Below are 56,652 nucleotides of genomic sequence, written 5' to 3' on the forward strand. Positions count from 1 at the left end.
GCTGCCCGCCCTGCGCAGCATCGACCGCGGGTCCGAATGCGTGGCATACGTCGGAACCGCCTCGAAGATCCTCACCCCCGCGATCCGGGTGGCGTGGGTGATCGCTCCCTCGGCGCTCCGGCCGGCCATCGCCCGAGCCCTGGACACGAGTGGTGAGGCCTGCTGTTCGATCACCGCCCTTGCGCTCTCGCATTTCATCGACTCCGGCGCGTTGACACGCCATCTCGCGCGTGCCTCCCGCACCTACTCCGCGCGTCGGACTGCGCTCGTCACCGCAATGGAGCGTCAACTGTCTGCATTCGACACGGACGGCGTCGGCCTCGCGGGAATCGAGGCCGGTCTTCACGTGGTCCTGACGCTGCCCGATTCCGTGGACGACACTGCTTTCTCGGCCGAGCTGCGTGCTCACGGTGTGGCGGTCCCCAGTCTCGCCAACTACCGCACGACACCGAACGGGCCGCGTGGACTGGTCTGCGGATACGCCCGCCTACCCGAATCTCGGGCTCGGGGCGCTGCCGAAGTGATCGGAAAGGTAGCTCAACGGCATCTCGGCTGATACTGTTCGTTCGAACGAACAGTTGCATGGGAGGGCTAGATGAGCACGGAACAATTGGGCAGTGAACAGCGGAGTGAAGACCGGGAATGGGCACCGGGACTTGCCGACCAGGTGAAGGCGCTCGCATCCGGCGTCACCACCTCCGTCGAGGAAACCCGCGTAGCTCTGGACCGAATCGAGGCGAGCCAGTCGACGCTCAACGCCTTCAAGGTCGTGCGCCGGAGCAAGGCATTGGCCGAGGCTGAGGAGGCGGATCGGCGGCTCGCGGCCGGTGAACGTCTCCCGTTGCTCGGTGTTCCGATCGCCGTGAAGGACGACGTCGACGTGGCCGGCGAACCGACCGCGTTCGGATGCCCCGGAGACTTCCCGCCCGCAGCACGCGACGCCGAGGTCGTGCGGCGATTGCGCGCCGCGGGCGCCGTGATCGTGGGCAAGACCAACAGTCCCGAACTGGGGCAGTGGCCGTTCACCAGCGGACCCGGTTTCGGCTGGACCCGCAACCCGTGGAACGGCGACCACACACCCGGAGGATCCTCCGGTGGCGCCGCGGCGGCCGTTTCGGCAGGCATGGTGTCGGCTGCGATCGGGTCGGACGGCGCCGGTTCCGTCCGCATTCCCGCCGCGTGGACCAACCTGGTCGGGATCAAACCCCAGCGGGGACGAATTTCCACCTGGCCCGCAGCCGAAGCCTTCAACGGCCTCACCGTCAACGGACCACTGGCCCGGACGGTCGCCGATGCTGCTCTGCTTCTCGACATCGCGTCGGGGCCACACGAGGGCGACCTGCACACACCCGCTCCCCTCACCGTCAGCGATGCGGTAGGCCGCGACACCGGCTCGCTCCGCATCGCGCTGTCCCTGCGCGTTCCGTTCACCCCGACTCCCACGAACCTGCACCCGGAGGTCCGCCGGGGCGTCTACCGGATCGCCGACGCCCTGCGCAACCTCGGGCACCGCGTGGTGGTGGACGACCCGAACTACGGAATCGCTTTCGGGCTTGGCTTCTTGCCGAGGTCGCTAGCGGGCGTCGATGACTGGATGCAGAAGCTCCCGAACCCGTCTCTCGTCGACCCTCGTACGAAGTCCAACGCCCGTACCGGCCGGAAGCTGCAGGGCCTGCCCCTGCGGGCGGCACGAGCGGCCGAACGTCGGGCGCAGAAGCGCGTGGGAGCGATCTTCGACAAGTACGACGTGGTCCTCGCCCCGAGCACCGCGACTCCCCCACCGCGCGTCGACGCAATGGACGGCATCGGTGCGTGGGAGACGGACAAGGTCATCACCGCGGCCTGCCCCTACGGATGGGCGTGGAACGTCCTGGGCTGGCCGAGCGTGAATGTGCCTGCAGGCTTCACTTCCGACAACCTGCCGGTCGGGGCCCAGCTGATGGGCCACGACAGTGCCGAACCGCTGCTGGTGTCGCTCGCCGCGCAGCTCGAGTCGGTCCTCCGGTGGGATCGGGTACGCCCCGAGCCGTGGTGGTGACCTCGGTGTCCACGGACGTTCGTGATCGAGTCCTCGCGGCGGCCCTCCATATCATCGGTACGGAGGGCATTCCGGGTGTCACCAATCGGCGAATCGCTGCAAAGGCCGGGGTGTCACTCGGATCGATCACCTACCACTTCCCCACTCAGACGGACCTGCTGCGCGCAGCCTTGTCGGGGTTCGTGGCCCAAGAGACACAACGCCTCGCGGACCTGGCGAACGAGTACCGCGACAAGGGCCTGAGTCTCGTCGATGCCGCAGCGCTGACGGAGAAGGTGGCGAAGGATCTGACCTTCTCTGCCGAGGAGATCGCACCGTTCGAGCTGTACGTCCACGCCGGACGCGACCACGAGCTGCGGCAGGCCGCCGAAGAGTGTTTTGCCGCGTACGAGGAATTGACGGTGACGATACTTACCGCCCTCGGCGTCCCCAACGCCGCCACGATCGCGCCGACGATCGTCGCCACCATCACCGGACTACAACTGAGGAGGCTTGCCACCGGAAGCGGTGGCGATCACGACATCTCGGCATCCGTGCTGTTGCTGCTCAACTCCTCGGTCCAAGCGCCACCGGGCTAAAAGCCCAAGCGGCCAAGCTGTTTCGGATCTCGTTGCCAGTCCTTGGCGACCTTGACGTGCAGTTCGAGAAATATCTTGGTTCCGAGCAGTTTCTCGATCTGCAGGCGAGCCCTCGTCCCGACCTCACGCAGCCGGGCACCGCCCTTGCCGATCACGATGCCCTTCTGGGACGAGCGCTCGACGTACAGCAGCGCATGGACATCGAGTAGTTCGCCTTGCTTCTCGGTGCGGCCCTCGCGGGGGATGATCTCCTCGATCACCACCGCGAGGGAGTGCGGCAACTCGTCACCGAGACCTTCGAGCGCGGCCTCACGAATGAGTTCGGCCATCAGCGTTTCCTCGGGTTCGTCGGTAAGTTCGCCATCCGGGTAGAACGCCGGGCCCTCCTCCATCTTCGATGCGAGAACGTCGACCAAGACCTCCACCTGTTCACCGGACACGGCGGAAAGGGGGACGACGTCGGTCTCCGGACCGAGGAGTTGGGACACAGCCAGCAGTTGCTTCCCTACCTCGTCTTTGCCGACCTTGTCGATCTTCGTCACGACGCCGACAACCGTGGTCTTCGGCGCGATCTGACGCACCTGCTCGACGATCCACCGATCGCCGGGGCCGATCTTCTGATCCGCCGGAATGCACAGGCAGATCAAGTCGACCTCGGAGTAGGTGTCTTTCACGAGGTCGTTGAGTCGCTGTCCGAGAAGCGTTCGAGGACGGTGCAGTCCCGGAGTATCGACGAGAATCAGCTGCGCGTGGTCACGATGCACAATGCCACGGATTGTGTGGCGCGTGGTTTGAGGACGCGACGACGTGATCGCAACCTTGGCGCCAACCAGCGCGTTGGTCAACGTAGATTTACCCGTGTTGGGCCGCCCGACGAAACAGACGAATCCGGAACGGAATTCGGTGTTGCTCATCTCACTCCTCGATCACGGATCCATCTGCTCGCGCGGAGACGACGACCGCCTGCGCACTGACTTCGTGTAGCGCGACGATACCCGGATCTTCCGAGTTCGCGCCGATCACGACTGCAGCCTCGAAGCCCTCGGCGCCACTGGACACCGCCGCAGCGATGCTGGCCTGCAGTGCTGTCAACGACAGCGACTTCAGCGAGACCGCGCCTGCCGAGTAGGTGCGCCCGTCGAGATCTCGGACGGCAGCCCCTTGACCACTTCCGGTGCGGCCGAGCGCTCCTCGTGCAAGTACAACCAACTTGGCATCCTCGGCGCTCAGTTCAGCCATCGTCACTCTCCTGTGCGTTGTCGTCTTCGTCCTCTTCTGCGGACACGCGTTGCACGAAGACCGTGGTGACCCGAACTCGCCCGCGCACGTCGGGAGCACCCTCACCTCGCAGAACCAATCCTTGGGACTCGACCTCCGATCCCGGGAGCGGAACCCTGCCGAGTTGGTGTCCGATCAGCCCTCCAACGGTTTCCACCTCGTCGTTCTCGAGTTCGATTCCGAACAGTTCGCCGAGATCCTCGATCGGCAGTCGAGCAGACACGCGGAACATCCCTGCGCCGAGATCCTCGATCGGCGGCGTCTCGTCCTGGTCGTACTCGTCCGCTATTTCGCCGACGATTTCCTCGATGACGTCCTCGATCGTGACCAGTCCGGCGATTCCTCCGTACTCGTCCACCAAAACAGCCATGTGGTTGCGGTCGCGCTGCATCTCCGCGAGCAAGCTGTCGAGGGGCTTGGAGTCCGGCACGAAGACGGCGGGGCGCATCACGTCGTGGACGCTGACGCCGCGTCCGCCGTCACGTGAATGGTAGGTCTGCTGTACGAGGTCCTTGAGATAGACGACCCCGAGCACGTCGTCGACATTCTCGCCGATCACGGGAATCCGCGAGTGCCCGCTTCGGACGGCCAGCGACGTCGCCTGCCCTGCGCTCTTGTTGCTCTCGATCCACACCATCTCGGTACGGGGCACCATCACCTCACGGGCCGGAGTATCACCCAACTCGAATACCGACTGGATCATCCGGCGTTCCTCGGCTGCCACCACGCCGCTCTCCTGCGCCATGTCGACGAGTTCACGCAGTTCGATCTCGGATGCGAAGGGTCCCTCGCGAAATCCCTTGCCCGGTGTGATCGCATTTCCTACGAGGATCAGGAGGCGACTGATCGGTCCCAACAGAGTTCCGATGAACTGCAAGGGAACCGACGCGGCCAACGAGATCGAGTAGGCGTGCTGGCGGCCGAGCGTACGGGGGCCGACCCCGATCACCACGTAGTCGACCAGCACCATCACGATCGCGGTAATCGTCAGCGCCCATGCAGGTTCGAGGAGGTCGATGAGTCCACCGACAAGCACAACCGTCGCGGTGATCTCGCACAGGATGCGCAGCAGCACCATGAGATTCACATAACGCGGTCGATCCTTCAGGATGCCGAGCACCCGGGTCGCTCCCGGCCGGCCATCCTTCGCCATCTCCTCGATACGCGCGGACGAGATCGTGTTGAGAGCGGAATCGACCGCGGCGAAGATACCACCGAGTGGGACGAGGACGATCGCAAGGGCGATAAGCGCGATGGCGCTATTCACAGAAGACCCTCCACGTGGAGTTACTGATCCGGCGAATCGAAGAACCCGGCCGCCTTGCCGAGCAGCTTCTGATCCCGGGCGGCAAGTTCGGCGTCGATCTCGGCCTTTCGCAGATCCTCGTACCAGCCCTCGAGTAACTCGTTCTGCAGGCCGAACATCTCCTTCTCTTCCTCTGGCTCAGCGTGGTCGTAGCCGAGAAGATGGAGAACTCCATGCACGGTAAGGAGGGCGAGTTCACGCGAGAGCGAGTGACCGGCCTGGTCAGCCTGTTCGGCCGCGAAGGACGGGCACAGCACGATGTCGCCGAGCATCGACGGTCCGGGCTCGGGCGAGTCCGGACGACCGCCGGGCTCGAGTTCGTCCATGGGAAACGACATCACGTCGGTCGGACCGGGTAGATCCATCCACCGCATATGGAGATCGGCCATCGTGGCTGAGTCCACCAGGGACATCGACAACTCGGCGGCGGGGTGCACGTCCATCCTCGCGATCACGAATCGGGCAACGCTGATCAACTCCTCTTCGGAGACGTCCATACCCGATTCGTTCGAGACTTCGATGCTCATGTGTGTCGCTTCCTCCTGGTTTCGGCGGCACTCACCCTACCGTCGTGGAGAACGCGCGTGCGCAGCTCTACGCTGCGCGCGATTTCCGAACTCGACCTTCTCATTGACCCCGGCCTCGAAACGCTCGTACGCGTCGACGATGTCGGACACCAGGCGGTGCCGGATCACGTCACTGCTGTTGAGTTCGGCGAAGTAGATGTCGTCGACGTCCCCGAGTATCTCGGTGGCGGCACGAAGCCCCGACCGGGATCCTCCGGGCAGGTCCACCTGGGTGGAGTCGCCGGTGACGACGACCTTCGAACCGAACCCCAGGCGGGTGAGGAACATCTTCATCTGCTCGGCTGTTGTGTTCTGCGCCTCGTCGAGGATGATGAACGCATCGTTGAGCGTGCGACCACGCATGTACGCCAGCGGAGCCACCTCGATCACTCCCGACTGCATCAGCTTCGGAATGGCCTCGGCGTCCATCATGTCGTGGAGCGCGTCGTGCAGCGGCCGGAGGTACGGATCGATTTTCTCGTGCAGCGTGCCCGGCAGGAATCCGAGCCTCTCACCCGCCTCGACCGCCGGTCTGGTGAGGATGATCCGGGACACCTGCTTGGTCTGCAGCGCCTGTACCGCCTTGGCCATGGCCAGATAGGTCTTGCCCGTACCCGCGGGTCCGATGCCGAACACGATGGTGTGCGCGTCGATCGCGTCGACATACCTCTTCTGGTTGAGTGTCTTCGGCCGGATAGTCTTACCGCGCCTCGACAGGATGTCGAGGGTCAAGACCTCCGCGGGTGATTCGCTCAGGCCCTGCGTGAGCATGCCGACCGTGCGACGGACGGTGTCGGCGCCAAGTGGTTGACCGCGGTCGACGATCGCGCAGAGCTCGGCGATGACACGTTCGGCGAGCGCCACGTCACCCGGTTTCCCCACAAGTGTGACCGTGTTGCCCCGAACATGGATGTCAGCGTCCAGAACCAGTTCCAAGGCGCGAAGATTCTCGTCGGAGGAACCCAGCAGAGGCGGGACGGTGTCGGGGGGAAGTTCGATACTCGAACGCACCGTGCGTTCCGTCGGGCGTGTCGCGCCGAACGTCTCGCCGGTCTGGTGTTGTTCACTCACGTGTGGAATATGGCCTACTTTCCGGTTCCCGGGGATTCGCGACGGGTGTCGTGATGACCAAAGTCTAGCGCTGGGACACCCGGCGGCCCACCTAATTGGCTATCGCTGCCGAACACTGTCGAGCGATACCTGGACCACCGGTCAGAACTGGGTGCCGCCGGACAGTAGCGCCCTCCGCGAGATCGTCCAGCACTCCGTGTCGGGATCGAGGAACGCGAAATGGTCCTCACCCTCCACGACGTGCAAAGCGACCTGGTCCCCAGCTACGGCCGCGGCCTTGCTGTACCGAACGCTGACCTTCGCCGGGACTTGGAGGTCCTCGGCGCCGTGCACGCACACCACCGGAACTCCCACCGGAATCCGGTGGTGCGGGGACGCCGACCGGTACGCGTCGGGATCATCTTCGTAGGGCACACCGAGAAGATCCTCGATGTATCCGATCCGGCGACCCCGCTCCGCTGCCGTTGCAAGATCCAGCGCGCCGGCCTGCGACACCACCAATTCCGGGCGCACCTTCAGGTCCGGTTCACCTGCGAGCCACACCGCGAGCTGTCCACCGGCCGAGTGCCCCACAATCCGGATCCGGTTGAGGTCGAGCGGTACCGGAGACCGCTCGGCTACCGGTCCCGCGATCGCCTCCAGCGCGGCGACGACATCGGTCGACATTTCCCGCCATCCCCCGCCCGCACCGAGCCGTCGGTACTCGACGTTCCACACCGCGAGTCCATTGCGCGCCAAGTCGACTGCGAATCCCGTACCGAGGTTGAGGTGGTACTCGCCGCGCCAGAACCCGCCGTGCACGATCATCACCACAGGCAGCGGCGAAGAAACCGGCTGGTCCGGCATGTAGAAGTGCCCGAACTGCTGGGGTTCGGTTCCGTAATTGATCAGAATGCGGTCCACGGTTCACCAGGCTAATCGGAGTGGATCGGCTCAGCCCTGGCCGATCAGGACAGTGGCGCCGCGCCCCAGCGGTCGGTGAGCACACCGAGCGCACCCAACGCCACGGCTGCTGCGGTCGATGTCCGAAGAACGTGCGGTCCGAGCAACACCGGCACCGCGCCCACCTCCGTCAACGACGCGATCTCCTCGTCGGAGATGCCACCCTCGGGTCCGACGATCAACACGATTTCGCCCACCGAGCGCAACGAGAGTTCGGACAAGCCCAGCGCCGCAGACTCGTGCAGTGCGGCGACCACTCCACCGCGGGCGACGACCTCACGCACCAAGGACAGCACTCCCGCCGTCCGGACTGGTTCCGACACCTCGGGCACGATCGCCCGCCTCGATTGCTTCGCTGCGGCCAGAGCGGCGCTACGCCAGCGCGCCACCCCTTTTGCGACCTTCGGGCCGTCCCATCGCGCCACACAGCGCGACGACTGCCACGGCACGATCGCGTCAGCACCAGCCTCGGTTGCCAGTTCGACCGCCAGTTCGGATCGCTCCGCCTTCGGAAGTGCTTGCACCACAGTGACAGTCGGCGATGGCGGCTGAATTTGACTTCGCGCGTGAACAGTCAATTCCAACCGATTCTTTTCCGCAGCCGTCACTTCCGAGTCTGCGAGACCTCCGTGACCGTCTGCCAGCATGATCCGCTCCCCGATACCGATCCGGCGCACGGTCGCCGCGTGCCTGCCCTCGGAACCGTCCAGAACGGCGGTGCACCCGACTTCAGGCAGCGGATCGAGAAAGAAGACCGTGGCCGCCACGGTCAGCGACCGCTGAAGGCTTCACGCAGGCGTGAGAACAATCCACCGCTGTGCTGCGATTGCGTCGACACGACCTCGGCCACATCGCGGTCGCGGAGATCCTTGAGGTCGCGCAGAAGCTTCGTCTCCTTGTGATCGAGCTTCGAAGGAACCACTACCTCGAGATGAGCGTGGACATCACCACGTGTTCCGGTCCGCAACTTCGGCATGCCGTGCCCGCGTAGCACCGTAACCGCGCCCGGCTGCGTGCCCGGCTCGATGGTGATCTCCTTGGGGCCGTCGATGATGGTGTCGATCGTGACCGCTGTGCCGAGAGCAGCGTCGATCATCGGGACCCGGATCGTGCAGTGCAGGTCCTCGCCGTCACGAACGAATACCTCGTGCGGCTGCTCGATCACCTCGACGTACAGATCTCCGGCGGGACCTCCGCCGGGTCCCACCTCGCCCTGTGCGGCAAGCCGGATCCGCATCCCACCAGCGACACCGGCGGGCACCTTCACCGTGATGTCCCTACGGGAGCGCACCCGTCCGTCACCATCGCATTTGCGGCACGGGTCCGGGATGGTCTCGCCCGCACCACGGCAGGTGGGGCAAGGACGGGAAGTCATGACCTGGCCGAGGAACGACCGCTGCACCGACTGGACCTCGCCCGCACCGCCACATGTTTCGCAGCGCACCGGTTTCGAGTCACCGTTGGTACCCGACCCCGTGCAAGCGTCGCACAGAATCGCGGTCTCGACGGTGACGTGCTTGCTCACACCCGTAGCGCACTCGGCCAATGTCAATTTGGTTCGCAGGAGAGCGTCCGCCCCCGGTTGCACACGGCCGCGCGGACCCCGCCCGGCACCACCGCCGCCGCCGAAGAATGCCTCGAACACATCCCCGAGACCGCCACCGAAACCGGCCCCGAAGCCTCCGCCGCCACCACCCGAGGACAACGGGTCGCCGCCGAGGTCGACAATGCGGCGCTTCTCTGGATCCGACAACACCTCGTAGGCCGTCGAGATATCCCGGAACCGGGCCTGGGCAGCTTCATCCGGGTTCACATCGGGATGCAGTTCTCTCGCAAGTTTGCGATACGCCCGCTTGAGTTCTTGATCGGTCGCATTCTTGTCGACGCCGAGCGTTGCGTAGTAATCCCGTGCCACGTTGAGTCTCTCGTCCTTCTCTACTTCGTTGTGTCGGTAATCTCGGTTGTCGGGTCACCGGCCACCGTCGCTACTCCATTACAAGTCTCGCCCGTGACTCCAGCTTGCACCGAGGCCCGTCGTCAGCGCTCGGCGAGCACTTGGCCGATGTATCTCGCAACAGCAGCTACCGACGCGATTGTTCCCGGATAGTCCATGCGTGTGGGTCCGAGCACCCCCATTCCGCCGAGTACCGTGCCTGCCGCTCCGTAACCGGTGGAGATGACGGAAGTGCCGCGCATCTGCTCGACCTGCGTTTCCTCACCAATCCGCACCGTGACGGTGCCGGTCTCCTGAGTGGAGGCCAGCAGCTTGAGGACCACCACCTGCTCCTCGAGTGCCTCGAGAACCGCGCGCAACGACCCCGGGAACCCACTGTTACCACTGAAGTCTGCTGCATTGCGGGTCAGATTCGCAGTGCCGCCGAGGACCAGCCTCTCCTCGGGATGTTCGACGAGGGTCTCCACCAGCACCGTGGCTGACCGGATCACCGCATCACGCAAACCCTGCGGGGCCTCGCTGGCCAGTTCCGAAACCGCGATCGACGCCGCCGCCAACCGCTTGCCCTCCAGCGCACCACCGAGAAGGCTGCGCAGCCGCGACAGGTCCTCGTCGTCGAGCGCACCACCGAGCTCGACAATGCGCTGATCGACACGGCCGGAGTCGGTGATGAGTACCAGCAGCAGACGAGCCGGGGTCAGTGCCACCACCTCGAGGTGCCGCACGGAAGAGGCCGACAGTGTGGGATATTGCACAACCGCCACCTGGCGTGTGAGTTGCGCGAGGAGGCGAACACCACGCCTGAGAACATCGTCCAGATCGACGCCCGACTCCAAGAAATCGAGAATCGCACGGCGCTCAGCGTTCGACAGCGGCTTCACGTCGGCGATGCGGTCGACGAACTCCCGATAGCCCTTGTCGGTCGGAACGCGGCCGGAACTCGTGTGCGGCTGGGCGATGTATCCCTCGCTCTCGAGAGCCGCCATATCGTTACGCACAGTCGCACTCGAGACACCCAGGTTGTGCCGCTCTACCAGCGCCTTCGATCCCACCGGCTCCTGTGTGGAGACGTAGTCGGCGACGATCGCGCGGAGAACCTCGAACCGCCTGTCTTCCGTGTTCGACATCGCCATTCACCTCCAGTTCCCGATCAGTACGAGCGACCGCCACACCGAACTAGTATTCGAATCGGTCGTCATAATCCCCTGAGCAACGTGCATTCGCACGCGCATTCTAGTCTTTGTCCAGTCTAATCGGCGGACCGTCATTTCCCGCCCTACCCTTACTGTTGAGACCGGAAACGAGCAAGTGGGGCACCGACCCCTCGGGATGACAGACGATGATTTTCAAAGGCGTCATGGACGGTAAGCCGTACCCGGACCACAGGCTGTCGCAACGCGACTGGTCCAAGATCCCTCCTCGACAATTGCGTCTCGACGAGATTGTGACCACCACCAAGGTCTTGGAGCTCGACCGGTTGTTGTCCGAAGACTCCACGTTCTACGGCGACCTGTTCCCGCACGCGGTGCAGTGGCACGGGGTCATCTACCTCGAGGACGGGTTGCACCGTGCGGTGCGTTCGGCCCTACGCAACCGCGTCGTGCTGCATGCACGAGTCTTCGACTACGACGAGATGCCTGGCATCTTCACGGGCTGACGCCGCTACCGCAGTACGGTTCGGACAACCGCGTCGGCCAGCAGTCGTCCCCGATCGGTCAGCACGAAGCGGTTGCCTTCACGCACCAGCAGCCCGTCTGCCACGACCTCCTCGGCCGCACACTGCTCTTCGGCATCCAGTTCCGCCACCGGCAGTCCCGTGCGCAGCCGAGCCGTCAACATCACCCGCTCGACGTGGAGGTCCTCGGCTGTCAGCTGCTCACTTCCACCAACGGGCAGTCGACCCGCCGCCAACTCTTCCGCGTAGCGCGCCGGATGCTTGACATTCCACCAACGCACACCCCCGACGTGACTGTGGGCACCTGGCCCGGCGCCCCACCAGTTCCCGCCGTCCCAGTACCCCAGGTTGTGCCTACAACGAGACTCCCCCGTCGCTTCGCTCGCAAGTCGTAAATCCCCCGTCGCTTCGCTCGCGAGTCGTAAATCCCCCGTCGCTTCGCTCGCCCGCCGCAAATCCCCCGTCGCTTCGCTCGCCCGCCGCAAATCCCCCGTCGCTTCGCTCGCCCGCGCCCAGTTCGACACCTCGTACCAAGTCAGACCCGCCGCTGACAGCCGCGCGTCGATGCGCTCGTACCGCGATGCCAGGACGTCGTCGTCGGGTGCGGGCAATTCGCCCCGGCGCACCTTCCTCGCCAACGCCGTTCCGTCCTCCACGATCAGTGCGTACGCGGAAACATGGTCCACCCCGGCCGCCAGCACTGCATCCAGCGACGCGTCCAGATCCTCGTCCCGTTCGCCTGGTGTCCCATAGATGAGGTCGAGATTGACGTGCTCGAACCCCGCCGCCCTCGCCTCCAGCGCCGCCGCCTGCGCGCGCCCCGGCGTGTGAGTGCGGTCGAGCACTCTCAAAACGTGCTGCGCAGCCGACTGCATGCCCAGCGAGACCCTTGTGAATCCACCTGCCCACAGGCGATCGAAGAATTCCGGCGACGTGGACTCCGGGTTCGATTCCGTGGTCACCTCGGCGCCGCGCGCCACTCCGAAACTCGTGCGGATCGCATCGAGGACATCCACCAGTCCGTCGCCACCGAGCAGTGACGGTGTCCCACCTCCGACGAAGATGGTGTCGACCGCCGGGCCGACCATCATTTCCGCCGCGACGTCGAGTTCTCGGCGAAGAGCCTCCATCCACGACTGCGGCGACGACGACGTCCCCAACTCGCCGGCCGTATAGGTGTTGAAATCGCAATATCCACATCGCGTGGCACAGAAGGGCACGTGCACGTAGATCCCGAACGGCCGATTCCGAACCTCTGCCAGCGCCCGCGCAGACAACTCGAAACCCGCCGACTCCCGTCGGCCGTCGCCAGACGTGCTCACTTCACTCACCCTGTCAGTCTTCCAGGTCCGAGGAGCGCGACTTCTCCCGTCCGAGCCCACAGTCCTGATTGCGATATTGCCCACACAAAGGGCAAACATCTGCGCCCGACGCCGCATCGACAATTCAGCGTGGCACAATTGACCGCATGACCGGACTCGGAGTGCGACTTGTGGCGCGTCGCCACGTCGACCTCAAACGTGTCTGCAGCTGTTGTTGTCTGCCCTGTTGCGCGTAGATACGCCAGACAGTCAGCCCCGTCAATTTTCTTCTCGACTTCCGGCCGGATCAGATTCCCGAGCGAGAACCAGTCCTCCTCGGCCCAGACCGGTGCGGAGTGAGATTCAGGAGAGCTTAATGACGTCGACCACCGACGCATCCCGCGCTGCGGCCGAAAAGGCTCCTGCGCCCACTCGAACGCGCACGCCCAGGCCTGCCAAGCGCCGCGCCGAGGGCCAGTGGGCCCTCGGGTACCGGGAGCCGCTCAACGCGAACGAGCAGGTCAAGAAGGACGACAACCCGCTCAACGTCCGCGCCCGCATCGAGAACATCTACTCGAAGCAGGGCTTCGGCAGCATTGACAAGAGCGACCTACGTGGCCGTATGCGCTGGTGGGGCCTCTACACACAGCGTGAGCAGGGCTACGACGGCACCTATACCGGTGACGAGAACATCGACCTACTCGAGGCCGAGTACTTCATGATGCGGGTGCGCTGCGACGGCGGCGCACTGAACGTGGAGCAGCTACGCACCCTCGCAGGCATCTCCACCGACTTCGCCCGCGACACCGCAGACCTGTCCGACCGCGAGAACGTTCAATACCACTGGATCGAGGTCGAGAACGTTCCGGAGATCTGGAATCGCCTCGAGGGCGTCGGCCTGAAGACAACCGAGGCGTGCGGCGACTGCCCCCGTGTCGTGCTCGGCTCTCCGCTGGCCGGACAATCCCTCGACGAGGTACTCGACCCGACCCCCGCGATCGAAGAGATCGTCCGTCGCTACGTCGGCAAGCCCGAGTACTCGAACCTCCCGCGCAAGTTCAAGACCGCCATCTCGGGCCAGCAGGACGTGGTGCACGAGATCAACGATGTCGCCTTCATCGGCGTCAATCACCCCGAGCACGGACCCGGCCTCGACCTGTGGGTCGGGGGCGGCCTTTCCACCAACCCGATGCTCGCGCAGCGCGTCGGCGTCTGGGTTCCGCTGGAGGAGGTGCCCGACGTCTGGGAAGCGGTCGTCTCGATCTTCCGCGACTACGGGTACCGACGGCTGAGGTCGAAGGCCCGGCTCAAGTTCCTCGTAAAGGACTGGGGCATCGAGAAGTTCCGTGAGGTGCTGGAGACCGAGTACCTCGGGCGCAAGCTGATCGACGGTCCCGCCCCAGAGAAGCCCGTCCGTCCGATCGACCACGTCGGTGTGCAAAAGACCCGGAACGGTCTCAACGCCGTCGGTGTCGCCCCCATCGCCGGTCGTGTGTCCGGAACGATACTGGCGAAGGTCGCCGACGCCGCCGAACGCGCAGGCAGCGACAAGATCCGCTTCACGCCGTACCAGAAACTGATCATTCTCGATGTCGCCGACGACAAGCTCGAACGTCTGATCGCCGAACTCGACGAGATCGGCCTGCCCGCCCGCCCGTCACACTGGCGCAAGAATCTGATGGCCTGCTCGGGCATCGAATTCTGCAAGTTGTCCTTCGCCGAGACCCGGAAGCGCTCGCAGATTCTCGTCCCCGAACTGGAGGAGCGCCTGGCCGACATCAATGCTCAGCTCGACGTGCCGGTGACGATCAATATCAACGGCTGCCCCAATTCGTGCGCGCGTTCGCAGATCGCCGACATCGGGTTCAAGGGACAGCTCGTCGACGACGGCAATGGCAACCAGGTGGAGGGCTTCCAGGTCCACCTGGGCGGCAGCCTCGGCCTCGACGCCGGCTTCGGCCGGAAATTGCGCCAGCACAAGGTGACCACCGGTGAGCTCGGCGACTACATCGACCGCGTGGTCCGGCAATTCGTGAAGCAGCGCAACGAGGGTGAGCGCTTCGCGGAATGGGTGTTGCGCGCAGACGAAGGAGACTTGAGATGACATCGACAACGGACACCCTGGACGATCTCCGGCGGATCGCCTCACAGGGCGCGGCGAACCTCGAAGGCGCCACGGCTCGAGAACTATTGCAGTGGACCGAGGACACGTTCTCGGGCGGGGCGAGCGCAGCGACGGGGGATCGAAGCGGCTACATCGTGGCGTCCAACATGCAGGACGCCGTACTCGTCCACCTGGCCGCTCAGGTACACCCCGGCGTGGACGTACTGTTCCTCGACACCGGCTACCACTTCGCCGAGACCATCGGGACCCGTGACGCGGTCGAGCAGGTGTACGGCGTGAACATCGTCAACGCCAAACCCGAGATGTCGGTCGCCGAGCAGGACGCCGCGGAGGGCAAGGACCTCTTCGCTCGCGATCCCAACCGGTGCTGCGCGCTGCGCAAAGTTGCTCCGTTGAAGAAGACCCTCGCCGGATACCAGGCGTGGGTCACCGGCATCCGGCGAGTGGAGTCACCGACGCGTGCCAACGCTCCGCTGATCTCGTTCGACGAGGCTTTCGGGCTGGTGAAGATCAACCCGATCGCCGCGTGGTCTGACGACGAGATGCAGGCCTACATCGAGGAGCACTCGATTCTGGTGAATCCGCTCGTCGACGAGGGCTATCCGTCCATCGGGTGCGCTCCGTGCACCATCAAGCCCGCCCCGGGCAGTGACCCGCGCAGCGGTCGCTGGGCCGGTCGATCCAAGACAGAATGCGGGTTGCACGCATCATGACAATCGACATCAACCCTTCTCCCGCCATGACGCGTCCGCAGCTCGACGGATCCCAGTTCGACACACTCGACGCCCTCGAGTCGGAAGCGATCCACATCTTCCGCGAAGTGGCGGGTGAGTTCGAGCGCCCGGTGATCTTGTTCTCCGGCGGCAAGGACTCGACAGTGCTGCTACACCTGGCGATCAAGGCCTTCTGGCCTGCACCACTGCCGTTCGCCTTGCTGCACGTCGACACCGGCCACAATCTGCCCGAAGTCCTGGACTTCCGCGACCACGTCGTGTCGAAGTACAACCTGCGCCTGCACGTGGCAAAAGTGGAGGACTACCTGGCCGATGGCCGGCTCACCGAGCGTCCCGACGGGATCCGCAACCCCCTGCAGACCGTCCCTCTGCTCGACGCGATCGCCGAGAATCGCTTCGACGCAGTGTTCGGCGGCGGCCGTCGCGACGAGGAACGTTCTCGCGCCAAAGAGCGAATTTTTTCGCTGCGCAACGCATTCGGGCAGTGGGATCCGAAGAAGCAGCGCCCCGAGCTGTGGAACCTGTACAACGGCAAGCACTCGCCCGGGGAGCAGGTGCGGGTCTTCCCGCTGAGCAACTTCACCGAGCTCGACATCTGGCGATACATCGCCCGTGACGACGTGGAGCTTGCCAGCATCTACTACGCGCATCAGCGTCAGGTGTTCCAGCGCGACGGGATGTGGATGACCCCGGGCGTGTGGGGTGGACCGAACGGGGACGAGGTGCTCGAGACCCGATCGGTGCGTTACCGCACTGTCGGCGACGGCTCCACCACCGGCGCTGTGCTGTCCGACGCCGCTGACAACGGGGCGATCCTCGCCGAGGTCGCGGCGTCCCGCCTGACCGAGCGCGGAGCCACCCGCGGCGACGATCGAGTTTCCGAAGCGGCCATGGAAGACCGCAAGCGAGAGGGTTACTTCTGATCATGAGCGACCTTCACGAGCGTAGCCCGCGAAGCGAGACACAACTCCTGCGCCTGGCCACGGCAGGCAGCGTCGACGACGGGAAGTCCACCCTGGTGGGCCGGCTGTTGTTCGACACCAAATCGGTTCTCGCCGATCAGATCGACGCCGTCACCCGCGCGTCGGTAGACAAGGGGCTGTCCACTCCCGATCTCTCGCTCCTCGTCGACGGTCTGCGAGCCGAGCGTGAGCAGGGCATCACGATCGACGTGGCGTACCGGTACTTCGCGACGCCACGCCGCTCGTTCGTGCTCGCCGACACCCCCGGCCACGTGCAGTACACCCGCAACACCGTCTCCGGAGCGTCCACCGCGCAACTGGTGATCCTGCTGGTCGACGCACGGAAGGGAGTCATCTCCCAAACCCGCAAACATGCCGCTGTGCTGTCGTTGCTCGGCGTTCCCAAGCTGGTGCTCGCGGTCAACAAGATCGACCTGGTCGAGGACCCGGCAACGGTGTTCGCGAACATTTCAGCCGAGTTCAACTCACTCACGCGTTCACTGGGCTGGTCCTCGGACGACGTCCTCGAAATCCCGGTATCCGCACTGCACGGCGACAACGTGGCCGAGCGCTCGCAGAACACGCCGTACTACGACGGCCCGACTCTCATCGAGCACCTCGAGTCCGTGCCGGTGGACGCGGAGCCCCATCGGGTGGGCCTGCGGTTCCCAGTCCAGTACGTAATCCGGCCGCGCACATCCGAGTTCCCTGACTACCGCGGCTATGCCGGGCAGATCGCCGCCGGCGAGACGCGTCCGGGTGACGAGGTAGTCATCCTTCCGTCCGGCGTCCGGACCACGGTCGAGCGGATCGACACCGCCGACGGGGAACTGGATGCCGCACACGCGGGCCGCAGCGTGACCATCGTGCTCGCAGACGACGTGGACGTCTCGCGCGGCGATGTAATAGCGTCGGCGACCGGTGCACCCGAGCCGCTCGGCGAGTTCGATGCCACCGTGTGCTGGCTGGCCGAGAAGCCCCTGCGCCCCGGCGCCCGGCTGCTGCTCAAACACGGCACGAAAACCACGCAGGCCATTGTCGGCTCGCTGTCGGAGCGTCTCGACGAACAGGAGCTCTCCTCCGACCCGAATCCGGAGTCGTTGGAACTCAACGAGATCGGAAGGATCTCCGTCCGGGTTGCCGATCCGATCGTCGCCGACGACTACACCGTCAACCGGCACACCGGCAGCTTCCTGCTGATCGACCCGGCAGGCGGAAACACACTGGCAGCAGGACTGGTCGGGGACGCACTCTCCGGGATCGAACTTGGTAACCGCGTCTGATGTGACGACCCCGCTCATCGCTGTCGCTCACGGCAGTCGCGACCCTCGCAGTGCGCGGGTGGTGGCGGCTGCCGTGTCCGCACTCCGCGCACGACGGCCCGACCTCGATGTCCGGCTGTGTTTCCTCGACCTCAACGCACCGACCGTCGACCAAGCCCTCGACGCCGTCGTCGCCGAGGGACACTCCTCGGCTGTAGTGGTGCCGATGCTGCTCAGTAGCGCATTTCACGCACGCACGGACCTCCCCGCAGTGCTCGACGTCGTCCGCTTGCGCCATCCTCACCTGCAGATCCAGCAGGCAGACGTACTCGGGCAGGATCCGCGGTTGATCGACGCCGTCCGCGAGCGCATCGCCGAAACCTACGGTGGGGCCGAGAATCCCGGTCTCGGTGTGATTCTCGCCGCCGTCGGCACCTCCGACCCGGCAGCGAACGACCGCATTCGCTTGCTGGCCGAGTCTGTCGTCGCGGGTACCCCCTGGTCCGGTGGCATCAGCTGTTTTGCGACCTCCACCGAACCGAGCGTGCGGCAGGCGATCTCGACCGTACGAGGTGCGGGCGCCGACCGCATTGTGATTGCACCCTGGTTCCTGGCCCCGGGACTGCTCACGGACCGGCTCAGCCACATTGCGGAAAAGTGCGGGCCCGGCATCACCTATGCAGCCACCATCGGATCGCATCCCCTGTTGATCGACGTCATGCTCGACCTCTACTCGCTCGCACTGGCGGCCCTGACGACCCATCACGAATTGTCGGCCTGAGGGCGCGGGTGGCGCCCGCGAGGCCCGCAGTCAGTTCGAGCGCATACCGCCGCCACACCCAAGTTTCGAATACTCGTCGGTTCACCTTTGGCACGAGAGTGCCGCAAATCCATGGATGGTAGGTAAAGGGTTACCCCTGGCGCACACCGCTCTCCTGGACCAAACTGAAGTCAAGGCGGTGAACATGATCATGACGACAGCACAGATCAGACACGGAATCGTGGCAGGTATCGATGGATCGGAAGGCGCACTCGAGGCTGCAGCGTGGGCTGCATCCGCAGCGATGCACTTCGATGAACCGCTACGCCTCATCCACGTGCTGCCAAAACATCCGACATCGGACGACGAGATCGACACGGACAATCACCCCAGAGGCGAAAGACTGCTCGACGCCGCGGAACAGGCTGTACGCGACGGAAAGCGAGACCTACCCGTCGAGCGGAGCGTCGAACACGGCCCACCGTCACAGGCGCTCGTGGAACTCTCCAAATCGGCGCGGATGATGGTGCTCGGACCTACAGCTACGAGCGAGATGAGGTCGGTGTACGTCGGTTCCGACGTCGTCCGGGTATCCAATCGCGCCAAGTGCCCCGTGGTGGTCTGGCGCGGAATCCACGGGCACGAAATCACATCCGACCGGCCAGTGGTGGTCGGTGTGGATGGCAGCGAGCTGAGCGACATGGCTGTCGCCCACGCCTTCGAGTTTGCTGCGTTCTTCGGCGCGCCGCTCGTCGCGGTGCACACGTGGACCGAGCACTCGACCCTCGGTGCGTGGTACTCGGAGGAAAGGCGCTTCACGGACTGGCAACCGCACAAGCAGCAAGAATCTGCATTGCTGGCCGAGAGCCTGGCCGGATGGAGAGAGAAGTACCCCGACGTGGCGGTCACTCACTGCGTGGAGCGAGGAAAGCCGACCAGAGTGCTTCTCGAGTACTCTGTCGACGCCCAATTGATGGCGGTGGGCAGTCACGGGCGTAATCCGTTCACGGCCTCCATCATCGGCTCGACGAGCCAGAGCCTCATCCACCACGCTCGTTGCCCGGTACTCATCTGTCGTAAGGACTGAACGCAGGCAACCGGACTCGTACCTGCTGCGGATTCGGTCGGTCGGCGCTACAGAGAGACGCGAACCTGCGCCTCTGGGAGGTCGGGCACGCGCGTTGCCCGTGCGTACACCGTCAGCCCCTCTTCCAGTCCGAGGGCCGCGCTGTCACCACGCGTCACCTGTGCGGAGAACGTCTCACCCGTTGCCTCGTTCCGCAGGTCCACCCGGACTTCGAATCCGAGCCGCACCACACGCTCGACGGTTGCCCTCGTAACGCCCAGAGATTCGGCAGTTCCAGACTCCTGGGCCAGCGCCATCTGTGGGTCCCGCCCGAGCCGGATGTCATGCGGACGGACCAATTGGCCGTTGAGTTTGGCCACCGAGCCGAGGAACGACATCACGAAGTCGTTGGCCGGACGATCGTAGAGATCCTCCGGTTCGCCGATCTGCTCGATCCGGCCGTTGTTGAGGACCGCGATCCGGTCGGCAACATCGAGTGCCTCCTCCTGATCGTGCGTGACGAGCACGGTAGTCACGTGCACCTCGTCGTGCAGACGACGCAGCCAGGCGCGCAGATCCGTACGCACCTTCGCGTCGAGCGCGCCGAACGGCTCGTCGAGCAACAGCACCTGCGGGTCCACAGCGAGCGCGCGCGCCAGTGCCATGCGCTGACGTTGGCCGCCCGACAGTTGCGCCGGATAGCGGTGCTGAAATCCGTCGAGACCCACGATCGCGAGGAGTTCGTTGACCCTCTTGCCGATCTCCGACTTCGGTCGCTTACGAATCTTCAGGCCGAACGCGACATTGTCGCGCACCGTCATGTGCTTGAAGGCCGCGTAGTGCTGGAACACGAAGCCGATGCCCCGCTTCTGTGGGGAGACGTTCGTGACATCGTTGCCGCCGATGACGACGGTTCCGGAGTCGAGCGTCTCCAACCCGGCAATGGATCGGAGCAGAGTCGACTTGCCGGAACCACTCGGCCCCAGCAACGCCGTCAGCGAACCCGATGGAATGTCGATGGTGACGTCGTCGAGAGCAGCGAAGGCCCCGTAGTTCTTACGGGCGCCGGTCACGGTAATCACGTGGTACTCCTCTTGCGGTCGAGCAGAGTCATCAGAAGCAGGGTGACCAGCGCAATTCCCATCAGCAATGTGGCCGCGGAGTATGCGCCGAAGGTGTTGTGGTCGTCGATGTAACGCGAGTGCACCAGTAGCGTCAACGTCTGCGACACGCCAGGAAATCCCGAAGACACCATGATCACGGCGCCGAACTCCCCCAGTGCTCGCGCGACGGTGAGCACCACACCGTACGTCAGACCCCATCGGATGGCGGGCAGGGTGATCAACAGAAAGGTCTGCCACCGGTTGGCACCGAGTGTTGCCGCTGCCTGCTCCTGATCCTCGCCGATCTCCCGCAGGACGGGTTCGACCTCCCGCACGACGAACGGCAACGTCACGAACAGGGTCGCGATGACCATGCCGGGAAGCCCGAAGATCACCTTGAAGCCCAGTGAATTCAGCCCACCGAACCAGCCGTTGACGCCCCACAGCAGGATCAGTGAAACACCGACCACGATGGGCGAGACCGCGAACGGAAGATCGACGACGGCCTGGATCAACCCGCGCCCGGGGAAGCGTCCGCGAACGAGCGCGAGAGCCGTGACGATCCCGAAGATCACGTTGATCGGGACGACGATCGCCACTATCAGCAACGACAGATTGAGCGCGGAAATCGCAGCCGGCGTACTGATCGATTCGAAGAACGCGACGATCCCGTGCTCGAACGTGCGGAACAAGATGATGGCGATCGGCACCACCAGCAGCCCGAACAGATAGAGAAGGGCGATCGTGCGCAGGGTGATCCGTGTGGATGCCGACAGTTTCATTCAGCCTGCTCCTCACGACGCTGAGTCCGGCTCGAGACGAGGCGAAGTATCAGCAACGTCACAAACGCGATCGCCAGTAGGGCCACCGACACGGCCGCAGCTGCGGCGGGCCGATCCATTTCGATCTGCTGCTGAATGTATTGGGAGGCAACCTGAGTCTCCCGCGGAATGTTCCCACCGATCAGAACCACGGATCCGTACTCACCGATCGCACGGGCGAACGCGAGACCCGCACCACTGATGATCGCCGGTGTAAGAGTCGGCAGCACCACCTTGCGGAAGATGGTCATGTTGTCCGCGCCGAGCGAGGCTGCGGCCTCCTCCACTTCCCTGTCCACTTCGATCAGCACCGGCTGTACCGAGCGGACGACAAACGGCAACGTCACGAACGCGAGGGCCACGACGAGTCCCGGCTGCGTTGCGTTCAACTGAATCCCTATCGGGCTCTCCGGGCCGTAGAGAGACAGCAGCACAATGCTTGCCACAATGGTCGGAAGCGCGAACGGCAGGTCGATCAGAGCGTTGACGATCCGTTTACCAGGGAACTCGTCACGCACTAGGACCCACGCGATCAGAGTGCCCATGATGACGTTGATTGCAGCCACCACCGCGGAAACGAACACGGTCACACGCAGCGAGGCCAGCGCTGCCGGGCTGGTGATCGCGTCCACGAACCCGGTGATGCCGTTGCCGAACGAAGCAACGGTGAGCGCCGCGAGGGGCAGAATCACCATGACGCTCAGCCACAGCGTCGCAATACCGATCCCGAGTGGCCCAACCGTCCCGGTGACGCGGGCGATCTTCTTGCGGGTGGGCGAACCGGGCGGAACCTGCTTCGTGATTCCGCTTCTCCTCGTCGTCGTGTCTGTGTCACTCACGTGGGTTTACCTGGTTGCCTCGTCGTAGATCATGGCGATGGACCCGCTGTCCGCGGCGAACAACTCGGAGTCGACCACCGACCAACCACCGAGGTCGGCGATGGTCCACAGCGTTGTCGGCTCCGGAAACTTGTCGGTGAACTCGGACTTCACGGCAGGATCGACTGGACGGAACCCGGCTTCCGCCCACAGCGTCTGCGCCTCGGGCGTGTAGAGGAAGTCCTTGAATGCAACCGCCTTCTCCAGGTTCTGGCTGTTCGCCAGTACCGCTACCGGGTTCTCGATCTTGAAGGTGGTCGAGGGTGTCACATGCTCGATGGGATCGCCGTGCTCCTCCATGAACAGGGCCTCGTTCTCGTAGCTGATCAAGACGTCACCCGTCCCCTGCAGGAACGCCTCGGACGCCTCGCGACCCGACTTCGGCTGGATCCTCACGTGATCGTTCATCAGCGAGGTGATGTAGGAGAGACCGGCGTCCGGGTCCTCGCCCCCGTTGCTCTTGGCCGCGTAAGGGGCGAGCAGGGCCCATTTCGCGGACCCGGAACTGAACGGGTTGGGGGCCACGACATCCACCCCCGGGCGCAACAGGTCGTCCCAGTCGCGGATGTTCTTCGGGTTTCCTTCCCGTACAACCAGGGTCACGACCGAACCGAAGGGAACTCCGTTGTAGGCGTCCTGGTTCCAGTTCCTGTCGACCAAGCCGAAGTCGACGAGGCGAGTGATGTCGGGTTCGACCGAGAAGTTGACGACGTCGGCGTCAGCGCCGTCGGTCACCTTGCGGGACTGGTCGCCGGAGGCGCCATACGACGGCTGAATCTTGACGCCCTCGCCCTCCTCGGTTTCGTCGAAGGCGGGAAACATCTTGTCGAAGCCAGGCTTCGTAACCGCGTAGGTGAACAGGTTGATCGTGCCTGCGCTGCCGTCCCCACCCGCTGAATCGCCACCGACGGTATCGCTGGTGCCACCACTGCACGCGGTCAACGTCACTGCCCCGAGCGTGATGAGGGCCGCGAAGAATCGACGAGAACAGCGCCGCATGGGAGAAACCTTCCTGAAAATGTGGGGCGTACGAAGAATTGCGGGATATTTCCGGGATGCAGGCATCTTCCGGCTGGGGTTCCGGGGCACGTGCCAGCTCGGTGGAACGAGCGTGTACAGGAGTGTGCGCAGCAACACCAGGGGCTGTAAAGCGACGTGCGAGGAGAGATCAGCAACAGTCGATATCGGCGACTGCAAGCATGCCGACCCCGATCAACGCCAATTCGTGGCGGATCTGGTGTACAGCGGCTTCAGACACGCCGTGAACTTTATCAGAGGCCGAACCCACCACTCGAATCGTACGTGCCTACCTGGTGACCAGCCAAGCAACGATCACCAGAACTATGAGGGCGAGCAGCGCGAGAGTGACGCGTGAGCGTGGCATCAGGGTTCCTTCACCTTCGAGACGTCCCGTCTGAGCAGGACGAAGACAGCAGCCAGGCCGCGATCGAGCAGCCACGCCACTACCCGGCACGCCGGCACCATCACCAGCAGTACGAGAGCAACTTGTGGAACGAACGGAAGTCCGGTGATCCATAGCTCGAAGCCATCCCACCAACTCGCTATCCGGTCCACCCTGCCTACCTTATCCTCTGCCGACACGCCTGAGCCGAACAGGTAGACGTGGAGGCGGAAGCGGCCGATGATGTGGAAATGGTGTCCACCTCTGCACACTCTTCAGACAGGGCCCACGGGACCGGCCGCCGTCACCATTCCTTTCCGCCGATCGACGACTACGCCTTCCTTTCGGACTGCGAGTCCACCTGCCTGATCGCGCGCAACGGGTCGGTCGAGTGGATGTGCATTCCGCGACCGGACTCCCCCAGCATTTTCGGCGCCATCCTCGACCGCAGCGCCGGCCATTTCCGGATCGGGCCCTACGGGCAGAACGTGCCTTCCGCCCGCCGCTATCTTCCCGGGGGTCTGATCGTCGAGACCACGTGGCAGACCGAGACGGGGTGGCTAATCGTGCGCGACGCCCTGGTGCTCGGTCCGTGGCACAACGTCGAGGAGCGCTCCCACTCCCACCGCCGTACCCCCACCGACTGGGATGCCGAGCACATCCTTCTTCGCACGGTGAAATGCGTCAACGGAACCGTCGAACTCGAAATGAGCTGTGAACCTGCATTCGACTATCACCGAGGTACTGCGAAATGGGAGTACACCGGCAAGGTCTACGAGGAAGCCACGGCCATCTGCAGGTCGAACCGTCCAGAAGATCACCCAACCTTGAAGTTGACCACGAACATGAGGATCGGATTGGAGGGGCGGGAGGCTCGCTCCCGCACCCGAATGGTCGAAGGTGACGATGTGTTCGTGGCGCTGTCGTGGTCGCACATGCAGGCGCCGCAGACCTTCGACGAAGCCGCCGACAAGATGTGGCAGACGGCGAAATGCTGGCGGGACTGGATCACAATCGGCCGATTCCCGGACCACAAGTGGCGCGGACACCTGCAGCGCAGCGCCCTGACGCTCAAGGGGTTGACCTACACGCCGACGGGCGCACTACTCGCAGCATCGACAACCTCCCTACCGGAAACGCCTGGCGGCGAACGGAACTGGGACTACCGGTACGCGTGGGTTCGAGATTCGACGTTCGCACTGTGGGGGCTCTACAGCCTCGGGCTCGATCGAGAGGCCAACAACTTCTTCTCTTTCCTCTACGACGTGTCGACCGCCGATGACGGCCACCACCGTCCGCTTCAGGTGCTGTATGCCGTGGGCGGCGAGCACGAACTAGAGGAGTCGGAGCTTGCCCACCTTTCAGGCTACGACGGAGCACGACCGGTCCGGATCGGCAACGGCGCCTACGACCAGGTCCAGCACGACATCTGGGGAACGATCCTCGACTCGGTCTACCTGCACGTCAGGACTCGGGAGCGAGTCCCGGAGACGCTGTGGCCGATGCTCAAACGCCAAGTCGAGGAGGCTGTCAAGCATTGGCGGCTTCCCGACCGCGGGATCTGGGAGGTGCGTGGCGAGCCACAACACTTCACGTCGTCGAAGATCATGTGCTGGGTGGCTCTAGACCGGGGCGCGAAACTCGCAGAACTCCAGGGCGAGACGAGTTACGCGCAACAGTGGTCCGAGCTGGCCGACGAGATCAAGGAAGACATCCTCGAACACGGCGTCGACGCGCGCGGAGTACTCACCCAGCGGTACGGCAGCGACGATCTCGACGCATCCCTGCTCCTCGCCCCGCTGCTCCGGTTTCTACCTGCTGACGACCCTCGCATCCGCGCCACTGTGCTCGCCATCGCCGACGAGCTGACCGAAAACGGGCTCGTGCTGCGCTACCGGGTAGAGACCACCGACGACGGCCTGGCGGGAAAGGAGGGCACGTTCACGATCTGCTCGTTCTGGCTCGTATCGGCCCTCGTCGAGATCGGCGAACTCGACCGCGCCAAGCGGCTTTGTGATCGACTTCTCGGATACGCGAGCCCCCTCGAGCTGTACGCCGAAGAGATCGACTCCGACTCCGGTCGGCACCTCGGCAATTTCCCTCAGGCGTTCACCCATCTGGCGCTGATCAACGCTGTACTGCACCTCATCCGCGCCGAGGAAGCCGCAGCAGGCACGTTCCAGCCTGCGCACAGCGCCATCTGATCGACTCAAGTCCAACTCCGGCGCCGGCGGACTCCGCTCGGCTATTCGGCGTAGCGGTGCAACAACCGTTCGGCATCGGCTGCGATCTGCCGTACCACCACACCGGCCGGACGCTCCGACGTCACGAGCCCGGCAGCCTCACCGGCATACACGACACCGTGGTCAGGGTCGCTGGGGTCATACGCGGCTACGAGTTCATGTTCTGGAGCGTCGCTGTCGTGCCATCGCGAGGTGAACTCGTTGGTCAGTGCCCGCCCACCCCATCGCTGCGGCCACGGTTGACTTCGTGCCCGATCGAACACCGATGTGTAGATGGTGTCGGTGCTCCGCGCGGCGATGACTCTGCTGCGGGCGTAGTCGGGTCCGATCGTCTCGGGGCTGGCCAGAAGCGCGGTCCCGACCATCGCGCCATCGGCGCCGGCGGCGAGCACGGCGGCGAGGCCGCGGCCCGTTGCGATCCCGCCTGCCGCCAACACCGGAAGCTCGGTGGCGTCGAGGATCTCCTGCAGCAACGGCAGGGTCGCGATCTTGCCGGTGTGGCCACCAGCCTCGCCGCCCTGGGCGATGACGACGTCGACCCCCGCCGCCTCGACTACGCGCAAGTCCTCAACGGTGTTCACCTGCGACGCGACGAGCGCACCGGTGTCATGAACCCGGTCGACATACGGCGCGGGATCACCGAACGACAGCAAGACGACCTGCGGATTTTGAGCCAGCGCCGCGTCGAGGAGCGAGTCGTTGTCGGCGAGCGACCACGTCATGAGCCCGACGCCGATATTGTCGCCACCGATCTTCCGGGCTGTCGCCGTCTCCTCGGCGACCCACTCAGGGCTCGCGTAGTGCGCGGCCCCCAACAACCCCAGTCCGCCCGCCTTCGTCACCTCGCCCGCGAGGGTGCCGCCTGCGCGCCCACCCATCGGTGCACCGAAGATCGGCACTTCGATACCGAGTGTCCGGGTGAGCCATGTTTCCAAAGCCACGTATCGCACCTACTTCCGATCAGAGGCCGTAAGACGAGGCCTTGAGACGGGATTCCGGACACTATTTCTTGGGCTTGTCTCCGACGGCCTCGGAGGACAGCGCGGCTACGAAGGCTTCCTGAGGAACCTCCACGCGCCCGATGGTCTTCATGCGCTTCTTCCCCTCCTTCTGCTTTTCGAGCAGCTTCCGCTTGCGGCTGATGTCGCCGCCGTAGCACTTGGCGAGAACATCCTTGCGGATCGCGCGGATGTTCTCACGCGAGATGATCTTCGACCCGATCGCAGCTTGGATCGGCACCTCGAACTGCTGGCGGGGAATGAGTTCGCGCAGCTTCGACGTCATCCTGCCGCCGTATGCACTGGCCGCTGAGCGATGCACGATCGACGAGAACGCATCGACGGCCTCACCCTGCAGCAGGATGTCCACCTTCACCAGATCCGCCAGCTGCTCACCCGACTCCTCGTAGTCGAGGCTGGCGTAGCCCTTCGTCCGGGACTTCAGGGCGTCGAAGAAGTCGAACATGATTTCGCCCATGGGCATCTCGTATCTCAACTCGACACGCGTCTCGGACAGGTAGTCCATCCCCCCGAGCTCGCCGCGGCGGTTCTGGCACAGTTCCATGATCGCGCCGACGAACTCGCTCGGCGCGATGACGGTGCACTTGACCATCGGCTCGTAAACCTCGCGCAACTTGCCCTCGGGCCAGTACGACGGGTTGGTGACCACGTGCTCGCTGCCATCCTCCATTACCACCCGATACACCACGTTCGGCGAGGTGGAGATCAGGTCGAGCCCGAACTCGCGTTGGAGCCGGTCGCGGGTGATCTCCATGTGCAGCAGGCCGAGGAACCCGCAGCGGAACCCGAACCCGAGCGCCACCGACGTCTCCGGTTCGTAGGCCAGCGCGGCGTCGTTGAGTCGCAACTTGTCGAGTGCGTCACGCAGCACCGGGTAGTCGGACCCGTCGAGCGGGTACAGGCCCGAGTAAACCATTGGTTTGGGGTCGCGGTAGCCCACGAGAGGCTCCTCGGCTCCGCCGCGCGCCGAGGTGACGGTGTCACCCACTCGCGACTGCCGCACATCCTTCACGCCGGTGATGAGGTAGCCCACCTCCCCGACACCGAGGCCGATACTGGGCTTCGGCTCAGGTGAGATGATGCCGACCTCGATCAGGTCGTGGGTGGCCCCCGACGACATCATGGTGATCTTCTCGCGCGGCGAAATCCGACCGTCGACCACTCGCACATAGGTGACCACGCCGCGATATGCGTCGTACACCGAGTCGAAGATCATCGCCCGGGCAGGCCCGTCGGCGTCGCCGACTGGAGCGGGAACTTGCCTCACAACCTCGTCGAGCAGTTCCTTCACGCCCACGCCCGTCTTGCCGGACACGCGCAGCACGTCACCCGGTTCGCACCCGGTGATGTGCGCGATCTCTTCGGCGTACCGATCGGGGTCGGCCGCAGGCAGGTCGATCTTGTTGAGCACCGGGATGATGGTGAGGTCCTTCTCCATCGCCAGGTACAGGTTGGCGAGGGTCTGCGCCTCGATGCCCTGCGCGGCATCGACCAGCAGGACAGCCCCTTCACATGCCTCCAGCGCTCGGGACACCTCGTACGTGAAGTCGACGTGCCCAGGAGTGTCGATGAGATGGATGACGAATTCCTCGCCATCGACCACCCATGGGAGCCGGACGTTCTGCGCCTTGATGGTGATGCCGCGCTCGCGCTCGATATCCATTCGGTCGAGGTACTGGGCACGCATCTGCCGCTCCTCGACCACACCGGTGAGCTGAAGCATGCGGTCGGCCAGCGTCGACTTGCCATGATCGATGTGCGCGATGATGCAGAAGTTCCGGATCCGTGCCGGATCTGTGAACGTCTTATCGGCGAAGCTGCTGATGGGGAACCCCTAACCTGGACCGCCACCGGCCCGGTTCCGGACCGCTGTCACCGCTCAGGATATCCAATTCGCGGTCCTCGTCCCCGCCCAGTACCCAGCCGACCCGCGATCATGTCGACGAGATGACGTATCCCACATGCGATCAGCGGCTCGACAGGGATCGCAAAGGTTCTCTCAGTTCGTTGGAGAAGAATTCGAAGAACGCGTCGGCGTCCAGACCAGCGTTCATCAGTGTCAGATGATCGACGCCGGCATCCATGTGAGCGCGCGCCGCTTCGAGGTACTGCTGAGCGTCGGGTCCGCAGGGTATCGCCTCACGGAGATCCTCGAGGCGGACGGAGGACAATATTTCCTCGAAGTCGGCCGTGTTCTTCCGTTCCGCCAGGATGTCCCATCCCAACAGGCCGAACCTGAGCATTCGGTGCGCCAGTTCGACGGCGGTGTGCTCGTCACGTGCCCAGGACATCGGCAGCGATGCAAACTTCGGCCCCGATCCACCGGCTTTCGCGTAGGCCTCGAACAGTTCGGGGTTCGGCGCGGTCGTGAAGAGACCGTCGCCGAGTTCTGCGGCGAGTGCGACGGATGCCGGACCGCCTGCCGCCACCGCGATCGGCGGAGGCGCATCGGGAAGGTCGTACACGCGCGCCTCGTCGAGAGCGAGGTACTTGCCCTCATAGGACTGATAGCCACCAGACCACAGCAGGCGGATGATCTCGATCGATTCACGCAACATCTGATGCCGGACACGCACCGGCGGCCAATCTCCACCGACCACGTGCTCGTTGAGCCGCTCCCCCGACCCGACTCCCAGAGTGAAGCGGCCCTCACTGAGAATGGCCGTGGTCGCCGCAGCCTGCGCGATGATCGCGGGGTGGATTCGGATGGAAGGGCAGGTGACGCCTGTGACCAGCCCTATCGTGTCGGTCTTGGCCGCCGCGGCACTCAACATCGACCACGCGAACCCCGCATGTCCCTGGCTGTACAGCCAGGGGTGATAGTGGTCGCTCATATCCACGAAATCGAAACCGGCCCGCTCCGCCTCCACCGCCTGTCGCACGATCTCCTTCGGATCGAATGCTTCGGTCACCAGCTTGAAGCCAACCTGCATGCTTCGCTCCTCTCGGCACGTTCCCGGAAGCGTTCCCCGAATCGAGCGACTTCACACCTTGAAAATGCCACGGTCGCCGCAACTCCCAGAATGCTGGGTGTTGCGACGACCACTGGACGTCCGTGCCGAGTAGGGATGATCCGCGATCAGTACCCCAGTTCGTCCGCGATCATGTCCGCGATGGCCTGCATACCCCGCTCGTTGAAGTGGGCCGGCTGGGCCTCGGAGGTCGGGATCAGGCCCTCGAACCACTTGTCCTCGGGTGCGGCACAGGGATCGTGCCCACCTTCGACGGTGGCCTTACCGATGTCGATGTAGTGCGCGCCGTACTTCTGCGCAGCATCGACGTACACCTGGTTGAACCGCTCGAAGTACGTGACCAGCCATTGCGCGTCGGCATCCGAGTACGGAATCGACGGCCAGCAACCGCGATTGCCCACGGCCCCGCCGTGTCCGACGATCACGATCTCGGCGTTCGGTGCCTTCTCGGCGATCGCAGCGATCGCCCGATCCACCTCGGGAGCCGCCTTCGCAATGCCTTCGACCGCCTTCTGCTCGACTTCGGGGTTGTTTCGGCAGTTCCGGTCGCCATCGGGGTTCAAAGTCGCGCAACTCTCACGGGTGATGACTACGTGATTCGAGCCCACCCCGCCGATGCTGATCGTCACCAGGTCTGTTTCCGGACCAAGTGCCTCCACCTGAGGCCGCGCACGCGTCGTACCGATCTGCTGCGGAGTGTCGACGACGTTCTCCACCCTCGCCGCGATGCACGAGACGTCGGTGAAGGTACCGGCGTCGATGATCCGCGCCAGCTTCGAAGCGTAGTTCTGATCCGAGCGCATACAGAAGTCGCGATGCGACAGCGTGTTGATGAAGGGCCCGGCTGCGCGCGAGTCACCGAGAGCGACATAGTCGAGACCTTGTGCACCGGGGTCAGCGACAGCACCTCCCGCAGTAACCATCGTCGACGCCACCACAGAACACACGACGACCGCTCCACGCACCAACCATGAAGTCGACATCGCCGCACCCAATCTCTTCAATTAACTGCCCCCTCTTCGATGAATACGCCACGACAGTGGCGCATCAGGATTCCGCTTCCGCCTACTAAACTCGCTGTATGGCGAGCACTTGGAGCGGCTTCGGAAAAACGATCGGCCGAATCGTACGGGACAAGGGCCCCGAGTTGTTACAGCGGTTGCAGAAGTCCGGTGCAGTGGACCGCGTGGCCGGAGTCCTCACCGGATCGGGACCCGCACCGAAGACCACACCTGGCCGCCCAGTCAGCTCCAACGCCGCGCCGACCGCCCATCGGGCTCGAAAGGTCGAGTACTCACCCGACCTCGACGGTCGAGCGGACCCTGGTGAGATCGTGTGGACTTGGACGACATACGAGGAAGATCCGAGTCAGGGCAAAGACCGTCCCGTCCTCGTGGTCGGACGCGATGGCGACACACTTCTCGGACTGATGTTGTCCTCACAGAGCAGGCATGAGGGTGACCAGGACTGGATCGCGATCGGCTCGGGCTCGTGGGACTCCAGAGGTCGTCCGAGCTGGATCCGTCTCGACCGGGTGCTCGACGTGCCCGAGGCGGGGATTCGCCGCGAAGGAGCGATCATGGACCGTGACAAGTTCGAGGCGGTCGCGAAGCGTTTGCGCACGGACTTCAGCTGGCGATGATGTACGTGCTGTCCCGCTGCTCAGCGGCAGCGAGAGAGCCAGCCCCCGGGCGCCGGGCTTCTCAACTCTGCAATCGGTCGTCGCGGCCGAACAGCGACCTGTAGATCAGCGCGCCTACCACACCACCGATCAGCGGAAACACGATGAACACCCACAACTGGGCTAGCGCACCGTCCTGATAGGGAGCGACGGCGAGGCTGCGGACAGGATTGACGGAAGCATTGTCGATCGGGATCGATGCGAGGTTGATCACAGCAAGCGTGAAGCCGATCGAAATACCCGCCAACGCGACGTTTGACATCCGGTCGGTCGATGCGAGGATTACGAATACCAGCAGTGCGGTGAAGATAACTTCGACGATCATCGTCGCGCCGATGCCGTATCCGTGCTGAACGATCCCGCCGAGCGGCCCTTCGGTGGCGGACGGGCTGTGTTCGCCCCATCCGTTGGCCGCCAGACCGTCCTCCGTCCGATCATAAGACGGAAGGCTTTGTGCGATCAGGTAAATCATGGCACCCGCGACGACGCCACCGACGATCTGCGCGGCCATGTATACCCCCGTCTTCGCGACGGACAGCCGACCGAGCACGAACTGCCCCAGCGTGACTGCCGGGTTGACGTGGCAACCCGAAATCGAGCCGATGGCGTAGACGAGGAAAACGAGTGTCAGACCGAATGCCAGTGCCACGCCGAGGATCCCAACCCTATCTCCGGCAAAGACAGCGGTACCTACCGCACAGAAGACCAAGATGAACGTGCCGATCGCCTCGGCACCGAATATCCTGACGTCCGAGACCGTTTCGACTTCTGCGTATTCCTTCGAGGTTTGAGACATTGAACCCACCTTCGTCGAAATGGATTGTCAGTCTTGCTCGAAACACCCCCTTGAAACACCTCTGGGTGCGACTTTACGCACGCCGTGTGGTCTCCACAACACCTTCCGGGCCAGGCGTCAGCACTCATCTCGGGGCAGCACAATGCCATCTCGCCCGTCGACCACCGAAGACGATAACGAGCGGGCGAGTTGCTTCCGGGCGTGAATCGTTACGGAAGAGGTTCATTCATCTTGTGGCGGTGAAGGTCACGTCGTTTGCCGATCTGCGGACGAGTTCGTCCTAGGATTGAAACTCATGAGCTTCGATACACCCAACGGCACCAGGGGTGCGCGCCAGCCGGGCGCAGGTCCACTGATGCGATGGATGAATCGGTTCGTGATGAATCGGATCCGCCGCAAGGGTGCCAAGACGATGGGGATGAACGCGCTGGTACTGACAACTGTCGGCCGCAAGACTGGGCAGCCGCGCAGTACACCGGTCTCATACTTCGCCGACGGGGACAACAGCTGGCTGATTGTTGCGTCTGCGGCGGGCGCGCCCAAGAACCCGGCGTGGTACTACAACATCGCCGCCCACCCCGATCGGGTGCAGATCGAGATGGGCAACCGCAGGGTCGATGTGACTGCCGCGCAACTGCACGGGGCCGAACGGACGCGAGCCTGGCAGCAGATCACCGAAACCGCACCGCGGTTTGCCAAGTACGGCCGGCAGACCGACCGTGAGCTTCCGGTCATCCGCCTGACCGGGCTGTGAGACGCTCACATGGTGACACCAGAACTGTTTCCGACCGATTGGGCCTCAGCGGTCGTGCTGGTTCCCCATCCCGACGACCCGGAATACCTGTCAGCGGCCGTGGCGAAATGGACCGCGGCGGGCCGGCACGTCACGTACATCCTGGGCTGCCGTGGTGAAGCCGGAATCGAAGGCATGGCCACCGAACAAGCAGGCCCCTTGCGTGAGGACGAACAACGACGCGCAGCGGCGATTGCAGGGGTCGAGGATGTGCGATTCTGGGACGAGCCGGACAGCAACATTCGCAACACCGCCGCGCTGCGCGACAAGATCGCCGAAACACTGACCGTATCGAAACCCGATCTCGTGGTTACAGTGTTCGGCGGCGCAGAGTGGGCGCCGGGTGCACCCAATCAGCGTGACCACATCGAGTTCGCCGCAGCGGTCGAGCAGGCCTACGACGAGATGACGCTCCCACCGAGGTGGCTGTTCGCTGCGGCGCCACCGCCAACTCACGTTGAGGTGGTCGACGAGTTCGTCGACGTGGCCGTCGAGTCGTTCGCGGCCCACGAGCGCTATCTGATGGCTCTCGACGCCCACACCCCAGCCCTCGAGCAGGCGCGCCAACAGCTCGAGATGGCGCTGCCGGTACGCGGCGACATCGGTAATCATCGGGTCGCGCAATTCGTGAAGTTGCGCGGTTGACGGACTCGGGGCGTGCCGCCGATGGCGGCTTCATGTAGTCCTCGATGCATGTCGTGCTGCGAAATACGCTATGCCCGTGCGCTGTTCGGCGCCGACGACCGAGCTGTCATCAGGAGCGGTAGCTGTACAGCTAGGCGGCATCTCCTATGTCATTCTGCTCAAAATTCAACCGGCCGGTCCGTCTGCACGTCGGCGGCTTCACCGCCCCTCCCTCTCGTCACCTCCCACCCACTGCGTCCTCTTCCTATTCGTTTGTCCAACTTTTTCTGATCCACTCATCGCCGTGGCGGCCGAGGTGGACAAATCGGATCGCAAGGCAAGCAAAGTCGGCACCTTCGGCTGCCTGGTTTGGGACCGGGAGCCGAACACTGGTAATCTCATCTGTCGGTGCATGTGTGTGCGCCCATAATCTTCTCTACCAGCAGCTCGAGACGACAGGATTTTACGCGTGGCCAACATCAAGTCCCAGGTGAAGCGGATCCGTACCAACGAGGCAGCCCGACTCCGCAACCAGTCGGTGAAGTCCTCGCTGCGCACGGCTATCCGCTCGTTCCGCGAGGCTGCGGCGGCCGGTGACAAGGACAAGGCCAACGAGCTCCTCGTCTCGACCAGCCGCAAGCTCGACAAAGCCGCCAGCAAGGGCGTGATTCACGCCAACCAGGCTGCCAACAAGAAGTCCGCTCTTGCGCGGGCCGCGAACAAGCTCTGACGGTTCTTCCGTCGTACACTCCCCACAAGCCGCTCGGTCCTCGGATCGAGCGGCTTGTGGTATTGACCGGTCAGATCTTGCGTAGCCCTGCGACGCGCTCCACCGCTCTCTCGACGGCATAGCCAGGGTCGGCAGCGCCCCCTTTGACCTCAGCGTTCAATGAGGCGACTATCCGCAGTGCCTCGCCGACCGACGCGGGTGTCCAGCCCTTTACCACTGCCTGCGTCTTCTTGATTTTCCAGGGCGGCATACCCAATTCCGACGCCATCCGGAAGGGGTCGGCCCGCCCGGCCGGGGCAACCCGCGCGATCGCATGCACAGCATCAGCGAGAGCGTCCGCGAGCACTACATGCGGGACCCCCTTCAGCATCGCCCACCGAAGCGTCTCGACCGCACCCGCACTGTCGCCGGCGACGGCCAAGTCCGCGACATCGAACCCGCTGACCGCGGCCTTGCCGGCGTAATACCGCTGGACAGCGGCAACGTCGATCTTCCCTCCCGTGTCGGCCGCGAGTTGCGAGCACGCTGCCGCCAGCTCACGCAGGTTCGAGCCGACCCCCTCGAACAGGCTACGCACCGCATCCGCCGATACTCGGACACCGAGAGTTCGGAATTCATCTCGGATGAACCCGATGATCTCGCTCTGTTTCGGTTTGGCGCAGGGATACACCACTGCCCCGAGCTTCTCGAGCGCGCCCACCATTGCCTTTGCTCGCCCACCACCCGAATGCACGACAATGAGGACGACTCCGGGCGGAGGATTCCCAGCTGCTTCGAGAACCGACGCCACCGCTTCCTTGCCCGCCTCGGCAGCCGCCTCCAGCACCACCACGCGGTCTTCGGCGAACAAGGACGGACTGAGCAGTTCGGCTAGTTCTACCGCCCCAGTGTCCCCCGCCCTCAACCGGTTGACGGGAAGTTCCGCACCCTGGGCGACATCTGCCGCGGCACGTACCCGGTTGATGACCTGCGTCACCGCGCGATCTACAAGGAACTCCTCATCACCAAGGATCAGATGGAGCTGTTCAAGCTGGGTCGGAGTGCTCACGCGACGATAGTGCCACGTATGGGCGACACATTCGCCGATACCCCGGCAGATCCCGACGGACGTCCCCGCCGCAGGTCCGCAGAAACAACGTCAGGGCGCCTCGATGACCCCAACTCTTGCGCCCGCCGTCAGTTCGCTTCCGAGTCGGTGTTCTCGGCGATACCGAGCATCGACAGGAGCATGCGACAGTCGTTGGCGTCCAACGACTGAGCGGCCACTACTCGCTGCGCTCTTCGTACCTGCCCGGCGTCGAGTTCGTCATCCACATCGAGATCTGCCCGTTCCGATTCCGACATACCTCTCGCCCTCCAATGCGGGTGCGTTCCAAGACTGTTCACCTCAACATCTGCCACCGGATCGTAGTCCGTAACTCGGTTCGACATGCGCACATCGGAAATCGAAGTCGAAACGATACATAGGCGTCATTCGTGTAAACCCCGAGGACGCCACCGCTGTCCTACTCGAGCGCTCACATCGCCCAAACCTCTTTGCACACAGTAACTTCACGGCACTGTCCGACCGGGTCAAGTCCGCGCCAGAGCGTGTAGTGGACCACGCAGTTCGCTGGAGAAGAATTCGAAGAAACCATCCACGTCCGGACCGCCGTTGACCAGCACCAGGTGATCGAATCCGGCGTCGTAGTATCTACCCGCAGCGTCGAGATGCGGCTGTAAATCCGGTCCGCAGGTCATCATCTCGCGAACGTCCTCGGCCCGGACAGAGGAGGTCGCTTCCTCGAAGTCGCTCACATTCTTCAGTTCCGTCATGACCTTCCACCCTTTCATGGCGAACCGAAGTGTGCGGCGCGCCGATTCGGCGGCGGTGTGCTCGTCATGTGCCCATGACAGCGGTACCTCCGCGTACTTCGGCCCCGGTCCACCGGCTTCCTCGTAGGCCTTCAGCAGTTGGGGGTCCGGTGCAGAGGTGAAGAGTCCGGCACCGAGTTCCGCGGCAAGCGCGACAGCGGACAGACCGCCGGCCGCCACGGCGATCGTCGGGGGCACATCGGGGAGGTCGAAGACGCGCGCCTCGTCGAGGGTGAGGTGTTTACCCTGGTAGGAGTGGTAGCCACCTGACCACAGAAGCCTGATGATGTCGATCGATTCACGCAGCATCTCGTGCCGAACGCGCACCGTCGGCCAGTCCCCACCGACCACATGTTCGTTGAGCCACTCCCCTGATCCGAGCCCTAGCATGAAGCGACCCTCGCTCAGGATGGCCGTGGTCGCCGCGGCCTGCGCGATGATCGCGGGGTGATTCCGGCCGAAAGGACACGTCACGCCCGTGGCCAGCCCGATCGTTTCGGTCCTCGTCGCCGCTGCGGCCAGCATCGACCACACGAACCCAGAGTGACCGTGGCTGTAGAGCCAGGGATGATAGTGGTCGCTCACCTCGACGAAGTCGAAGCCGGCCTGCTCCGCCTCCACCGTCTGCCTCACGATCTCATTCGGATCAAAGGCTTCGGCCACCAACTTGAAGCCCACCTGCATGCTTCACTCCTCTCGGTTCCCTCATCCGAGACTGTCCAGACTAGATCGTTTCTACACCTTGCTAATGAGAGATGGCGGCCAGATCGGCGCCAATAGCATCAGCAGGCCTATCGCCACCCCGGCCAACACCAGCCGGGACCAGCGCCTTCGCAGCGCTGCGCCGAGAGCTAGTACTCCACTGAGAACGATTACCGCGCCAGTTGGACCGCTCGGCACCGCAACCGATGCTCCCGGAATACGTGCACCATGTTCGGCCACTGTCAGGAGCCACCAGAGCGGCCACTGGGTCAAGCGCACCACAATTTCCGCCACCGGCAAGCTGACTACAGCAACCAGCGCGGTTACTGCCCCGACGACCGTGATCACGCCGACTACGGGGGCAACCAGAATGTTCGCGACAACCGATACCACGCTGACGGTTCCGGCCATTCCAGCGACGATCGGGGCTGTCACGGCGAAGGCGGCCGTCGACACCGCCAAGGCCTCGGCAACCGCACGCGGCCATCCGCGGCCAACGAGGAGGTCGACCCAGATCGGGGCGATGACGACCAGGCCTGCGGTAGCCGTGACCGACAGCGCGAAGCCGAAGTCCACCGCCAATTCCGGCGACCACGTGAGCAGAGCGATGACACTGGCAGCCAGTGCAGGCAGTGCCTGCTTCCTCCGTCCTGAAACGAAAGCAAGAATCGCAACCGCTCCCATCGCCGCAGCACGCAGCACACTAGGCGAGGGCCGCGCGACCACTACGAACCCGATCAGTGCCACTGCGGCAAGCACCGCGCCCGGGGCGGGGCCGAGCCCAACTCCCCGCACCACGAGTAACACCGCCCCCAGCAGGATGCTGACGTTTGCCCCCGACACCGCCGTGAGATGGGTCAATCCGGTCATGGTGAAGTCATCCTTCACTTCATGCGAGAGCGCAGAGGTGTCACCCACCACTAATCCGGGCAACAGACCGGCCTGCTCGGCGGGTAGGACCGACGTCGCGGCAGCCAACCGCGCGCGCAAGGCACCTGCCCATTGCTGGTGCAAGGGCGCGGGACCGATCTCCGACGGCGGGCCCTTCGCCTGGACTGTCGCCAGGCCCAGGTCCCTGTGCAGGGGCATGCTCAGCTGTCCACGCAGGACCACCCGCTGCCCTGGCAAGATCTGTTTCCATCCCTCGGACGGAGCCAGTACGATAACCGACCCACTCGTGACGATGGTCTCGGTAGCCTTGCGGATCTCGAGCAGATCGGCTTTGAGAACCACGCGACGGCCGAAGCCGGCGACTTCCCGCGGGTCATCGACCGGGGCCACGACGAGCGTCACCCACGACTCACTTCGGGCAAGCGTATTCAGCGGGTGCTGCTCGACGGCCTGCACACGCCAGGCCGCACCAGCAGCGCAGCAAATTCCGAACACCAAGAGCAACAGCATCGTCGACGTCCATCGCCTCCTCCCCTGCAATGCCCACGAAGCGGCGAGGACAGTAGCGGTCCCGAGCAGCGCCCCCACCAGCACCCAGGCGACACCCGAGCCCCACAAGATACTGATCAGCGTTGCTGCCCAACACATCCCAGCAAACGGAGCGAGCCGAAGATCGAGCGAGGATTCACTCTCGACCATCAGAGCGTGATCTGCTCGCGTAGCTTCTCGAGACGTACCGGTCCGATTCCGTCGACCTCCCCCAGTTGGTCTATGTCGGTGAACCTTCCGTTGGCAGATCGCCAAGCGACGATCGCCGCAGCGGTGACGGGACCAACCCCCGACAGCGCGTCGAGTTCGGTTTCCGTGGCCGTATTCAGATTGATCCTGCCGGTTACCGCCGAGGCCGCTGAATTCTGCGCCCCGGGACCAGACCTGGTGGCCGCACCGCCCACACTGCTGGGTAGTACGTCACCGTTCGGGGTACCCACCAACACCTGATCGCCATCCGAAAGTCGTTGCGCCAGATTCAGTCCAAGCGTGTCGCCACCGTCTCGCACTCCCCCGGCGGCGGAGAGGGCATCCGCTACCCGTGAGCCAGCGGGTAAACGGACAAGCCCGGAGGACGAAACCAGCCCTACGACACTCACAACGATCTCCTCGACGGGCGGGGGCGGCACCGGCGGAGGCGGCACCATTTCGGGAACGCCCGGATCGGGTACGGACTGCTGCGACTGCACTACAGGCAGCGACGGAACGACATGCGTTTCCGCACGGCCACTGCGCACACTGACCACAGCGACAGCCACGACGACGATTCCCACCACGATCAACGCGATCGCGCCGGAGCGCCCCGGATCGAGCCTCACGCCCCGCCAACGGCCTGGCAGTGACAAACCGCCGTGACGTTCGACCGACCACGACGTATCGCCGTCGAAGGCGGTGCCGGAGTGTTTGTCGCCGAGGTGGTCGTCGCCACTGTCCGACAACCACCTAGGGGTCGCGGGCGTACCGGCCGTCCGTGCGTCCTGCTCCCTCGACGTGACGTACGCGAGACGGGCAAGACCCCTCGAACGTTCTTCCCTGATGCCCATGAAGGCGAGGCTAGGGTTCCCCGCTCACGCGCCCGGCGCGCTGACCGGATCGAAGAGTGTGCTTGTTGATCAATTGAGAGTTGTGGATGAATCACCGTCATCGCCGTGTGCCACAGGTTCCGGGCACACCACAACACCCACGGCGCCCACCCCGACATGTGCCCCGATCACCGCACTGAACTCGGTGACAACGAGGTCGCTGATCTGCGGAATCCGCTCATTCAACTGCTGTGCCACCGCTTCGGCACGGTGCGGGGCATGCATGTGATGCACTGCGACAGCGGTCCTGTCCAGGCCCGCATACGCCACCGCCGCGTCAACCATCTTGGACATCGCCTTGGTTGTCGTCCGCGTCTTCTCCTTCAGGACTAGTCGTCCGTCGACGAGATGGAGGACCGGTTTCATTGCCAGTGCGGTACCCAGCAGGGCTGCGGCCGTTCCGATCCGGCCACCCCGACGCAACTGATCGAGTCTATCCACGATGATCAGGCAGTGACCGCGGCTCGCGACATCGACTGACCGTCGATAGACGGTCTCGAGGTCCGCACCCTCACTGGCTGCCCGTGCGGCCTCGAGGACCGGATAGCCCAACCCCATTCCTGTGGACTGTGAATCGATGATCCGGACACGCCCATCGAAGGTCTGTGCCGCCTGACGACCCGCCTCCCACGTGCCGGACAGCTGTCGTGAGATATGCACCGCGAGGACTCCGCAGCCGCCACTCGAGTCGAGCGCTTCCGCGTATGTCTCTGCCAACTCGTTCTGCGAAGCAGCCGAAGTGGTGACACCCGCAAGATCGGCAGGGACCTGGTCGATTCCCTCCCTGAAATCGGCGTCACCGCTCAGGACGTGTAGAGGGACTACGCGAATCCCGTACCGCTCGACCAGGTCTGGCTGGAGAGCTGCCGACGAATCGGTGACGACCACGACAGGCATCGGGCTACTCGGCTCCGTTCGCCACCGTGCCGGCAGGAATCTGGCCGCCGGGACTCTGGGATACTCCGGCGACCCGAAGCGCTGCCAGCATTGCCTCGGCCACCGCCGCGTGCGCATCCCAACCCCAGTGAATACCGTCCGGGTTACCGTGGTTGCCGAAAATATTGGCTCGCACCGCTTCTGCGAGGTCGACCAGGGGAACGCTCTTCTCGACCGCCCACGCACCGATGGCCTCGACAGCGGCCGGACGGCCCGAGTGCGCCTTGGCGTACGCGTCACTGCAGTGCACCGACGGCAGAGTTCCGACGATGGGCAACGAGGGGCGCACGTAGGCAAGAGCCGCACGCGACTTCTCGAGATATTCGACGCTCAATCGTGGGGGCAGCGCCACGGGCCATCCCAAAGGCGAGAGACGTGGCTGAAGCCACTGGTAACCGGATCGCACCATGCGACGCAGTGCCGGCGGCCGGATGTAACGCAGCTGCTCCCTGAGCGCCGTCGGAAGCGGAGACGGGAGGGAGTCCATGCCCCCCACCGCGAACACCACCGCACCGGCACGAGGAACGGCGGACCACACTCGAGGATCCTGGGTCAGTGCCCACCAGGCGTCGCGACTGGTCCAGCCGATCCTCGCCACCAACTCGACATCCCAGCCCAGTTCTCGTGCAACACGATTGGGCCAGATATCTGGATGATCAGACGGCAGCCCACCTTCTGGACCGAAATACGACAGTGAATCGGCGAATACGAGAAGGACGGGGCGTTCCCCCGAGCCGGATCCTGAATCAGAGGGAGTCACTGGCCACACTCGCAGAAGCGTTCCACACGTCGAGTCGCCACTTGAGCGAATCGGAATTTCCGTGGGCGCTCAGTTGCACCCAACTGGCGTTGCCCAACCCACCCAGCACGGGCCACCTGTCCACCGGAAGGTCGAGCAGTGTTGCGGTCAGCGCCGCGATCAAGCCGCCGTGGGCGACCAGGACCACCGGTTGGTCCGACCAGCCCTCGTACTTCTCGATCAGCTCGGCGATTACGGGCGCGCTGCGCCGCGCGACGTCGACTCGACTCTCCCCGCCCGGCGGCGCCCAGGTCGCATCGTTACGCCACGTAACCCGAGCGCCTGGTGATCGCCTGTCGACTTCGCGATGGGTGAGACCTTGCCAGTCACCAAGATGCGTCTCGCGTAGACGTGCATCGATCTGCACTGGTAGACCAGCGTTGTCGCCGACCACGACAGCGGTGTCGTAGGCCCGACGCAGATCCGACGACACGACGGAGATCGGCCCACGTTCGACGAGTACCGAGGCGGCGGTGCGAGCTTGGGCACGTCCCAGATCCGTCAGGCCGGTGTCGAGTTGGCCCTGCATGCGATTGTCGGCGTTGTATTCCGTCTGCCCGTGGCGGAGCAATATCAGGCGTCGGGTGCCGCTTCGAGCATCCGTCACAGTTCGGATTCCTCCACATCGGCTGAGTCCGTATCCTGCACCGGGTCGCGCCGGCCGATGCCCTCGACAGGTACGGCAGGACAGTCCTTCCAGAGTCGGTCCAGGGCGTAAAAGTTGCGCTCCTCGTTGTGCTGGACGTGGATCACGACGTCCACGAAATCGAGCAACACCCAACGCCCTTCGCGCGTACCTTCGCGACGCACCGGCTTGTGGCCCGCCTCACGCAGGCGTTCCTCGATATTCTCGACGACCGCGTTCACCTGCCGCTCGTTCGGCGCCGAAGCGATGACGAAACAGTCTGTGATGACCAACTGCTCGGAGACATCGAGCACCACCACGTCGGAGGCCAACTTCTCGTCGGCAGCCAGTGCCGCGATGCGTGCCATCTCGATGGCTTCGGTCGTTGCGCTCACGCGATGTTCTCCCAGTTCGTTGATGCCGTTTAGCTGTCGGTCTTGTCCGGAGCAGGTTCGGACACTGTCGTGGCACCGTCGAAACGCTTGGAGCTCGATGGCCTGTACAGGTTCCGTTTGGAGATGTACTGGACCACTCCGTCAGGCACGAGGTACCACACAGGTCGGTGTTGACTGGCCCGCCGCCGACATTCCGTCGAGGAGATCGCCAGGGCCGGGACCTCGATCAAAGTGACCGCATCCTCGGGCCACGCGTCAAGATGACCGGCCAGATGTTCGGCGTTGAGATCGAATCCCGGACGCGAGACCCCGACGAACTTCGCCAGCGAGAGCAGTTCCTCCCAGTCCTGCCAGGAGAGGATACTCGCCAGGGCGTCCGCACCGGTAATGAAGTACAACTCGGCATCGGGGTGATAATTCCGCAGATCGCGCAGCGTATCGACGGTGTAGGTGACTTTGTCACGGTCGACGTCGACTCGGCTCACCGAAAAACGCGGATTCGAGGCAGTTGCGATGACGGTCATGAGGTACCGATCCTCGGCGCGGCTGACTTCCCTGCCCTCCTTCTGCCACGGTCTGCCGGTCGGCACGAAGATCACTTCATCGAGCCCGAACCGATCGGCGACTTCACTCGCCGCAACCAGATGACCGTGGTGAATAGGGTCGAAGGTGCCACCCATCACCCCCAGGCGGCGCCGACGCGTGCCCTGCGTTCCCTGTTCCACGAGTGTCGAGCTTACTTGTTCAAACCGGGATCAACCCGGCGACCACAGATGTGAGCTGCTGCGCAGACCGGCACTCGTACATGCTGATCACCTCGTTGTAGACCTCGGCTGCGGAGTCTCCCGATCCCCATCGTCCTTTAGGTTCGGGGTTGAGCCAGTACGCGTGCTTCGCGACGGATACCAATCCGGCCAGCGCACCGAGATTGGGATCTCGGAAGTTGTTGCGTCCGTCCCCCAGGACCAGTAGAGAGGTGCGTGACGTGATAGTCCCGGCGAACCTTTCGGCGAACACACCGAATGCGTTGCCGTAGTCGGAATGTCCGTCGTATCCGATGAGATCCGCCTCCCGGATCATCCTCGACATCGCGCTACCGAGGTCCGCGCCGGAGTCGAAGAAGTGTGTGACCTCGTCCGTGGTATCGATGAACGCGAACACGCGAACCCGGGAAAACTGTTCCCTCAGAGCGTGAACGAGCAGAAGTGTGAAATGGCTGAACCCTGCCACCGACCCCGATACGTCGCACATCACCACCAGTTCGGGACGCGCTCGGCGGGGCGTTCTCTGGACGAGGTCGATGGGCACCCCGCCTGTGGACATCGACTTGCGCAGTGTCCGTCGCAGATCGACGGAACCGGCACGGCTGCGCTTGCGCCTGACCGCGAGCCGGCTCGCGAGCACCCTCGCCAGCGCGGACACGTTGCGTTTCAGCGCAGTCAATTCGGAATCGGATGCACGCAGGAAGTCGACTTCTTCGGCCAGTCGGGGCACGCCGTACGACGCCACCCGCTCCTTGCCCAAGTTCTCGGCCACCCGCCGCCGTGTCTCGCGCTCCACCATCTTCCTGAAATCGGCAATCCGCTGCGCCGCTGCACGCTTGGCCACTTCGGATTCGTAACTTTGCCCCGCCTCTGCATGGCCACCTTCCTGGTTACCCAGAAGGCCGTCGAGAATCTTCGTCAGCAACGTCTCCGGGGCCACGTCGCGCAGCGTCTGGTATGCGGAGAACGACGGCCCGTTCGCCGACTGGTACCGCCCGAGTTCCTCTACCATCTGCGCGGTCAGGAGTTCAGTGCGCTCGGTGGCCTCCTGTGACCCGTCCGCAAGTAGTTCGACGATCAACTCACGCAGCGCGTCGTAATCGATCTCGCCCTTCGTATTCCGGGGCAGAATCGTTTCGATCCTGTCGTCGGAGCGGGTTCCGACCGCCGCCGGGAACCAGAGATCGAACAGCGCATCGAACGTGGGACGGTGGGTCTGTCGGCGCAGCAGCGCGCACGCGAGGCCTTCTCGCAGCGATTCGCGGTCGAGCAGGTCGAGAACCGACATCACCTGGCCCGCGTCGACGGTTTCGGAGGGGCTGACCATGATCCCGCGCCGACGAAGGGCCTCGACGAAGTCGACGAGATGCCCGGGCAGGCCGTGCGGCGCGGCGAACCCAACCGGATTCGACCGGGAGGAAGGACCACCAACCATCGGAACGCCCCTCAGTTCAGCCGCAACTCGGTGGCAGCGCGCAGCTGGTCGGATTGGTGTTTGAGCACCACACCCATCGTGGCGCGTACGGCGTCGTCGTCGAGGGTGTCGAGTCCGAGCGCGAGAAGCGTTCGGCCCCAGTCGATGGTCTCTGCTACCGACGGTAGCTTCTTGAGCTGCATTCCCCGCAGCACCCGGACCGTCTTGACCAACTGTTCGGCGACGGCCTCAGGAAGCTCCGGCACTCGGCTGACAAGGATCTTCCGCTCGAGTTCCGCGTCGGGGAAATCGAGATGCAGGAAGAGGCAACGTCGCTTGAGCGCCTCCGACAACTCCCTCGTGGCATTCGACGTCAGAACGACGAACGGCTTTCTCTTGGCCGTGATGGTTCCCAGCTCAGGTACGGTGACCGCAAAATCACTGAGCACTTCGAGGAGCAGACCCTCGATCTCGATGTCGGCCTTGTCGGTTTCATCGACGAGCAGCACCGCAGGATCCTCGCTTCGGATCGCGGTCAGCAGCGGCCGTGACAGCAGGAACTCCTCGGAGAAGACGTCTGCCTTGGTGGCATCCCAGCCATCCGATACATCGTTTGATCCGGCCTGGATACGCAGGATCTGCTTCGCGTGGTTCCACTCGTACAGGGCCCGGGCCTCGTCAACTCCCTCGTAGCACTGCAGCCGTATCAACTCGGCACCTGTGGTCTCCGCTACGGCACGCGCGAGTTCGGTCTTCCCGACTCCGGCGGGACCTTCGATGAGCAGGGGTTTCCCCAATCGGTCGGCGAGGAACACTGCGGTCGCGGTGCCCCTGTCTGCCAGGTAGCCGGTCGCGGCGAGACGATCAACTACGTCGTCGACGTTCGCGAAGAACGACGTTGAGGTGGGAAGTGCGCGATCCACGCTCTGTCCTTTCGGCGGTTGCGAATGGGTTGGCCATTCGAGTTTCTAGACCGGACGAGTATGCCCGTCTCCCCAGACGACCCACTTGGTAGAGGTCAGCTCTGGGAGCCCCATAGGACCACGGGCGTGCAACTTCTGCGTGGAAATTCCGATCTCTGCACCGAAGCCGAACTGCTCCCCGTCGGTAAACGCTGTGGAAGCGTTCACCATGACGGCGGCGGCATCGACCCTGGCAGTGAATTCGCGCGCTGCAGCGACATCGGAGGTCACGATAGCTTCGGTGTGACCGGTGCCGTAGCGGTCGATGTGCTCGACCGCAGCACCCAGGTCGTCGACCACCTCGAGCGCAATATCGAGTGTGAGGTACTCCTCCGACCAGTCCGATTCAGTTGCAGGCACCAGACCCGGCAGATTCCCATGGATCGTGACACCGTGCGACTCGAGAGCCTGCAGCAGCCTCGGAACCGCTGTTTCGGCAATGGCAGCGTCGATCAGGACCGTCTCAGCGGTGTTGCACACGCTCGGTCGACGGGTCTTGGCATTGACCAGGATCTGCTCAGCCATCTCGAGGTCTGCGGCAGCGTGGATGTAGACGTGGCAGTTGCCCACGCCTGTCTCGATGGTCGGGACGGTGGCGTCACGCACAACGGCGCTGATCAGACCGGCGCCACCTCGAGGGATGACTACGTCCACCAGACCGCGGGCCTGGATCAGGTGGGTGACGCTGGAGCGATCGTCACTCGGGAGCAACTGCACCGCATCCTCCGGCAAATGTTGCGATGCCAGGGCTGCCCTCACAGCCGAGACCAGGGCCTCGTTCGACCTGGCGGCGGACGACGACCCCCGCAACAGTGCGGCATTGCCGGACTTGAATGCCAGACCGAACGCGTCGACGGTGACGTTCGGGCGGGCCTCGTAAACCATACCCACCACGCCGAGAGGGACTCGCAATTGACGGAGTTCGAGTGCGTTGGGAAGCGTGGACCCACGCACCACTTCACCGATCGGATCAGGGAGTGCGGCCACCTGACGGAGTCCGCTCGCAATTCCCTCGATCCTTTCCCGGGTCAGCCGCAGACGGTCGAGCAGTGAGTCCTCGGTGCCCGACGCCCGAGCTGACTCGACATCTGCCGCATTGGCGACGAGGATGCCGTCAGCGGCGGCGAGCACCGCATCAGCCGCTGCGTAGAGCGCCGCATCCTTCTGCGCTGTGGTCAGGAGCGCGAGGGTCCGCGACGCAGTGCGTGCGCGACGGGCCGCCCCGTGAACGGCTTCACGTGTATCGGCTGCGGCGTCAGACGACGAGGTGGAAGTCGCTGCTGTCATGAAGACAGCCTATCTACCTGGTTCCGGGAGTGATGCCCTCCCCCGAACATGTTCAGTCGTGGAGGAACAAGTACTCGACGGCAGCCGACGCGAACACCATCTGCAAGGGTGGAACTCCATGCGGCACAGCTCTATTTGCACGACCGATTGCGGACGGAGCAGCATCGTCGTGGCGTCGGCGAGAGACGGGCCGCGCACCGTTTCCGAGTACCGCCTCCCTCGGTCGTGCACGATGGGGGCATGACGACCGCCACAGAGCCCATGCTCCGGGACGAGGCCGAACGGCTGCTCCGTGAACTGGCAGGCGAGCACGCCGTCCTGCGCGAGGATCAGTGGACCGCCATCGAGGCTCTGGTGGTGCGCCGCAAGCGAGCACTTGTCGTCCAACGGACCGGCTGGGGCAAGTCGGCGGTCTACTTTATCGCCGCGAAACTCCTGCGGACCCTAGGGCACGGTCCCACGATCATCGTGTCTCCTCTGCTCGCCCTCATGCGCAACCAAGTGGCGGCAGCTGAGCGCGCCGGCGTGCGGGCTGCGACGATCAACTCCGGGAACGTCACGGAGTGGGAGGACATCCACGCGCGAGTTGCCGAGAAGAAACTGGACGTGCTGCTGATAAGCCCCGAACGTCTCAACAATCCCGACTTCCGCGATCAGGTACTTCCCTCGCTAGCCGCGGACGCTGGGTTGGTCGTCGTCGACGAGGCCCACTGCATCTCCGACTGGGGCCACGACTTCCGCCCCGATTACCGGAGGATTCGCACGCTGATCGCCGAACTCGGCGAGGGCATACCCGTTCTCGCCACCACAGCCACCGCCAACGACCGGGTGGTTTCCGATGTCTCCACCCAGCTCGGTGTGGGTGGAGCCGAGACCGTCGTCCTCCGCGGCGGTCTCGAGCGTGATTCGCTGCACCTCTCGGTCGTGCAGATCCCCGAGGCCGCCGCCCGCGCCGCCTGGCTTGCCGAAAAGCTCGACAGTCTTCCCGGTTCGGGGATCATCTACGCGTTGACGGTTTCATCGGCACAGGATCTCGCGAGCTTGCTCGCCGAGCGGGGCCACCGCGTCTGCGCATATACGGGGCAAACCGACGCCACGGAACGGGAGGCACTCGAACAGGATCTCCTCGGCAATCGCATCAAGGCTCTCGTGGCGACATCCGCACTCGGGATGGGATTCGACAAACCCGACCTGGGATTCGTCGTTCATGTGGGCGCTCCACCGTCCCCCATCTCCTACTACCAGCAGGTGGGGCGTGCCGGACGCTCAACCGATCGCGCAGAGGTGATCTTGCTCCCAGGTTCGGAAGACCGGCAAATCTGGAGCTATTTCGCGTCCGTGGCGTTCCCCCAGGAGCACGTGGTGCGCAGGGTGATCGAGGTTCTCGAGCGGGATCGGCCTCAGTCCACACCCGCCCTCGAGCCGCTGGTGGAACTGAACCGTGCGCGCCTCGAGATGGTGCTGAAAGTCCTCGATGTGGACGGCGCCGTACGGCGGGTCCGTGGCGGTTGGGTAGGTACCGGCGAACCATGGACGTACGACGCGGGCCGCTATGCGCGCCTCGATCACGCTCGCGAGTCGGAGCAGCAGGCGATGATCGACTACCAGCGGATCACGACCTGCAGGATGGCGTTCCTGCGCGAACAGCTCGACGATCCGGGTCTGGCATCGAGTGCCTCCGAATGCGGCCGGTGCGACAACTGCACCGGTGTGCACCGCGACCCGGTCGTCGATGCCGAGACGGTTCAGAGGACCAGATCACGTCTCGAGCGGCCCGGTGTCGACCTGACCCCACGCAAGCAGTGGCCCGTCGGTCTCTCGAAGCTCGGCGTGAAGCTGTCCGGGAAGATTACGGACGGCCCCGAACCCGGGCGCATCCTGGGCCGCCTGTCCGACCTCGGCTGGGGTCAGCGCCTTCGAGCGCTACTCGACGAGCCGGACGGCCCCGCTCCCGACGACGTCCTGAAGGCCTGTATCGAAGTTCTCGCGTCGTGGGACTGGGCCGAACGGCCCACCTCGGTGATGGCCATGGATTCGGCAACCCATCCCGCCCTTGCCGCGTCGCTCGCCGGTCGGCTCGCTGACGTCGGTCGCCTACAAAACCTGGGAATCCTGCGACTTCGCCCTGGACACCCACCTGTGTCCGCGGCGAACTCCCCATATCGCGTTGCCGGTCTCGTGGACGCTTGGGAGCATCCGCGCATTCCGGACGGAACCGGGCCGGTGCTGCTGATCGACACGCTCACAGACTCCGGCTGGACCTTGACCATGGCTGCTCGAACGCTTCGCACCTCGGGTGTCAGGTCGGTTCTTCCGTTCGCACTTGCGGGCCTGAAGTAGCCGGAACTGCCGTGTACAGTCCGTCAAAGTGGCGTCGAATGTGACGAGCATCACTTTGCACGCCTCACCTGCGAAGCCCTCCTACCTGAATGGACGAATTGCGCAAGGCACGTGAAATCGGCTGGTTTGGTTGTTAGGTTCGAATATCCAATGAGGCCTGTCCAAGAGAGTGCCATCCCGACCACCGCGCCGGACGCGGTGTTGTTCAGAAGTCCAAAGATCGCTGACGGAGTCCGGCTCTGGGAGATCGCCGCGAACACGAAAGTACTCGATCTCAATTCGAGCTACGCGTACCTGTTGTGGTGTAGAGATTTCAGCCGCTCGTCGGTCGTCGCGGTCGTCGACGAGCGTATAGTCGGATTCGTTACGGGTTTCATCCGCCCCGAATCCCCTGAGACGCTGTTCGTCTGGCAAGTTGCCGTTGACGCAGACCAGCGCGGCAATGGAATTGCCGGAAGGATGTTGAGTTCTCTACTCGATCGGCTTGCACCCGATGGAATCAACCGCCTCGAAACGACGATCAGCCCTGACAACGACGCATCGATCGCGTTGTTCACCGCACTGGCGCGGCGCCGAGGAACGGCGATTACCAAGCACGAGCTGTTCTCCCCCAATGATTTTCCCGATGGACACGAAGCCGAGGATCTCTACACCATCGGCTGAGGATATGTCACGGAGGAACGGATTGACATGACAAACATTGATATGAAGATCTTCGAGTCCCTCGAGTCCGAGGTTCGCAGCTACATCCGTGGGTGGCCAACCGTATTCAAGTCCGCATCCGGATCGTGGCTCCGCGACGAAAACGGACGCGAGTATCTCGACTTCTTCGCTGGTGCCGGATCGCTGAACTACGGCCACAACAACCCGGTGCTGAAGTCGGCCCTTGTCGACTACATCGTCGGCGACGGAATCACGCACGGTCTCGACATGGCAACCGTGGCCAAACGCGAATTTCTTCACGCGTTCGAAGACACGATTCTGAAGCCTCGTGGACTCGACTACAAGGTCCAGTTCCCGGGACCGACCGGCACCAACACCGTCGAGGCCGCACTGAAGCTGGCCCGCAAAGTTACGGGTCGTTCGTCGATCATCAACTTCACGAACGCTTTCCACGGCATGACGTTGGGTGCTTTGTCGGTGACTGGCAACTCGATGAAGCGCGCAGGCGCCGGTATCCCACTCGTGCACGCCACGCCGATGCCGTTCGACAACTACTTCGACGGTGTCACCGAGGACTTCCACTGGTTCTCCAGGGTGCTCGACGACTCGGGTAGCAGCCTGAACCGTCCGGCCGCCGTGATCGTGGAGACAGTGCAGGGAGAGGGTGGCGTCAACGTTGCTCGCCCCGAGTGGCTGCGTGCCCTTGCAGATCTGTGCGCCGAGCGTGACATCCTCTTGATCGTCGACGACGTGCAGATGGGCTGCGGACGTACCGGCCCGTTCTTCTCGTTCGAGGTGGCCGGCATCACACCGGACATCGTCTGCCTGTCGAAGTCGATCAGCGGCTACGGGCTCCCGATGGCCCTGACGCTGTTCAAGCGTGATCTCGACGTCTGGGGACCTGGTGAGCACAACGGCACTTTCCGAGGTAACAACCCTGCGTTCGTCACGTCGAAGGTGGCGCTGGAGCATTACTGGTCGGACGATAAGCTCCAAGAGTCGACGGTGAGGAAGGGCGACAAGGTCCGCCAGGCGTTCACCGAGCTGGCGCAGCGGTTCGACGGCTCGGTCTCCACCCGCGGTCGCGGACTCGTTCAGGGCCTCGTGTTCGAAGAGCCGGAGCGCGCAGGAAAGGTATGCAAACTCGCATTCGACGAGGGAGTGCTCGCGGAGACCTCGGGGCCGTCAGACGAGGTAGTAAAGCTCCTTCCTGCCCTCACCATCACCGACGAAGAGTTGGATCACGGACTCGCGATCCTCGCCGATGCCACTGCCAAAGTTTGCAGCTAGGGAAGGAACCGAACCAGACATGATCGTTCGCACGACCGCCGAGATAACCGATACGGAACGCGACGTCACCAGCGAGGATGGCAACTGGCGCAGCAAGCGCATCATCCTCGGTGGCGACAAAGTGGGTTTCTCGTTCCATGAGACCACGATCAAAGCCGGGTCGATCAACGAGTTCCACTACGCCAACCACATCGAGGCGGTCTGGCTGGTCGAGGGAACCGGAAGACTTGTCGACCTCGACAACGACAAGGTCTACGAACTCGGCCCCGGTTCGATGTACCTGCTCGACGGTCATGAACGCCACCGTGTCGAACCGGATACCGACATGCGGATGCTGTGCGTATTCAACCCCCCGGTCACTGGCCGTGAGGTTCACGACGAGAACGGCGTCTACCCATTGATCGAGGTTCCAGCGTAGGTTCGACCTATGGTCGATCCCGCTCCGGCTATTGCGATAGGACCTGCCCCGGACCCGCTTCTCGAAGATGCGGTGCGCCGGGGCGGTGCGCGTTCGGCGCCCCTCGAGTCGGCTGACGCCCTGGTTTGGACTGCCAACCCTGTCGGGTTTCCGGACCCACTTCCCGAGAACATCCGCTGGGTGCAACTGGGCTCTGCCGGTGTCGAAGAATGGTTCTCCGCAGGGTTGATCACCCCCGATACCTCGATAGTGTGGACCTCGGCGGCCGGCGCATTCTCGGCCACCGTGGCTGAGCATGCCCTGGCACTGCTCCTCGCTGGGGTTCGCGCGGTGCCCGAGCACCTCGAGGCGAGGACATGGCGCCAGCAGGAATTCTTCCCGAAGGTCGGCACGCTGCGCGGCTCCACGGTCGCGATAGTCGGGGCGGGCGGGATCGGCCGGGCTTTGATTCCCATGCTCGCCGCGCTCGGGGCCGACGTCATCGCGGTCAACCGCTCCGGCAGCCCGGTTCCGGGCGCGATCGAGACGCTGCCGACAACCCGCTTGGGTGAGGTGTGGGCCCGGGCGGATCACTTCGTGATAGGGGCACCTGCCACCGACGCCACCCGCCATCTCGTCGGAGCAGCAGAGCTCGCCCAGATGAAGCCGACCGCGTGGGTGATCAACGTTGCGCGTGGCAGCCTCATTCACACGGCTGCATTGGTGAAAGCACTGCGGAACAATGCCATCGGAGGGGCTGGATTGGACGTGACCGATCCTGAGCCCCTTCCCGATGGCCACCCACTGTGGGACCTGCCGAACGCGATCATCACACCCCACGATTCGAACCCTCCATCGGTCCGTCCGCAGGCCTTCGCAGAGCACGTGGTATTGAACGTCACACGGTTCGTAACAGGCTCTAAGCTCACCGCACTGATCGATCCCGTTGTCGGATACTGAGCCGGCCTACGCTGGAGGGGTGTTCGACCGACTGATCGGTGCACTCGGTGACCGGCGTATGTGCGTACTCACCGGCGCCGGAATTTCCACGGACTCCGGCATCCCCGATTACAGGAGCCCGAATTCGCCGCCGCGGAACCCGGTCACCTATCAACAATTCGTCATAGATCCGGCACTTCGTCGCCGCTACTGGGCGCGGAACCACCTCGGTTGGCGGCACATGGACGCGGCGCGTCCCAATGCCGGACACCGCGCGCTCGCCGAGCTAGAGCGCAGCGGGGCCGTAATCTCGGTCATCACCCAGAACGTCGACCTACTGCACACCAAAGCAGGCAGCCGCCGGGTGATCGATCTCCACGGAACCTACGCCCAGGTCCGGTGTCTGTCCTGCGAGGCGCTGATCTCCCGTGCAACACTCGATGACCGGCTCGAGCACGCGAACCCCGGTTTCACCGATACCGTGGTCGCCGCTCAGGGCGTGGAGATCGCACCGGACGCGGATACCTCACTGACGATCACCGAACATTTCCGGATGGTGGACTGTGACGCGTGTGGTGGCCTGCTCAAACCGGACATCGTCTACTTCGGTGAGTCCGTACCCAAGCCGCGGGTCGCGGCTGCCTATGCTCTCGTCGACGAGGCAGAGGCACTCCTGGTGGCAGGCTCGTCGCTGGCCGTCATGTCAGGACTGAGGTTCGTCCGATACGCCGCCAAACGCGAGATCCCCATCATCATCGTCAACCGAGGTACCACGCGGGGCGACGAGTTCGCGACCCTCACCCTGGACGCCGGGTGCTCGGAGGCTCTGACCGCCCTCGCCGCCGCAAGGTCCGCGGTACCAGCGTGAACGCTACAGCGCCACCAGGTCATCGGCGTGGATCACGGGGCGCTGAAGGTCAGCGGGCAACTCCTGAGTCGACTTGCCGAGAATGTCGGTGATCTCGGACGAGTCGTAGGCCACAACTCCCCTGGCCACCGGATATTCGTCCGGACCTAGAAGCGACACGACGTCGCCGCCGTAGAATCGCCCCGAGACCGCGGTGATCCCGGCTGGCAACAGCGACCGCCGCTTGGCAACCACCGCATGGACCGCACCCTCGTCGAGATGCAGAATTCCCTGCTCGTCCGCTGCGTGGCGCACCCAGAACTTACGAGCCGACAACCGCGTCGGCCGGCTGGCGAACACCGTTCCGGTACCCGCATCCTTCAGCGCAGAAGCGGCTTCAGAGGCTGCGGCGAGCAGCACTGGCACTCCGGCATCGGCAGCAAGGCGTGCCGCCGACAACTTGGATGCCATTCCGCCTGTTCCGAGCGCTCCACCGGCACCCGCCACCACGCCGTCGAGATCCTCCGGGCTGCTGACCTCGGGAATCAGTGTGGCGTTGCCTTTTCGGGGATCCCCGTCGTAGAGACCGTCGACATCCGAGAGCAGCACGAGCGCGTCAGCGCCGACCAAATGGGCGACGAGCGCCGCGAGTCTGTCGTTGTCACCGAATCGCAGTTCCGCGGTCGCAACGGTGTCGTTCTCGTTGACGACCGCGACAGCGTGCAAAGCCCGCAACCTGTCGAGGGTGCGCTGAGCGTTTCGGTGCTGCGCTCGGCGCGCGATGTCGTCGGCGGTGAGCAGCACTTGTCCAACCGTGCGGCCGTGGCGGGCGAACGACGTACCCCATGCGTGTGCCAGCGCAAGTTGTCCGACACTCGCCGCCGCCTGCTTCGTCGCCAGGTCGCGTGGTCTTTTGGTCAGCCCCAGAGGCGCCAATCCAGCGCCTACGGCCCCAGAGGACACGACTACCACGTCGGAACCGGACCGCATACGCGCCTCGATCGCATCGGTCAGCACGTCGAGCCTGTCTGTATCCAGACCACCGATGAGGCTGGTCAGCGCAGACGAGCCGATCTTCACGACAACGCTGCCAGCGGACGCGATCGCCCGCCTTGTCGCGCTCACTGTTCTTCGGAGTCGCGGCCCGCAAGACCGCGACGAGTCCTGGACGCGTGCTTGCGCTCAGCCGCGCCGATGCGCTCCACCTGGTCGAGGCGGGCGTCGGTACCACGCCCGGTCCTCGTGACGTCGACACCCGCCGGCGTCTGGGGCTCCCAGTCGAAACTCACGTCACCGATGGTGACGGAAGCGCCCGGTTCGGCACCCAACTTGACCAGCGCGTCCTCCACACCGAGTCGCGCCAGACGGTCGGCGAGGTAACCGACAGCCTCATCATTGGCGAACTGGGTCTGCTGCACCCAACGCTCCGGCCGGGCGCCGCGGACGATGAACCCGCCTGGTACCTCGGGATCTGAGACGACACTGAAGCTCTTCTCGTCGGACGCGACAGGTCGGAGCACCTGCCGCTTCGGAGCAACCTGAGGATTCGCCTCACGATAGGCTTTCACCATTCCCGCCAGCGCGAATGTCAACGGGCGCAGCCCTTCCCGGCTGACAGCCGAAATCGTGAACACCGGCCACCCGCGGGCCTCGAGATCAGGGGTGACCATCTCCGCAAGTTCGGCGGCCTCAGGCACGTCCGCCTTGTTGAGGATCACGATGCGGGGACGGTCCGCTAGGTCACCGAGCCCGGTGTCACCGGACAGCGCGCCGCTGTACGCAGCGAGTTCGGCCTCCAGCGCATCGATGTCGGAAACCGGGTCACGTCCGGGATCGAGCGTCGCGCAATCGACGACGTGGGCCAATACAGCGCACCGCTCGATGTGCCGCAAAAAGTCCAGCCCGAGTCCGCGTCCGCCGCTCGCTCCGGGAATCAACCCGGGCACATCGGCGACCGTAAACGTGGTATCGCCACTCGAAACCACCCCGAGATTCGGGACGAGAGTGGTGAACGGGTAGTCGGCGATCTTCGGCTTCGCAGCTGAGAGCACCGACACCAGCGACGACTTGCCCGCCGACGGGAATCCGACGAGTCCGACATCGGCCACGGACTTCAATTCGAGGACCAGCTCACGCTCGACCCCCTCCTCGCCGAGCAAAGCGAAGCCGGGAGCCTTGCGTGCCTTGGAGGCCAGGGCCGCGTTTCCGAGGCCGCCACGACCACCCTGGGCTGCCTCGAATCGGGTGCCTGCCCCAACGAGGTCCGCGAGTATCCGGCCGTCCTCGTCGAGCACGACAGTCCCGTCGGGAACCTTGAGAATCAAGTCCTCGCCCTGGGCGCCGTCACGGTTGCCACCCATCCCCTGCTTGCCGTTGGTCGCGCGCGCATGGGGATGGAAATGGAAGTCGAGGAGGGTGTGGACGTTGGCGTCCACTTCCAGAATGACGTCGCCGCCGCGCCCGCCATTGCCGCCGTCCGGACCACCGAGAGGCTTGAACTTCTCCCGGTGCACGGAGGCGCAGCCATTGCCGCCTTTTCCCGCGCTGACATGCAGCACGACGCGGTCAATGAATCGTGACATGACTGCCGAATCCTCCCTCGGCCGATTGCGTTGATCTCATCTAGGAAAGTCCCGCCAAGACAATAGGGGCGGACCGGGTATCTAGACCCAGGTCCGCCCCTATCGGGAGCTTGGCAGGTCCCGTTACGGGACGATGCGTGCTGTCGGCAGGACTAGGCCTCTGCCGCGGCCGGAACAATGTTCACGGTCTTGCGCCCACGCTTGGTGCCGAACTCGACCTCACCAGCCGAGAGCGCGAACAGTGTGTCGTCACCACCACGTCCGACGTTCACACCAGGGTGGAAGTGCGTACCACGCTGACGGACCAGAATCTCGCCGGCCCTGACGGTCTGGCCACCGAAACGCTTCACTCCGAGTCGCTGAGCATTGGAATCGCGACCATTACGGGAACTGGATGCACCCTTCTTGTGTGCCATGTTCTTGACCCTCCTCGGGTGAGTTCAGCTCTGAAGCTCTAGCTACTTGATACCGGTGACCTTGAGGACCGTCAGCTTCTGCCTGTGACCCTGACGCTTGTGGTATCCGGTCTTGTTCTTGAACTTGTGGATCCGGACCTTCGGGCCCTTGGTGTGCTCGACGACCTCCCCGGTGACCGAAATCTTGGCGAGCTTGTCAGCATCGGTGGTCAGATCGGATCCATCGACGACGAGAACG

Annotated in this window: 60 protein-coding genes (2 of these 60 running past the window's edge); 22 read left to right on the forward strand and 38 right to left on the reverse strand. The window is 64.1% G+C overall.

Annotation, left to right across the window (positions count from 1 at the left end; all coding sequences use genetic code 11):
- The 3 genes in view from AB0I57_RS17445 to AB0I57_RS17455 are tightly spaced (at most 39 nt apart) and all read left to right on the forward strand, a layout consistent with a single transcriptional unit that may run on beyond the window.
- On the forward strand, positions 1-556 hold the 3' portion of the coding sequence (locus AB0I57_RS17445) for a PLP-dependent aminotransferase family protein (RefSeq protein ID WP_358337853.1). The gene continues 893 nt to the left of window position 1, outside the view; 556 of the gene's 1,449 nt are visible here — the last part of the coding sequence; its start codon lies off the left edge, out of view; the stop codon is at positions 554-556.
- Between the two features lie 39 nt (positions 557-595).
- Positions 596-2,038, forward strand: a complete 1,443-nt coding sequence (locus AB0I57_RS17450) for an amidase (RefSeq protein ID WP_358337856.1) — start codon at positions 596-598, stop codon at positions 2,036-2,038.
- Between the two features lie 5 nt (positions 2,039-2,043).
- On the forward strand, positions 2,044-2,616 hold the full coding sequence (locus tag AB0I57_RS17455; RefSeq protein ID WP_358337859.1) for a TetR family transcriptional regulator: 573 nt from the start codon (positions 2,044-2,046) through the stop codon (positions 2,614-2,616).
- Here the strand turns inward: AB0I57_RS17455 and era are convergent.
- The 9 genes from era to hrcA form a co-directional block, all read right to left on the reverse strand.
- Positions 2,613-3,530 (reverse strand): GTPase Era, encoded by a 918-nt coding sequence (era, locus tag AB0I57_RS17460; protein ID WP_358337862.1) that lies wholly within the window; start codon positions 3,528-3,530, stop codon positions 2,613-2,615. The two genes, AB0I57_RS17455 and era, sit on opposite strands and share 4 nt — an antisense overlap.
- A gap of 1 nt (position 3,531) precedes the next feature.
- Positions 3,532-3,855, reverse strand: coding sequence for a cytidine deaminase (locus AB0I57_RS17465; RefSeq protein WP_358337865.1), 324 nt, complete (start codon positions 3,853-3,855; stop codon positions 3,532-3,534).
- Positions 3,848-5,161, reverse strand: a complete 1,314-nt coding sequence (locus AB0I57_RS17470) for a hemolysin family protein (protein WP_358337868.1) — start codon at positions 5,159-5,161, stop codon at positions 3,848-3,850. The genes AB0I57_RS17465 and AB0I57_RS17470 overlap by 8 nt, the downstream gene beginning before the upstream one ends.
- A gap of 20 nt (positions 5,162-5,181) precedes the next feature.
- A complete protein-coding gene (gene ybeY, locus AB0I57_RS17475) occupies positions 5,182-5,727 on the reverse strand; it encodes an rRNA maturation RNase YbeY (RefSeq protein WP_358337871.1) in 546 nt (181 codons plus the stop codon).
- 36 nt (positions 5,728-5,763) lie between these two features.
- A complete protein-coding gene (locus AB0I57_RS17480; protein WP_358337874.1) occupies positions 5,764-6,837 on the reverse strand; it encodes a PhoH family protein in 1,074 nt (357 codons plus the stop codon).
- A 141-nt stretch (positions 6,838-6,978) separates the two neighbouring features.
- Positions 6,979-7,740 carry an alpha/beta hydrolase gene (locus AB0I57_RS17485; protein WP_358337877.1) on the reverse strand — a complete coding sequence of 254 codons (762 nt, stop codon included), beginning with the start codon at positions 7,738-7,740 and terminating at the stop codon, positions 6,979-6,981.
- Positions 7,741-7,784: 44 nt separating this feature from the next.
- Complete coding sequence (locus AB0I57_RS17490) at positions 7,785-8,546, reverse strand: 16S rRNA (uracil(1498)-N(3))-methyltransferase (RefSeq protein WP_358337880.1); 762 nt, start codon at positions 8,544-8,546, stop codon at positions 7,785-7,787.
- 2 nt (positions 8,547-8,548) lie between these two features.
- Positions 8,549-9,694 carry a molecular chaperone DnaJ gene (dnaJ, locus tag AB0I57_RS17495; RefSeq protein WP_358337883.1) on the reverse strand — a complete coding sequence of 382 codons (1,146 nt, stop codon included), beginning with the start codon at positions 9,692-9,694 and terminating at the stop codon, positions 8,549-8,551.
- Positions 9,695-9,816: 122 nt separating this feature from the next.
- A complete protein-coding gene (hrcA, locus tag AB0I57_RS17500; RefSeq protein WP_358337886.1) occupies positions 9,817-10,860 on the reverse strand; it encodes a heat-inducible transcriptional repressor HrcA in 1,044 nt (347 codons plus the stop codon).
- Between the two features lie 212 nt (positions 10,861-11,072).
- On the opposite strand from hrcA, the gene AB0I57_RS17505 reads away from it, so the two are divergent.
- A complete protein-coding gene (locus AB0I57_RS17505) occupies positions 11,073-11,390 on the forward strand; it encodes a type II toxin-antitoxin system VapB family antitoxin (RefSeq protein WP_358337889.1) in 318 nt (105 codons plus the stop codon).
- 5 nt (positions 11,391-11,395) lie between these two features.
- Here the strand turns inward: AB0I57_RS17505 and AB0I57_RS17510 are convergent, their stop codons facing one another.
- Positions 11,396-12,739 carry a coproporphyrinogen-III oxidase family protein gene (locus AB0I57_RS17510; protein ID WP_358337892.1) on the reverse strand — a complete coding sequence of 448 codons (1,344 nt, stop codon included), beginning with the start codon at positions 12,737-12,739 and terminating at the stop codon, positions 11,396-11,398.
- A 137-nt stretch (positions 12,740-12,876) separates the two neighbouring features.
- On the opposite strand from AB0I57_RS17510, the gene AB0I57_RS17515 reads away from it, so the two are divergent.
- From AB0I57_RS17515 to AB0I57_RS17545, 7 genes are all read left to right on the forward strand, one after another.
- Positions 12,877-12,966: an Ms4527A family Cys-rich leader peptide gene (locus AB0I57_RS17515; protein WP_358337895.1), complete on the forward strand. Its 90-nt coding sequence runs from the start codon at positions 12,877-12,879 to the stop codon at positions 12,964-12,966.
- A gap of 119 nt (positions 12,967-13,085) precedes the next feature.
- The gene (locus AB0I57_RS17520) at positions 13,086-14,813 is read left to right on the forward strand and encodes a nitrite/sulfite reductase (RefSeq protein ID WP_358337898.1); all 1,728 of its coding nucleotides are present in this window, start codon (positions 13,086-13,088) and stop codon (positions 14,811-14,813) included.
- The gene (locus AB0I57_RS17525; protein WP_358337902.1) at positions 14,810-15,547 is read left to right on the forward strand and encodes a phosphoadenylyl-sulfate reductase; all 738 of its coding nucleotides are present in this window, start codon (positions 14,810-14,812) and stop codon (positions 15,545-15,547) included. Before AB0I57_RS17520 ends, AB0I57_RS17525 begins: the two co-directional genes overlap by 4 nt.
- Positions 15,544-16,491, forward strand: a complete 948-nt coding sequence (cysD, locus tag AB0I57_RS17530; RefSeq protein WP_358337905.1) for a sulfate adenylyltransferase subunit CysD — start codon at positions 15,544-15,546, stop codon at positions 16,489-16,491. The genes AB0I57_RS17525 and cysD overlap by 4 nt, the downstream gene beginning before the upstream one ends.
- A 2-nt stretch (positions 16,492-16,493) precedes the next feature.
- Positions 16,494-17,813 (forward strand): GTP-binding protein, encoded by a 1,320-nt coding sequence (locus AB0I57_RS17535; protein ID WP_358337907.1) that lies wholly within the window; start codon positions 16,494-16,496, stop codon positions 17,811-17,813.
- Between the two features lies 1 nt (position 17,814).
- A complete protein-coding gene (locus AB0I57_RS17540) occupies positions 17,815-18,573 on the forward strand; it encodes a sirohydrochlorin chelatase (RefSeq protein ID WP_358337910.1) in 759 nt (252 codons plus the stop codon).
- Between the two features lie 190 nt (positions 18,574-18,763).
- Positions 18,764-19,639 (forward strand): universal stress protein, encoded by an 876-nt coding sequence (locus AB0I57_RS17545; RefSeq protein WP_358337913.1) that lies wholly within the window; start codon positions 18,764-18,766, stop codon positions 19,637-19,639.
- Between the two features lie 47 nt (positions 19,640-19,686).
- Here AB0I57_RS17545 and AB0I57_RS17550 read toward each other — a convergent pair whose 3' ends face one another.
- The 6 genes from AB0I57_RS17550 to AB0I57_RS17575 all read right to left on the reverse strand — a co-directional run bounded on the left by AB0I57_RS17550 (position 19,687) and on the right by AB0I57_RS17575 (position 23,995).
- Positions 19,687-20,700 carry a sulfate ABC transporter ATP-binding protein gene (locus AB0I57_RS17550; protein WP_358337916.1) on the reverse strand — a complete coding sequence of 338 codons (1,014 nt, stop codon included), beginning with the start codon at positions 20,698-20,700 and terminating at the stop codon, positions 19,687-19,689.
- A complete protein-coding gene (cysW, locus tag AB0I57_RS17555; protein ID WP_358337919.1) occupies positions 20,697-21,503 on the reverse strand; it encodes a sulfate ABC transporter permease subunit CysW in 807 nt (268 codons plus the stop codon). Before cysW ends, AB0I57_RS17550 begins: the two co-directional genes overlap by 4 nt.
- On the reverse strand, positions 21,500-22,381 hold the full coding sequence (gene cysT / locus AB0I57_RS17560) for a sulfate ABC transporter permease subunit CysT (protein ID WP_358337922.1): 882 nt from the start codon (positions 22,379-22,381) through the stop codon (positions 21,500-21,502). Before cysT ends, cysW begins: the two co-directional genes overlap by 4 nt.
- 6 nt (positions 22,382-22,387) lie before the next feature.
- Positions 22,388-23,419, reverse strand: a complete 1,032-nt coding sequence (locus AB0I57_RS17565) for a sulfate ABC transporter substrate-binding protein (protein WP_358337925.1) — start codon at positions 23,417-23,419, stop codon at positions 22,388-22,390.
- Positions 23,420-23,588: 169 nt separating this feature from the next.
- Positions 23,589-23,678 (reverse strand): Ms4533A family Cys-rich leader peptide, encoded by a 90-nt coding sequence (locus AB0I57_RS17570; RefSeq protein ID WP_358337928.1) that lies wholly within the window; start codon positions 23,676-23,678, stop codon positions 23,589-23,591.
- 125 nt (positions 23,679-23,803) lie between these two features.
- On the reverse strand, positions 23,804-23,995 hold the full coding sequence (locus tag AB0I57_RS17575) for a hypothetical protein (RefSeq protein WP_358337931.1): 192 nt from the start codon (positions 23,993-23,995) through the stop codon (positions 23,804-23,806).
- A gap of 78 nt (positions 23,996-24,073) precedes the next feature.
- Between AB0I57_RS17575 and AB0I57_RS17580 the strand changes: the two genes are divergently transcribed.
- Positions 24,074-26,026 carry a glycoside hydrolase family 15 protein gene (locus AB0I57_RS17580; RefSeq protein ID WP_358337934.1) on the forward strand — a complete coding sequence of 651 codons (1,953 nt, stop codon included), beginning with the start codon at positions 24,074-24,076 and terminating at the stop codon, positions 26,024-26,026.
- 41 nt (positions 26,027-26,067) lie between these two features.
- On the opposite strand, the gene AB0I57_RS17585 is transcribed toward AB0I57_RS17580, so the two are convergent.
- The 4 genes from AB0I57_RS17585 to AB0I57_RS17600 all read right to left on the reverse strand — a co-directional run bounded on the left by AB0I57_RS17585 (position 26,068) and on the right by AB0I57_RS17600 (position 31,039).
- Positions 26,068-27,006: a nitronate monooxygenase gene (locus AB0I57_RS17585; protein WP_358337937.1), complete on the reverse strand. Its 939-nt coding sequence runs from the start codon at positions 27,004-27,006 to the stop codon at positions 26,068-26,070.
- 61 nt (positions 27,007-27,067) lie between these two features.
- On the reverse strand, positions 27,068-28,909 hold the full coding sequence (gene lepA / locus AB0I57_RS17590) for a translation elongation factor 4 (RefSeq protein ID WP_358338321.1): 1,842 nt from the start codon (positions 28,907-28,909) through the stop codon (positions 27,068-27,070).
- Between the two features lie 142 nt (positions 28,910-29,051).
- Complete coding sequence (locus tag AB0I57_RS17595; protein WP_358337940.1) at positions 29,052-30,017, reverse strand: TIGR03557 family F420-dependent LLM class oxidoreductase; 966 nt, start codon at positions 30,015-30,017, stop codon at positions 29,052-29,054.
- 146 nt (positions 30,018-30,163) lie between these two features.
- A complete protein-coding gene (locus tag AB0I57_RS17600) occupies positions 30,164-31,039 on the reverse strand; it encodes an SGNH/GDSL hydrolase family protein (protein ID WP_358337943.1) in 876 nt (291 codons plus the stop codon).
- 98 nt (positions 31,040-31,137) lie between these two features.
- Between AB0I57_RS17600 and AB0I57_RS17605 the strand changes: the two genes are divergently transcribed.
- A complete protein-coding gene (locus AB0I57_RS17605) occupies positions 31,138-31,698 on the forward strand; it encodes a type II toxin-antitoxin system PemK/MazF family toxin (RefSeq protein WP_358337946.1) in 561 nt (186 codons plus the stop codon).
- 61 nt (positions 31,699-31,759) lie between these two features.
- Here the strand turns inward: AB0I57_RS17605 and AB0I57_RS17610 are convergent, their stop codons facing one another.
- The gene (locus tag AB0I57_RS17610) at positions 31,760-32,533 is read right to left on the reverse strand and encodes an aquaporin (protein WP_358337949.1); all 774 of its coding nucleotides are present in this window, start codon (positions 32,531-32,533) and stop codon (positions 31,760-31,762) included.
- 295 nt (positions 32,534-32,828) lie between these two features.
- Between AB0I57_RS17610 and AB0I57_RS17615 the strand changes: the two genes are divergently transcribed.
- The 3 genes from AB0I57_RS17615 (at position 32,829) to rpsT (ending at position 34,680) form a co-directional block, all read left to right on the forward strand.
- Positions 32,829-33,287: a nitroreductase/quinone reductase family protein gene (locus AB0I57_RS17615; protein ID WP_358337952.1), complete on the forward strand. Its 459-nt coding sequence runs from the start codon at positions 32,829-32,831 to the stop codon at positions 33,285-33,287.
- 9 nt (positions 33,288-33,296) lie between these two features.
- A complete protein-coding gene (locus tag AB0I57_RS17620) occupies positions 33,297-33,971 on the forward strand; it encodes a PIG-L family deacetylase (RefSeq protein WP_358337955.1) in 675 nt (224 codons plus the stop codon).
- 448 nt (positions 33,972-34,419) lie between these two features.
- The gene (rpsT, locus tag AB0I57_RS17625) at positions 34,420-34,680 is read left to right on the forward strand and encodes a 30S ribosomal protein S20 (protein ID WP_358337958.1); all 261 of its coding nucleotides are present in this window, start codon (positions 34,420-34,422) and stop codon (positions 34,678-34,680) included.
- A 70-nt stretch (positions 34,681-34,750) separates the two neighbouring features.
- Here rpsT and holA read toward each other — a convergent pair whose 3' ends face one another.
- From holA to AB0I57_RS17690, 13 genes are all read right to left on the reverse strand, one after another.
- On the reverse strand, positions 34,751-35,728 hold the full coding sequence (gene holA, locus AB0I57_RS17630) for a DNA polymerase III subunit delta (protein WP_358337961.1): 978 nt from the start codon (positions 35,726-35,728) through the stop codon (positions 34,751-34,753).
- 128 nt (positions 35,729-35,856) lie between these two features.
- Positions 35,857-36,024: a hypothetical protein gene (locus AB0I57_RS17635; RefSeq protein WP_358337963.1), complete on the reverse strand. Its 168-nt coding sequence runs from the start codon at positions 36,022-36,024 to the stop codon at positions 35,857-35,859.
- Between the two features lie 228 nt (positions 36,025-36,252).
- The gene (locus AB0I57_RS17640) at positions 36,253-37,218 is read right to left on the reverse strand and encodes a TIGR03557 family F420-dependent LLM class oxidoreductase (protein ID WP_358337966.1); all 966 of its coding nucleotides are present in this window, start codon (positions 37,216-37,218) and stop codon (positions 36,253-36,255) included.
- 51 nt (positions 37,219-37,269) lie between these two features.
- Complete coding sequence (locus tag AB0I57_RS17645) at positions 37,270-38,826, reverse strand: ComEC/Rec2 family competence protein (protein WP_358337968.1); 1,557 nt, start codon at positions 38,824-38,826, stop codon at positions 37,270-37,272.
- Positions 38,826-39,719 (reverse strand): helix-hairpin-helix domain-containing protein, encoded by an 894-nt coding sequence (locus AB0I57_RS17650; protein ID WP_358337971.1) that lies wholly within the window; start codon positions 39,717-39,719, stop codon positions 38,826-38,828. Before AB0I57_RS17650 ends, AB0I57_RS17645 begins: the two co-directional genes overlap by 1 nt.
- Positions 39,720-39,788: 69 nt before the next feature.
- Positions 39,789-40,655, reverse strand: a complete 867-nt coding sequence (locus tag AB0I57_RS17655; RefSeq protein ID WP_358337974.1) for a DegV family protein — start codon at positions 40,653-40,655, stop codon at positions 39,789-39,791.
- Between the two features lie 4 nt (positions 40,656-40,659).
- Positions 40,660-41,454, reverse strand: a complete 795-nt coding sequence (octT, locus tag AB0I57_RS17660) for a diglucosylglycerate octanoyltransferase (RefSeq protein ID WP_358337977.1) — start codon at positions 41,452-41,454, stop codon at positions 40,660-40,662.
- Entirely contained in the window at positions 41,441-42,100 is a 660-nt protein-coding gene (locus tag AB0I57_RS17665; protein ID WP_358337979.1) for a histidine phosphatase family protein, read from the reverse strand. Before AB0I57_RS17665 ends, octT begins: the two co-directional genes overlap by 14 nt.
- Positions 42,097-42,513, reverse strand: a complete 417-nt coding sequence (gene rsfS / locus AB0I57_RS17670) for a ribosome silencing factor (protein WP_358337982.1) — start codon at positions 42,511-42,513, stop codon at positions 42,097-42,099. The genes AB0I57_RS17665 and rsfS overlap by 4 nt, the downstream gene beginning before the upstream one ends.
- A 29-nt stretch (positions 42,514-42,542) precedes the next feature.
- Positions 42,543-43,238, reverse strand: a complete 696-nt coding sequence (gene nadD, locus AB0I57_RS17675) for a nicotinate-nucleotide adenylyltransferase (protein ID WP_358337985.1) — start codon at positions 43,236-43,238, stop codon at positions 42,543-42,545.
- Between the two features lie 19 nt (positions 43,239-43,257).
- The gene (locus AB0I57_RS17680; RefSeq protein ID WP_358337988.1) at positions 43,258-44,712 is read right to left on the reverse strand and encodes a VWA domain-containing protein; all 1,455 of its coding nucleotides are present in this window, start codon (positions 44,710-44,712) and stop codon (positions 43,258-43,260) included.
- An 11-nt stretch (positions 44,713-44,723) separates the two neighbouring features.
- Positions 44,724-45,614: a MoxR family ATPase gene (locus AB0I57_RS17685; protein WP_358337991.1), complete on the reverse strand. Its 891-nt coding sequence runs from the start codon at positions 45,612-45,614 to the stop codon at positions 44,724-44,726.
- Positions 45,615-45,659: 45 nt separating this feature from the next.
- A complete protein-coding gene (locus AB0I57_RS17690) occupies positions 45,660-46,940 on the reverse strand; it encodes a glutamate-5-semialdehyde dehydrogenase (protein WP_358337994.1) in 1,281 nt (426 codons plus the stop codon).
- Between the two features lie 240 nt (positions 46,941-47,180).
- Here AB0I57_RS17690 and AB0I57_RS17695 point away from each other — a divergent pair, with 240 nt between their 5' ends.
- The 6 genes from AB0I57_RS17695 (at position 47,181) to AB0I57_RS17720 (ending at position 53,437) form a co-directional block, all read left to right on the forward strand.
- Positions 47,181-49,280, forward strand: a complete 2,100-nt coding sequence (locus AB0I57_RS17695; RefSeq protein WP_358337997.1) for a DEAD/DEAH box helicase — start codon at positions 47,181-47,183, stop codon at positions 49,278-49,280.
- Between the two features lie 150 nt (positions 49,281-49,430).
- Positions 49,431-49,943 carry a diaminobutyrate acetyltransferase gene (gene ectA, locus AB0I57_RS17700; protein ID WP_358338000.1) on the forward strand — a complete coding sequence of 171 codons (513 nt, stop codon included), beginning with the start codon at positions 49,431-49,433 and terminating at the stop codon, positions 49,941-49,943.
- A gap of 27 nt (positions 49,944-49,970) precedes the next feature.
- Positions 49,971-51,233: a diaminobutyrate--2-oxoglutarate transaminase gene (ectB, locus tag AB0I57_RS17705; protein ID WP_358338003.1), complete on the forward strand. Its 1,263-nt coding sequence runs from the start codon at positions 49,971-49,973 to the stop codon at positions 51,231-51,233.
- A 19-nt stretch (positions 51,234-51,252) separates the two neighbouring features.
- Complete coding sequence (locus AB0I57_RS17710; protein ID WP_358338006.1) at positions 51,253-51,651, forward strand: ectoine synthase; 399 nt, start codon at positions 51,253-51,255, stop codon at positions 51,649-51,651.
- Between the two features lie 9 nt (positions 51,652-51,660).
- Positions 51,661-52,590: a D-isomer specific 2-hydroxyacid dehydrogenase family protein gene (locus AB0I57_RS17715; RefSeq protein ID WP_358338009.1), complete on the forward strand. Its 930-nt coding sequence runs from the start codon at positions 51,661-51,663 to the stop codon at positions 52,588-52,590.
- 19 nt (positions 52,591-52,609) lie between these two features.
- Positions 52,610-53,437 (forward strand): NAD-dependent protein deacetylase, encoded by an 828-nt coding sequence (locus AB0I57_RS17720; protein ID WP_358338012.1) that lies wholly within the window; start codon positions 52,610-52,612, stop codon positions 53,435-53,437.
- A 3-nt stretch (positions 53,438-53,440) separates the two neighbouring features.
- Here AB0I57_RS17720 and proB read toward each other — a convergent pair whose 3' ends face one another.
- The 4 genes from proB to rplU all read right to left on the reverse strand — a co-directional run.
- A complete protein-coding gene (gene proB, locus AB0I57_RS17725) occupies positions 53,441-54,541 on the reverse strand; it encodes a glutamate 5-kinase (protein WP_358338015.1) in 1,101 nt (366 codons plus the stop codon).
- On the reverse strand, positions 54,538-55,998 hold the full coding sequence (obgE, locus tag AB0I57_RS17730; protein ID WP_358338017.1) for a GTPase ObgE: 1,461 nt from the start codon (positions 55,996-55,998) through the stop codon (positions 54,538-54,540). The genes proB and obgE overlap by 4 nt, the downstream gene beginning before the upstream one ends.
- 152 nt (positions 55,999-56,150) lie before the next feature.
- Complete coding sequence (gene rpmA / locus AB0I57_RS17735) at positions 56,151-56,414, reverse strand: 50S ribosomal protein L27 (RefSeq protein WP_358338020.1); 264 nt, start codon at positions 56,412-56,414, stop codon at positions 56,151-56,153.
- A gap of 42 nt (positions 56,415-56,456) precedes the next feature.
- Positions 56,457-56,652 carry the 3' portion of a 50S ribosomal protein L21 gene (gene rplU / locus AB0I57_RS17740; RefSeq protein ID WP_358338023.1) on the reverse strand. Its footprint extends 116 nt past the window's final position, so only the last 196 of its 312 coding nucleotides appear in the window; the start codon falls outside the window, past its right edge; the stop codon is at positions 56,457-56,459.

Source organism: Rhodococcus sp. NPDC049939, from assembly GCF_040656415.1.
Taxonomy (GTDB): Bacteria; Actinomycetota; Actinomycetes; order Mycobacteriales; family Mycobacteriaceae; genus Rhodococcus_F.

Coding starts and splice junctions, on each gene's coding strand:
- AB0I57_RS17450 (WP_358337856.1), top strand. CDS start 596: ATGAGCACGGAACAATTGGGCAGTGAACAGCGGAGTGAAGACCGGGAA.
- era (WP_358337862.1), bottom strand. CDS start 3,530: ATGAGCAACACCGAATTCCGTTCCGGATTCGTCTGTTTCGTCGGGCGG.
- AB0I57_RS17465 (WP_358337865.1), bottom strand. CDS start 3,855: ATGGCTGAACTGAGCGCCGAGGATGCCAAGTTGGTTGTACTTGCACGA.
- ybeY (WP_358337871.1), bottom strand. CDS start 5,727: ATGAGCATCGAAGTCTCGAACGAATCGGGTATGGACGTCTCCGAAGAG.
- hrcA (WP_358337886.1), bottom strand. CDS start 10,860: ATGTCGAACACGGAAGACAGGCGGTTCGAGGTTCTCCGCGCGATCGTC.
- AB0I57_RS17505 (WP_358337889.1), top strand. CDS start 11,073: ATGATTTTCAAAGGCGTCATGGACGGTAAGCCGTACCCGGACCACAGG.
- AB0I57_RS17515 (WP_358337895.1), top strand. CDS start 12,877: ATGACCGGACTCGGAGTGCGACTTGTGGCGCGTCGCCACGTCGACCTC.
- AB0I57_RS17520 (WP_358337898.1), top strand. CDS start 13,086: ATGACGTCGACCACCGACGCATCCCGCGCTGCGGCCGAAAAGGCTCCT.
- AB0I57_RS17525 (WP_358337902.1), top strand. CDS start 14,810: ATGACATCGACAACGGACACCCTGGACGATCTCCGGCGGATCGCCTCA.
- cysD (WP_358337905.1), top strand. CDS start 15,544: ATGACAATCGACATCAACCCTTCTCCCGCCATGACGCGTCCGCAGCTC.
- AB0I57_RS17535 (WP_358337907.1), top strand. CDS start 16,494: ATGAGCGACCTTCACGAGCGTAGCCCGCGAAGCGAGACACAACTCCTG.
- AB0I57_RS17545 (WP_358337913.1), top strand. CDS start 18,764: ATGACGACAGCACAGATCAGACACGGAATCGTGGCAGGTATCGATGGA.
- cysW (WP_358337919.1), bottom strand. CDS start 21,503: ATGAAACTGTCGGCATCCACACGGATCACCCTGCGCACGATCGCCCTT.
- AB0I57_RS17565 (WP_358337925.1), bottom strand. CDS start 23,419: ATGCGGCGCTGTTCTCGTCGATTCTTCGCGGCCCTCATCACGCTCGGG.
- AB0I57_RS17580 (WP_358337934.1), top strand. CDS start 24,074: ATGGTGTCCACCTCTGCACACTCTTCAGACAGGGCCCACGGGACCGGC.
- AB0I57_RS17595 (WP_358337940.1), bottom strand. CDS start 30,017: ATGCAGGTTGGCTTCAAGCTGGTGACCGAAGCATTCGATCCGAAGGAG.
- AB0I57_RS17600 (WP_358337943.1), bottom strand. CDS start 31,039: ATGTCGACTTCATGGTTGGTGCGTGGAGCGGTCGTCGTGTGTTCTGTG.
- AB0I57_RS17605 (WP_358337946.1), top strand. CDS start 31,138: ATGGCGAGCACTTGGAGCGGCTTCGGAAAAACGATCGGCCGAATCGTA.
- AB0I57_RS17610 (WP_358337949.1), bottom strand. CDS start 32,533: ATGTCTCAAACCTCGAAGGAATACGCAGAAGTCGAAACGGTCTCGGAC.
- AB0I57_RS17615 (WP_358337952.1), top strand. CDS start 32,829: ATGAGCTTCGATACACCCAACGGCACCAGGGGTGCGCGCCAGCCGGGC.
- AB0I57_RS17620 (WP_358337955.1), top strand. CDS start 33,297: ATGGTGACACCAGAACTGTTTCCGACCGATTGGGCCTCAGCGGTCGTG.
- AB0I57_RS17635 (WP_358337963.1), bottom strand. CDS start 36,024: ATGTCGGAATCGGAACGGGCAGATCTCGATGTGGATGACGAACTCGAC.
- AB0I57_RS17640 (WP_358337966.1), bottom strand. CDS start 37,218: ATGCAGGTGGGCTTCAAGTTGGTGGCCGAAGCCTTTGATCCGAATGAG.
- AB0I57_RS17645 (WP_358337968.1), bottom strand. CDS start 38,826: ATGGTCGAGAGTGAATCCTCGCTCGATCTTCGGCTCGCTCCGTTTGCT.
- AB0I57_RS17650 (WP_358337971.1), bottom strand. CDS start 39,719: ATGGGCATCAGGGAAGAACGTTCGAGGGGTCTTGCCCGTCTCGCGTAC.
- AB0I57_RS17655 (WP_358337974.1), bottom strand. CDS start 40,655: ATGCCTGTCGTGGTCGTCACCGATTCGTCGGCAGCTCTCCAGCCAGAC.
- AB0I57_RS17680 (WP_358337988.1), bottom strand. CDS start 44,712: ATGGTTGGTGGTCCTTCCTCCCGGTCGAATCCGGTTGGGTTCGCCGCG.
- AB0I57_RS17690 (WP_358337994.1), bottom strand. CDS start 46,940: ATGACAGCAGCGACTTCCACCTCGTCGTCTGACGCCGCAGCCGATACA.
- AB0I57_RS17695 (WP_358337997.1), top strand. CDS start 47,181: ATGACGACCGCCACAGAGCCCATGCTCCGGGACGAGGCCGAACGGCTG.
- ectA (WP_358338000.1), top strand. CDS start 49,431: ATGAGGCCTGTCCAAGAGAGTGCCATCCCGACCACCGCGCCGGACGCG.
- ectB (WP_358338003.1), top strand. CDS start 49,971: ATGACAAACATTGATATGAAGATCTTCGAGTCCCTCGAGTCCGAGGTT.
- AB0I57_RS17710 (WP_358338006.1), top strand. CDS start 51,253: ATGATCGTTCGCACGACCGCCGAGATAACCGATACGGAACGCGACGTC.
- AB0I57_RS17715 (WP_358338009.1), top strand. CDS start 51,661: ATGGTCGATCCCGCTCCGGCTATTGCGATAGGACCTGCCCCGGACCCG.
- obgE (WP_358338017.1), bottom strand. CDS start 55,998: ATGTCACGATTCATTGACCGCGTCGTGCTGCATGTCAGCGCGGGAAAA.
- rpmA (WP_358338020.1), bottom strand. CDS start 56,414: ATGGCACACAAGAAGGGTGCATCCAGTTCCCGTAATGGTCGCGATTCC.